This is a genomic window from Bacillus sp. LQ01 (assembly GCF_057624735.1).
Window position 1 is genome coordinate 1,550,198 of the sequence record NZ_JBYEZL010000002.1, and the last position, 57,671, is coordinate 1,607,868.

Below are 57,671 nucleotides of genomic sequence, written 5' to 3' on the forward strand. Positions count from 1 at the left end.
GAAGCAGAAGTATCTGAAAATGAAAAAATGCTTTTAGAAGAATATAAGCATAAACATGATGAAACAGAAGAATTAAACAAAATGCAAAATGCTAAGAAGGGACAAGTAGCAGAAAAGGAAGCTATTTCAAACATTGAAAAGGCATTTGAATCTGTAGATGGTCGAAATGATGGATCTGATCGTCAAATGAAACCTGTTGCAAAGCCAAGAGGTATTCAATATAGTGCACAGAGTACGAAGAAATATGGAACACTTGCAGGAGTTCCATTTGTGGAGTGGATTGTTCCAGCAGGAAATCCTGATATTCGTCCTGCAAATCCGATGAAAGCACGTTACATTACAATTCATGAGACCGCAAATACAGCCGCTGGTGCTAATGCTGAAAATCATGCGAAATATTTATACAAGCAAGCAACTGAAGGCACTTTCCGAACAGCTTCATGGCATTTTACTGTAGACGATAAACAAATTTATCAACACTTACCAACAAACGAAAATGGTTGGCATGCAGGAGATGGAGATGGATCAGGAAACAGGGAGTCTATCGGTATCGAGATCGCGGTTAACCAAGATGGTGATTACAATAAAGCTTTAGAAAATGCAAAACGACTTGCAGGTTATTTAATGAACAAAGAAGGAATTGGTGCAGATCATATTTACAAGCATCAACAATGGAGCGGGAAAAAATGTCCTGACATTTTAATTTCACGTGGTAATTGGGCTGGTTTCGTACAAGGAATTCAGTGGTATGCAAATATAAATGCGCAGATTGATACGCCTTTACAAGATAAAAATGACTCATTTAATCCAAATGAAAATAATCCAGCTGAACCTAGCATGGAACTAGTGGTAAATGGTAGTGGCATCAATGTACGTAGTGATGCGGGTATTGAACATCGTGTTGTACGTAAAGCTTCAACCGGAGATCGTTACAAAGTATTAGCGGTTAAAAATGGTTGGTATAAAGTAGGTAATGGAGAATGGATTTTCTATGACCCAAGCTGGATTAAAATTAACTACAATGTACCAAAGGAAGAAGTACAAAAGCCTAAGGAAGAAGTACAAAAACCAAAAGATGATATTACAGGTGGCTGGTTTGAAGAGCATATTCGTAAATTAAACAGTCTAGGTATTATGCAAGGCGAAGGTAATGGTGTATTTGCGCCATATCGAAATGTAACGAGAGCGGAGTTTGCGAAATTAATCTCGAATGCTCTTAAACTACCAGAGGGAAATAAGTCATTTGTAGATATTAATGAGGCACATCCATCACTTCATGACGGTATTAAACGTTGTGCAAGTGCAGGAATTATTAATGGTCGTGGTGAAGGGATTTTTGATCCTAACTCACCAATTACTCGTGAAGAAGTATCTATTATGATTGACAAAGCATTACGATATAAAGGAATTACAGGTGAGTTAGTAGCATTACCATTTACAGATAAGCATTTAATAACATACAAAGAATCGGTTCAACGATTATACAGTCTAAAGGTAGTTAATGGTATTGGAAATAATGAGTTTGATCCCCGAGGTACAGCAACTCGTGGCCAGGCAGCTGCCTTTATTGTGAAGATGTTAGATTCAATGCAAAAATAAAATGAAACTTTAATCAGTGAGGGCCACTCGCACTGCAATCGAGCAGTTTATTCACCGAATTTTGAAATGAGAGTTTTACTGTCCGCAAATAGCAGAATAAATTGTATGTAGAAGCTGACATTGGTAGAAGTAAAAAATAAGAAGAATTTGAAAGGAGCTATCCAAAATAATAATTTGGAATAGCTCCTATTTAGTAGGAAGAACAAATTGTATGTAATGTAGAATGCCCTTCCAAGCCCCTCATAAGCCCCTACCAAGTAATAAATCACTAAGAAAAAACAAAAACAAAAACAAAAACAACTACAAGAACAAAACAAGCGCGAAAAAATGAAACCGGCGTTGTAGTAGTAAAAAAATTGTAATTCGAATGCCAAAACCATTCCCGTATGCCTATCTTTATAATGAAGGATTAAAATTTTCCTATTTACTAGCAAAGAGTGGAGGGAAACATATGGCGGTATACCGTAATGTGCAGGTGAACTTTTGGCAAGATGAATTCATATTAGATTTAACGCCAGAGGAGCGTTATTTTTACATATATTTGTTAACTGGTACGAAAACAAAGCAATGTGGAATTTACGTATTACCGAAGCGTGTGGCAGAGCTTGAAACAGGCTACAGTATGGAGACTGTTGAGAAGTTGCTAAACAGGTTTGTTGAGTATGGAAAGATTTTATATGATACGGAAACGAAAGAGGTATTCATAATAAATTGGTTACACTATAACCCTATTTCAAATACGAATGTGGAGAAGTGCGTATTACGTGAGTTAAAGACTATAAAAAGTAATAAGTTCATACATATATTTTTACGTAAATGCCTTGAAGAAGAATACAAGATTCCATTATTATTGCAGCATTTTGGTATGCCAAAAGAAGAGGATAATAGTAGTTCACAAGTAGTTATTGAAGAGAAAGAAGAAGCGGAAGAGATAGAGGTGGAAACCATAGAAGAGGACGTTCCAAATAGTGAAGTTTATAAGTTTTATGAACAAAATATTAGTAGTTTATCCCCATATATTGTGAAGGAATTGAAGAATTGGATACAAAGACTTTCTGGAGAGAAAGTGTTAGAGGCACTTAAAATTGCGTTTGAAAATAATAAGAAAACGTTAGCTTATGTGAAGGGGATTTTGAGGAATTGGTGTAGTGAAAAATTAAAGGATTTTAGTGGGGAGAAGTGCGTAATGGGAAGTTTAGAGAGAAGGAAATGTATTTTGAGTAGTGTATTTTAATTTACATTAACATAACATAGAATGTATGTTCGTTTTTGTGGGATTTATGCTATACTACCATTAAATAAGGGTATTTTATAATAGATAAAAAGATGCGGGGGGTACAAAGTTTGACTACTAGTACATCTGAGTTGTTTCAATATATTAATATGACAGAAGAACAGAAACAATTATCACAACGATATTTACAGACAAAAGAAGAAGAGATTTTAAAAGATATTCAACTAACGACAATTCGTGATCAAAAAAGAAGCGATTTTGCGGAGCGATTTATAAACGATTTTAGGAAAGTGCATAAACAAGATCCGGATTTTTTTCGATTATTTTACCATATACTCGAGGAGCAATTATTAAATGTTCTTGTAGTCCGTTTTGCGCATGTCAGTTTTTCTAAAATGAAGATTTATTTAGAAAAAAGTGCACTTCCTTTGGACAAACTTGTAGCAATCGCATGTAAATATTTATCCAGTATTTCAAGTTATGTGAATGAAGCAGATGTTTTTCTTAGAGAGTTAACAAGAGAGAATCCGAACTATATAGAGGGACAATTACATACTTTACCAACTAACCAGCAAGTAACATTACTTCTTGTAATGTTTGATGTAGATTATGAAAAGTTTCGTACATATAGTTCTTTATTGAATGAGAGGTTAGAAGAACATACAGAATTTATATTGAAACTGCTAGGGGAAAAGGAAAAGGTTGAAGCAGTTAAACGGTATTTAAAAGGTAAAGATGATAGTGAAGTATTTATAGGTGGGAATTTACCGGAACATATTTGGCGGCTATTATTTTGTGTTCATAAATATTCGAATGTTGCGAGGCGATATATTGAAATATTGGCGAAGAAAAATGTTTGGGGTTTTATAAACTATGCAACACGTTATATGTGTCACACTCTCGGTCAGTCTCAAAACTACAAAAAAACTGGTAGTGTAAATAGAGAAACATATGAAGAAATTCAAAGTTTTTGTACACAGTTTTGGATTTCTAAGGAAAGATTTTTTGCGCATCGTCTAAGGCAACATGATTTAAATAGTGAGGATTTTTGTAAGACGTATGAATATGAATTGCTATGCTTTATGTTGGAGGAAGATCCTGAATTTATTCAATGTACTTTGCAATATGTAAGTAAAATGAATTATCTCATCATCGCACGAACGTTAGCTGAAAAAGGATATGAGCTAAATATAGGGAAAATGCGAGAAGAATTTTTTGTTGCTGCTTTGCAAATAAAATTGTCTACAGTGCGGGATACATATCGTGATTATTTACTAGGGAAATTGTCACTTGAGGATATGGAGCAAATACTTAAAAATCCGAAATATAGAAGTATGTATTGGGGTATGCCGGTGTTAGAGGTTGCGCTTCTTTGGGATATAGATGATGTAGCGAAGAGGGAAGCTGTACTTACACTACAGTTTGGAAATGAAGATAGTGTTAATTTATACGAACTTCTTTACGAATGTTCTGTCAGAGGAGTAGAACCGAAACAAGTATTAGAAGATCTGCTTTCGTATGGATTAAGTAAGGAAAAGCTTATCGCTTATGCAGTTGAAGAAGCTGCATGCTACAGTGAAGAGCGAAATAAGGCGAAGGAAGCGCTTGTTTGTGTAATTGTAAAAGAACAAGCGTACATCATTGAACGATTTGATGAGTATTCTGCTGTGGCCAAAGCATATATTTTAGAAGAGTTAGCAAAGGATAACATGATTAAAATGCGTCCAATTTTAATTAAAAGCTTAGGAGATTCATCTAAAAAAATGCGTGAGTCTGTAGTTAAACTGCTTTCAAAAGATGTAGAAGCTGCAGCAGATGTAGCAGTTGAACTTCATAATAAAAAGAAAATTGTTCGTGAAAATGTGATGAAAATACTTATAGAGTATAAGCTTGAAAAATATACGAAACTTGTACAGGAAGCTTTGCAAGAAAGTAAAAATGAATCTTTCGCAGGAAAATTCTCGTTTTTATTTCAAACGGAGGAAGAAAAGATAGAAGAACTATGTGCACGTATTTTAACTGAACAAACAAGAAATTCACTTCTGCAATTGATTGGGGATGAGCCACAAATCCGTTTACGTGACTCTGATGAAATTGCTGATGCTGCAATTCCGTTAGCCTATTTACAACAGTATATTTCAGATGCTGTTATTGAGAAGAAAGAAACAGCAGAAGTAATTGGTAGAGCTTTAAATGAAGAGGACTTAAAAGAATATGTGCAAACAATATATCAAATATGGATTTCTCAAGACGCAGATGTGAAGAAACGTGGAATTCTTTCGTTATACGGAATGTATAGTGACGACAAAATGGTCGACATACTTATAAAGCAAATTGATGAATGGGTGCTTCAAATGAGAGGAAAGATAGCAGCGGATGCCGTTCGTGCTTTAGGTTTGTCTTCATCTAAGCTTGCACTTATGTCTATTCATGCAATAGCATTTAAATATAAACATAAGCAAGTACGTAATGCAGCAAAAGAAGCGCTAAGTCTTGCTGCGAAAACACGTGGTATAACAGAGGAAGAGCTGGAAGATCAATTGGTGCCGGACCTTGTCTTTACTATACATGGTGAAAAAATAATGGATTTCGGGAATCGAAGTTTTACTGCCATTTTAACTACAGAGTCAAAAATTGAGTTAGAGACAGAAGAAGGAAAACGTATGAAGTCACTTCCAAAGCCGAATGCAAAAGATAATGTAGAAAAGGCTGAAGAGGCTAAAAAAGAATTAGCCTCTTTAAAGAAGGAACTCCGAAATACTCTTTTCATGCAAAAACAACGATTGGAAACGGCACTTTCATTAAAGCGTTATTGGTCACATAATGCATGGAAGTCTGTATTTATGGATAATCCAATTATGAAGCAATTTTCTATTTCACTCATTTGGGGTGAGTATAAGGAGGGGAAGTTGCTGAAGGCATTCCGTTATGCAGAAGGTGGCGTGTTCTGTACAATTGACGGGAAGAGTTATGAACTTTCATCTGGCACTGTTATTGGTTTCGTTCATCCGTTAGAATTGCCTGAGGCGGAGAAGGAATTATGGAAAGAGCAATTAGAAAGTGCGGAAATTGTTCAGCCGTTCCTACAAATTGAGCGTCCAGTGTTTGTAGTAGAAGAGAATGATGAGAGTGCTATTGAGAGATTTGGCGGTATTTTACTAAATGGTCGTTCGTTATTCGGTAAGATGACGAAGCTTGGATGGATCCGTGGGTCTGTTCAAGATGGCGGTGTATATTATACATTTTACAAAGAAGATACTCGTACCGGATTAGGCGTGCAATTGTCATTTAGCGGAGCACCGATTGGTTATGAAGATGAAGAAGATGTATGTGTATTTGACATTCAATTTTATAAAGCAGGTACAGTGAATCGTGGTTCATATGAATACGATGAGATTGATGATGAAAGACGCATTGTACCAAAAGAAGTAGATAAACGCTTCTTTAGTGAAATGTTATATGATGTGCAAGTAGCGACAGATTCAAATCTTGGGCATAATGAAAGTTGGCGTAGCGAACGATAAGAAAAACCCCCTTCATTGGTAGGGAAATGAAGGGGGTTTTTCAATGTTTCAAAAGGTTCTTTCATAATAGAAGCGAATTAGGGGGAAGAGGATTTTTATCCTTTTAGAAGGGATTGGTATCATGATCAAATAGATGATTTATCATACGACTACACTGAATACAGCGGGAATAGAAGGGAAAATGTTAACGTTACAGCCACGGTAATGATAGAAAAGACTTTTACTATATGTAAGAGTCTCTTTTTTTGTAAACGCGACAAAATTTGACAAAAAAATTTGCAGGAACTTGTTATAATTTCTGTTGGAATATTTTGTTTAACGAGAAATGGGTGTATAGCGTAAAAGATTTCGGTGTCATACAAATACATTTTTTGTTTTACATTCAAGGATTTCATAAGAGAAGAATTACAAAAATGAATGATATGGAGAAGTCATAGGGGGAGAGGAGATTTAGCATGAGTATTAAAGTAATAAGAGCAACAGGGGTAATGGGAGGAGCAGCAAGAGTTGCTGTAAAGGTAGATAACGAAGTAGTAATGAAACTTGAGAATAACGAAGAATATACGCTTCCTTTTGAATTAGATGAAGCGAATATTAAAGTAAAACAATTCTTTTTTGGAAGTAAAGAAAAGAAAGTAAAGGATGGCGATGTAGTAGAAATTAAGATAAATAGTATTGCTATGCTATTACTGATGGTGTCAATGATGGCTGTTTTATTTGGTTCGTCAATTGGTATAAATATTGTTGTTTTTGGTATGATAGGAGCTTTAGTTACATTAGTATACGGATTGAATAACTGGTTTCGTTTAGAGGTTAAATAATTATTGTATATATATTTATTTCAGTTGATTTACTATACATGGGATGAAAATATTTTTAAGTGGGAAATGGGGAGAATCAGTATGAAGAAAATGGTTGTAATATCTAGTTTGGCGCTAATAGTAGGTTTAACAACTGGTTGTAGCAGTGAAAAAACAAGTGGACCTAAAACAGTATCTGTAAAAAAAGAAAAAGAGTTAGTAGCGAAAGATATTTTTAAAAAAGCAGCTGACGGATTAAAACAAGAGGAATATCTTACATTGACATCTCTTATGTCAATGAAGGGGAGCGGCCAATCAGAAGAAATTAAAATGAAAATACAAATGGAGCCGAAACTGAAGAATTCTAGAGCTGAAATGAAAATAAGTGGTACAGATATTGTAACGTATGAAGTAGATGGAAAGGTCGCTGCTCAAGTGAAAAACCCTGATACAGGAGAGTTAGTTACGATACCTAATGATCAATTTAATGTAAATGATGTAATGGTCAGTAAAAATTTACTTAATGAGTTAGATTTACCGGAAGCTTTGGCTAAGAAAATGAAAGCAAAGAAAGATGGAGACACATATAAACTTACACTTGATTTAAAGGGAAAAGAAGCGGTAGATACATTACAAAAAATTAATGGAGATATGAAAAAATTAACGGAAGGATTTAATATGGATGCGTTTAATATTGAATATATAATAACAAAAGATTATAAATTTGAAGAGATGCGAACAACTATAAAAGTGAGTGAAAGTAACTCAGATAAAAAAGCTAGTACAGATAAGGAAAAATTGGATGCAGTTGTGAGTATAAAGATTGATTCATATGAAAAATTTGATTCAATTAAGTTACCAGAAGGGATTCAATAATTTCAATCGTAAAAGGATAAAAAGGAGCGGAAATCTGCTCCTTTTTTATTTTTCCTACTATTTTTAGAAGATTTATATGAATATAGTTGAACGGCACTTCATTTTTTTCTGGAATAAATGTGAAACGTTGTATAAAATAATCAAGAAAGGCAAAAATTATAGGGGGAAAGTTGTGAAGAAAAATAAGAGTTTAATAAGTTTTTTAGGAGTGTTTATTATGTTGTTTTCTTTTTGTTTTCAAGGAAATGTACAGGCGGATGTAAATACTGTTCAATCTGGAAAAATCAAATCAGGAAACGTAACAGTATGGGAAGTTGGAAATGTAGCGAAAGTATTAGCGGATGTGGAGCGCTTAAATTTAAATACAGTAAATGTACCGATTCAAGTAGATATCCCAAATGTGACTTCTACTAACATGGTAATTAATCAAGCGCAAAAGCAACAAGCTATTATTTTAATTCAAGAGTTATTAAAGCGTAATATTCAAGTTATAGTGGAACCGTTCCCATATATTCAGCAGGGGAATGTTGGAGAGACAGAATGGAACCCAAGTAACATTAATGATTTCTTCTGGAATTGGAAGACGGTTATTCTGCAAGATATTTTTAATTCCATTACAAGTAAATACAATGTGTATGGACTAAAGATTGCTTCTAATTTCGTGAATATGGAGTATGCAGAAGGATACTGGAGCGATACAATTGATTTTGTTCGTAATCAGTATAAAGGAAATGTTTTGTATCAAATGAACTGGTGGTTAACAGCAAGCTGGGATCCTTCTTATGAAGCGAAGTTTATAGAGAAAATAAACCGTCCGTATTTAAAGAAGGTAGATATTGTTAGTATCGATAGTTGGTTTGAAGTTTCTGGAAAAAGAAATCCGTCATATGAAGAAGTGAAGCAAAGTTTATTTGCGACGACAGTATATAACCGTGGACAAAATGTTGTTCAGCAATTGGAACAATTACATAATGCAACAGGAAAGCCCGTTTATTTTGGTGGATTTAACGTTCCAGCGCGTGAACTTGGACTGCAAAATCCGTGGAATCCAGATGTTTCTAATGTGTTTTCGAAAGATGTACAATTAAATGGATGGCGTGCTTACCGCGATGTATTAGAACCGAAACCATATTTTAAAGGTTTTTCAATTTGGTTTATTGGCTCTAATGATAGTACACATCCGTATCAAATACATAGTAAAGAAGCGGAGGCAGTTATTAACGGCTGGTACCGAAAATAATTTTTACAAAATAGGTAAGTTTTGAAGTTTACTACATATATTTCTAGTGAAAGGCCTTTCACCATCTTATCACCTAGGGGGCAATCATAATGAAATTTTTGTCTTACCTTACAGTAATTTTGGTGATTCTCGGCGGTTTGAATTGGTTGTTTGTAGCGTTAGATTACAATGTAGTTGAGAAATGGTTTGGTTCTATGCCGGCGCTTGTGGACACTATTTATTGGCTCATTGGTCTTTCTGCTATTTATCAAATTTTTGATCGGTTCTTCACGGATAATTAGCAATTATACTTTATTACTAGAGTGTTAAGTACGATTATGTACTTAACACTTTTTTGTATGTTTATAAAAATAGTTTGCACATGCAAGCGATTCCATTGCGTCTTGCGCCGTAATAATAGAAAACAAATTGACCACGTATTATATTTTGGGGTATAATTCAGAAAGTTTAAAAATTAATAAAAATGAGAAATAGGGAGGTTATGAGGGTAATGGAGAGAGTCTATAATTTTTCAGCAGGACCATCAATACTCCCTTTGCCAGTTTTAGAGAAAGTGCAAAAGGAGCTTGTAAATTATAACAGGACAGGCATGTCTATTATGGAAATGAGTCATCGATCTTCTTATTTTCAAAGTATTATAGAGGAAGCGAGTAACTTACTTCGTGAATTAATGAGCATCCCTGATGAGTATGAAGTTTTATTTTTACAAGGCGGTGCGTCATTACAATTTTCTATGATACCACTGAACTTAATGAATACGTATAAAAAAGCTGGATACGTACTAACTGGCTCATGGTCTAAAAAGGCACTGCAAGAAGCCGAAAAAGTTGGGGAAGTACAAGTGATTGCTTCTTCCGAGCAAGAGAAGTTTACTACGATTCCTAAACTGGACGGTTTACTAAGCGATGAAAAACTAGATTATGTACATATTACAACGAATAATACAATTGAGGGGACAAAATATGTGGATATTCCACATATAGAAAGAGTGCCGCTCGTTGCGGATATGTCTTCAAATATTTTGTCAGAACAATATGATGTTTCGAAGTTTGGTCTTATATACGCGGGAGCACAAAAAAATTTAGGACCAGCGGGCTTAACGATTGCTATTATAAAAAGAGATTTAATTGGGGGAGCAGATCGCTCTTGTCCGACAATGTTAAATTATGAAACTTACAGTAAAAATAACTCCTTATATAATACACCGCCATCCTTTAGTATTTACGTAACAAAACTTGTACTAGAGTGGTTGAAAGAGCAAGGCGGAGTATCTGCGATTGAAGAACAAAATAGAATGAAATCTTCACTTATTTATCATTTTTTAGATGAATCTAAATTGTTTACTTCACCAGTTGATCCTGCTTATCGATCACTTATGAACATTCCATTTACAACACCGTCAGAAGAACTTAACAATGAGTTTTTACAAAAAGCGAAGGAACGCGGCCTTGTTACGTTAAAAGGACATCGCTCAGTTGGCGGTATGCGTGCCAGTATTTACAATGCGATGCCAGCACACGGCGTAAAACGATTAGTAGATTATATGAAGGAATTTGAGCTTGAGAATAGATAGGGAGATGGGGATATGTTTCGTGTTCAAACGTTAAATCAAATTGCAGAAAAAGGCTTGCAAGTTTTTACTGAAGAACGTTATGAAGTAGGAGATAGAATCAATCATCCAGATGGAATTTTGCTTCGTAGCTACTCTTTACATCAAGAAGAGTTTTCAAAAGACTTAAAGGCGATTGCAAGAGCTGGCGCTGGTGTAAATAATATTCCTGTCGAGAGATGTACAGAAAAAGGAATTGTAGTATTTAACACGCCGGGGGCAAATGCAAACGCTGTAAAGGAACTCATTATTGCCAGTCTTATTATGTCTTCACGCAACATTATTAATGGTGTAAGTTGGACGAAAAACTTAGAGGGTGAAGAAGTACCACAGCTTGTTGAATCAGGAAAAAAACAATTTGTTGGATCAGAAATTGCAGGGAAACGTCTAGGTGTTATCGGACTTGGCGCAATCGGTGCTTTAGTTGCGAACGATGCGTTAGCGTTAGGCATGGATGTTATCGGATATGATCCTTATATTTCAGTTGAAACAGCTTGGCGTCTTTCTACACATGTGCAAAGAGCATTTAGCCTTGATGAAATTTTTGCAACGTGTGATTATATTACACTGCATATTCCTCTTACGAATCAAACGAAGGGGATCATTGGGGAACACGCTGTAGAGAAGATGAAAAGAGGGATGCGTCTATTTAATTTCTCTAGAGGAGAACTTGTAGATGAAAAGGTTCTTCAAACAGCATTAGAAGAAGATATTATTACACATTACGTAACGGATTTCCCGAATGAAAATGTAATAAAGATGAAAAATGTAACAGCGACGCCTCACCTTGGCGCATCAACGTCTGAATCGGAAGAAAATTGTGCAGTAATGGCGGCGCGTCAATTACGTGAATATTTAGAGACAGGAAATATTCGTAATTCAGTAAACTATCCAAACGTAGAATTGCCGTATATCGGAAAGAAACGAATTACAATTATGCATCAAAACGTCCCGAATATGGTAGGGCAAATTACAGGATGCTTAGCGGAACATCATATTAATATTGCCGATATGATTAATCGTAGTAAACATTCTTGGGCATACACAATGATTGATATCGATAACGGAATTGATGATATAATAAAAGAGAATATTGTGGAAAATATAAGCAAAATTACAGGTGTTGTAGCCGTTCGAATGATTGTGTAAAGGAGAGAGGAATGTGGCAAAAATCCGACCGTTTCGGGCCATTCGTCCAGTAGAGGAAAAAGCAGCACAAGTTGCAGCTTTACCGTATGACGTATTAAATAGTGAAGAGGCAAGGGAAGTTGTAAAAGGGAATCCATATTCTTTCTTGCATGTTGATAAAGCAGAAATTGATTTAGACCCTGAACTGTCACCGTATGATGATCGCGTGTATGAAAAAGCGGGCGACAATTTAAAGCAATTTATACGAGAAGAAGTGTTCATACAAGATGAAGAGCCAGCGCTATATATTTATGAACTGACGATGCAAGGAAGAACGCAGTCAGGCCTTGTCGTTTGTACATCTATTGATGAGTATGAAGATGATACAATTAAAAAACATGAAAGAACACGTCATGAAAAAGAGTTAGATCGTATTCGCCACGTAGATGTGTGTGACGCAAATACAGGTCCGATCTTTTTAACGTACCGTACAAAAGATGAAGTAAAGCATTTAATTAGAAGCTGGAAAGAAGAGCATGCGCCAATTTATACATTTACAGCAGAAGACGGTGTTAAGCATGTTGCGTGGAAGATTGCAGATGAAGATGTAATTACGACTTTAGTAAACGCATTTGAAGATATTCCTAATCTTTATATTGCAGATGGGCATCACCGTTCTGCATCAGCTGCAAAAGTAGGACTTATGCGAAGAGAACAATATCCAAATTACACAGGAGAAGAAGAGTTTAATTTCTTCCTATCTGTTTTATTCCCTCATGATGAGTTATCTATTTGGGACTATAACCGAGTTGTGAAAGATTTAAATGGCTTATCAGAGGAACAGTTTTTAAATCAAATTACGCAGTACTTTTATGTAGAAGGAGCACCTGTTTCTCCGTATAAACCAAATGAGCCAAAAACATTTGGTATGTATGTAAATGAGAAGTGGTATAAGCTTACTGTGAAAGAAGAAACATTTGATGCGAATGATCTTGTTAGAGGTTTAGATGTATCTATCCTGCAAGATCATTTATTAAGCCAAGTACTTGAAATACATGATCCGCGTTCTGATTCACGCATTGATTTTGTTGGCGGAATACGGGGGCTAGAAGAACTAGAACGCCTTGTGAACAGCGGCGAATACAAAGCAGCATTCGCATTATATCCGACATCTATGGAAGATTTATTAGCAATCGCAGATGCCGGAGAAGTCATGCCGCCGAAATCAACGTGGTTTGAACCGAAACTGCGTAGTGGGTTGTTTGTTCATTCTTTAAAGTAAATATTGACTTCTATAGTTTTGAAAAACCGAAATGATTTGAGTTTCGGTTTTTCTTATTTTGGCTCAGTTAACGTTTAATGTTGATTTTCATGTTAAGATTGAAATATGTAACAGCAGGTCGCTACAAAAAAATGGAGGAAATACGATGAAAATGCATCTTCAAAAAAGTTTTTATGTTGAATTGAAAAATGCAATTCGTTGTCATTATAACGAACTTTTAACTAGGTGCGGTGTTGACACAATATATGGGTACTCCATATTAACAGACGATTGTGTCAATAGCATTGGACCAGTGGCTAATGAAGAAAGACTAATCAAAGTTAATAAATCGGATCCTTTATACAATTATTATAGATACGGATCTGTTGAGTGGAGCGAATGGGACGATTTTGGAATGTTTGATGAAGTGAAAAAAATTATTAAGAAATATCATAATATCGTCGAAGATGACTTTAACATACGAGTAAATACACTGTTGAAAGAAACGTTAAATGTGTTAATGGAACTTGAATCAGAAGGATTGTTTGGAGATAGAGATGATAATCGATTTATTGTCATTTGTGTAACTGATTCTTCGAACGAAATCATGATTGAATCAGCTCGATTGCTTAATACATTAAAGACATACGAAGAATATGCTTCAGAATTTGCATAAGAATAAATATAAGTAAAACTGCTCTCTATAAGAGGCGATTTTCATTTGATCGAAAGTCACCAATTAATAGTAACTATTCGTTGTGACGTAACAATTGAACAATTAGAACCTGATGAAAAAAACGTACAAAGATAATTGCGATGTTTACATGTGTGAATCAAGTTGGAAAAGAAGTTATAAAGGGAAGTTTTTCGGGGATTATTCTTTAATAGGAGAAGTAATGAATAAGTGGGTTCTCCATGCCTCTCAGGCTTAGCGTTTTAATTCCCCCATAACGTATATTCTGTTCTTTTCTTAACTATTAGAAAATAGTTGAATCAGCTCGTCAACAAAAAGGACATTCCGAGTATTACAAGAAATGTCCTTTCTGCTAAAATGTAAGGTATTTTGCTAAAATTCAAACTCTAAAATTAGTTTACTAGTTTGACCTGTAAACTGATAATTATAGGACCCTCTCAGATTTTCTAAGTTACTGGTAGCTTTAATAATTGTTCCTGGGGAATCTAAATTTCCTTTATCAAATATTCCTTGCTCTATAGCTGTGAATGTCCCTTGTTGCCCCTTATAAATTCCTTCAAAGTGTAAAAATCCAGAAATTTTAGCCGTAGCCAAGTGACCATCATTTATATTTGAGTCTAGATAATATAATAAGTATTCAACAAAAGCTTTTCCTTTTAATTCTCCATCAATATCATATTCAACATGGGCAATATTAATAGGGAAATCTTTTCTAGTATCATCAATTAGTTTTTCATCCCATTTACTTACTGTAAATGTTACTTCCATACACGTAAATCCCCCTTTATCATTAGATAAGTAATCTCCATATCATTTAAAAAGTACTAATTCACAGTCATATCTTATAGGAGTGTTTTTATTTATTTGAGCCCTGTCATATCGTTATCTTATCTCAGAATCACCTGCGCCTCCCCATGAAGGACTTACTGTTGTCACGGTGTCTCCTGCTTGTAACCTCTTTGGTTTTATTAACATGTTAACTCCGCTGCTACAGAATGTAATGGACTACGATTATACAAACTGTATCATTGAAATACATGATGTATGACATTAGTTTCTTCATCATCAATCCGTTTACCTGCTGGGATTCAAGAATTCAGTCTTAGTGTTGAATATAGGAATAACCGATTTATATTTGAAAATCAAAGTATGCAACATTGCATGAGGAAAACGGTTGTTATTTTTACTACCTGTAACTATAATGATTACAGGTTGGTCGATACCCATTATAAAATCATCATGAATGGAGATGTTTCATAATGGGTATGAAAAAATTAATTTTAGCAGGTGCTTTAGGGATCGCAGCATTATCAGGAACAAATTTACCAGGACTAGAAGTAACAAAAGCGAGTGCAGCTTCTATTGAATCGAATTTCTCGACGTTAGAAGGACGAGTAGTAGAAGTAGATAACGGTGTAATTGTTGTAAAATCTAAGCAATATGAGGAACCGGTTAGTGTATATATTGATTCACTTTCAAATGTGAAAGTAGGAGATGAAGTAAAAGCTACTGGATCTATGATGCGTAATTTTACAGAATATATGGTTGCAACTGCAGTTGAAAATACAACAAACAAGTTAGGTATGCACATGAAAGAAGATGGCTCACCTAATTATGTAATTGGAGAAGTATCAAAAGTAGGAACGATGGAAGATGAGGGAGACGGTGCTACTAAATATGTTGTAGTTGAGTATCCATCGCTAAATGGGAAGAAAGCTATTATTGATGTTTTCTTAACAAAGGGACAAGTATTTAATGCGGGTGAGAAAGTGAAAATTGATATGAAGTATGTAGGGTGGGGCGGAAGTTCTATTAACTGGAACACAGTTGACCATATTGAAAAAGTTCATGAAGCAAAGACGAACGCTGAAAATAATGATGGTGTATGGATTTGGTCTTAATTAAAATCCTGTAAATAACAAATGTATCATGTAGTATCCAGCAAATGGTGATGTGTATGACCATTTGCTGGATACTTTTTTGCTTTGTATTTTTTGAGAATAAGGGATATCCGACTAGAATATGATGTTTAAATCGGAGCGAGTTAAAAAATACAATAATGAAAGAGGTGTTTATATATGGAGCGAGATGAGAATTATTTACGAGCTAAAAAAAGAGTGGAGAATTTAAAAGCGTTTTACATTCATTTAACGGTCTATATATTAGTTAACTTAATGCTTTTTTTCATAAATATAAGCTCTGATTCAAGTAAATTATGGTTTTTATATCCACTTGGAGGTTGGGGGATTGGTATCGTTATACACGGTTTAACAACTTTTCCATTTGGGATATTCGGAAAAGAATGGGAAGAACGAAAAATTAAAGAGTATATGGAGAAAGATAAGTGAAAAAATCAGAGATTTATGAATATAAATCTCTGTGAGCACACGTTTGATGCGAAGCCTATTCTATAGCTTCGCCTATTTGTTTTGTACTCGAAGTTAATGCGAGTACGTGTTCCTATTCATTTTTAGCATGAATTGCATGTGAAATCAAAACTTTAGTTGTAGTACATAATAAATACAGTTATTTTACTTTCTTAATTACAAGTGGATATAGGATAAAGTTGATTTATCATCCTATATTAAAATAAAAAACAAACCACTGTTCGATTTGAATATTCCACGATATAATGGTGAGAGTTTATGACAGAATAAATATTTACATAAGAAGTGAGGTACTGTATGAAAAAAAGAACGACAGACATTATTTTTATTATTATTGGTGCATTTCTTTTTGCTTTAGGTGTCAATTTATTTGTTATCCCGAACGAGTTTGGTGAGGGTGGGGTAACAGGTATCACGATTATTACGTACTATTTATTTGAATGGTCACCAGGTTTAGTTAACTTAATTTTAAATGCGATTTTGTTAATAGTCGGTTATAAATTTTTAAATAAAATCACAACAATTTATACGATTATCGCTGTAGTGACTAACTCGCTATTTCTTCATTTAACAGAAGGCTGGACGATTGCTTCGGATGAAATGCTTGTAAATGCCATTTTCGGAGGAATATTTATCGGGTGTGGTATTGGTCTTATCATTCGCGTTGGTGGAACGACAGCAGGTACTACGATCTTAGCAAGGATGACACATAAATATTTAGGCTGGAGCATTAGCTACGGTCTACTGTTCTTCGATTTAATCGTTGCATTTTCATCTTATTTCATCATTGGTGCAGAAAAACTGATGATAACAATTATTATGCTATATGTAGCAACGAAAGTGATGGAATTTGTAATTGAAGGGTTAAATCCGAAGAAGGCTATTACGATTATTTCTGATAATCCAGATGAAATTGCCGGGAAGGTGACAACCTTAATGGGGAGAGGGGTTACTGTATATTCAGGGCATGGCTATTACACGAAAACTCCGAAGGAAATTCTTTATGTTGTTATTAATAAGCAAGAAGTAGTGAAGCTAAAGCGGATTGTTCAAACTACGGATCCGGCGGCGTTCATCGCTATACACGATGTTCGTGATGTGTTCGGAGAAGGATTTGTTGATATTTCGAAGGCTTAGAAATTGTTTTTGATTAAAATAATCTTAATACTAAAACGTAAGAATCTATTTTGAATAATCTTTTTTCAAAATAGATTCTTTTTCTTTTTCTTGCAAAAAATCCAATTGTTTCTTAATGTAGTGATGTAGAAGGATGAACGAGAGAGGGTTTAATGAAGATGATACATATTTTATTAGCTGATGATGATAAGCATATTAGAGAGTTGTTGCATTACCATTTACAAAAAGAGGGGTTTAAAGTTTTTGAAGCAGAAGATGGAAAGGTAGCGCAAGACGTTTTAGAGAAGGAAAATATTCATCTTGCGATCGTAGACATTATGATGCCGTTCGTTGATGGCTATACGTTATGTGAAGAAATCCGGAAGTATCATGATATACCAGTTATTTTATTAACGGCGAAAGATCAGTTAGTTGATAAAGAAAAAGGATTCATTTCTGGTACGGACGATTATATCGTAAAACCATTTGAACCAGCTGAAGTGATTTTCCGTATGAAAGCTTTATTACGACGTTATCAAATGCTGAGTGCAGATATTATTACGTTGCACGGAACGACAATTGATCGAAAAGGTGTAGAAGTAAAGTGTAACGGTCAAACGATTTTGCTTCCTTTAAAGGAATTTGAGTTATTATCACAACTTGCTAGTTATCCTGGAAGAACATTTTCAAGAGAAGAGCTAATTGAATTAGTATGGGGAATGGATTTTGAAGGAGATGAACGAACAGTTGATGTTCATGTGAAAAGGCTGCGAGATCGTTTCTCAAAACGAACGGATGATTTTCAAATTACAACAGTGCGCGGCCTCGGGTATAAGTTGGAGTTGAAATAAGATGAAATCACTATATTCTAGATTTGTATTTATGACGGTCGGCATTATGCTACTTAGTAGTATTATCGGCTTTTTATTAACGAACGTATATTATCAAGTGAAGTTAAAACCATATAACAGTGAAAAGATTTTAAAGTATGCGGAAGAAGTTAAATCGTTATATGAAAAGCAAAGTGAAGAAAATCAAGAGACGTATTTGCATTCTATTGCAAAATTAGGGTATGAGATTTACATTGTTGATGATCAAAAGAATGGAAAGCGTATCGGTAATGCGTTTCGTAAGACGACAATAAGTGATGATACCGTTCATAAAGTATTGCAGGGGGAGACATTTAATGGTGTTTCTACTTATCCAACGCGCCTCTTTATTACAGGTTTTTTCGATAATGAATTAATTAATAGCGTCGGTGTCCCAGTACAACACGGTGATAAACAGTACGCTTTATTCATTCGCCCTGACGTTCAACAACAATTCGGCGAGATGAGAATTTTTCTAGCGGTATTATTAGGGTTTATCGTACTATTAAGTATTATTTTTATAGCGATTGCAGCAGGTTACATCGTTCGCCCAATCCGTAAATTTACGAAGGCTACGCAAAAAATTGCGAGTGGGGAATATGAAATTGAATTAGATGTAAAACGAAAAGATGAAATAGGAACGTTATCTACAAGCTTCCAAAAGATGACGAAGAGTATTAAAGAACTAGATGAAATGAGACAAGAATTCGTTTCGAACGTTTCACATGAATTTCAGTCGCCACTTTCTTCCATACAAGGTTTTTCAAAGACGTTGCAAACAGAAAAGATGAGTGAGGAAGAAAGAAATCATTACTTACAAATTATTGAGGGTGAAAGTAAGCGAATGTCTAGTTTATGTAAACAGTTACTTACGCTCGCTTCATTAGATAAAGAGGAAAAGGTTCTACAAATAAGAGAATTCAATCTGCAGAAGCAAATTAAAGACGTCATTTTTATGCTTGAGTGGAAATGGCGGGAAAAAGATATCGCCGTTGAATTTAATGTGCCAGATATCACTATAAAAGGTGATGAAAACTTACTTCATCAAGTTTGGAGTAACATTTTCACGAATAGCATTAAGTTTTCAAACGATGGTGGAACGATTGAGTTTTTCGTCGAAGAGTTAGAGTCTAGTGTCATTATTTCTATATCAGACAACGGAATCGGTATGGAAAAAGAAGAAATGGATCGTATTTTTGACCGTTTTTACAAAGTAGATACAGCAAGGACGAGAAACGTAGAAGGTAGCGGTTTAGGATTGTCGATTGTGCAGAAGATTGTTGAACTGCATCATGGAAACGTTTCGGTGTATAGTACGAAGGGGGAAGGAACGACCGTTCGGGTGGAGCTTCCGAAATAGATGGAAAGAAAGAGGCTGTTTCGGAACGGCCTCTTTTTTGTCGTTTTATGTCGGCAAGTCGATATAATCGGAAAATCGCTGATATAATTTGAGTTGCGCCGATATATTTTGAAAATCGCCGATATAATTCTATTTGCGCTGATATATTTGAAAAATCGCTGATATAAATTTCACGTACTCCCATTTCTGCTATAAAGCCGCACCTTTCCCGCGCTTAAAAAATATCAGATGTAATTTAATTTCCCCTCTGTAATCTTCTGTTCATATTCCGTTCATATTTCTTTTTTATGATAAGTGCATAGAAAGAAAGAGGAAGGAGCGAGCGAAATGTTTTTAGCTCTGCGTGAATTGAAACAATCAAAATTAAGATACGGATTAATCGGACTGATTATGGTGTTATTATCATTTTTAGTTCTTGTTATTTCAGGATTAGCAAATGGACTATCATATGATAATGCTTCATCGATTCAAAATATGGAGGCAAATAAGTTCGTTTTAGCAGATGATGCGGAAAATAAATTACTTCGTTCACAAATTAAGAAAGACGATGTAGATAACGTAGTAAATCAAGTAGGCGAGAAAGAAGCCGTTCCGTTTCGTGTGAAAGTTTCAACATATGAAAAGAAAGATAGTTCGAAAAAGGTTGATATCGCTATTTTCTCAAGTGAACGGGATTCATTTTTAGAACCGAAAATTGTAAAAGGGGAGAAATTAGGTACAGCAAACAACGAGATGGTTGCTGACGAATCAATTAAAGAAAAAGGAATTGATATTGGAGATACAATTATTGATCCTGTTTCAAAGAAAGAATTTACAATCGTTGGATTTACGAAAGATCAAATGTTTAGCCATACACCAGTCGTTTATGTAAATGAAGACGTATGGGGTGCTATTTCACAACCAAACCAAAAAGATTATAGTGCAATTGCACTTAACACAGATAAAGAGATTAAAAATGCACACGTAATTGACAAAAAAGAAGTGCTACAAAGTATTCCAGGATTTAAAGAAGAACAAGGAACATTAACGATGATCATTGCGTTCTTACTTGTTATCGCTGCATTACTAATCGGTGTATTCTTCTACGTTATTACACTGCAAAAAACACAGCAATTAGGTGTATTAAAAGCAATCGGTACAAAGAACTCGTATTTAGCAAATAGCTTAGTCGTGCAGGCGTTATTCTTATCAGTCGTTGCGATGGTAATCAGTATCGTTCTTGTACAAGGGTTAGAACAAATTTTACCAGCAGGTATGCCGTTCTTATTAACAACACCGATGATTGCGCAATATGCAGCAATCTTTATCGTAATTAGTATTTTAGGAACACTTATTTCGTTATACCAAGTATTAAAAGTTGATGCATTAGAAGCAATTGGAGGCGGGATGTAATGACTTCATTATTAAAATTAGACAAAGTAAGTAAAGTGTACGGAGAAGGGAATACGGAAGTAACAGCCCTTCATCCGATATCGCTTGATGTGAAAGCCGGAGAATTTATCGGAATCGTCGGTCCTTCTGGATCAGGGAAAAGTACGTTATTATCAATCGCGGGTGCATTATTATCACCGTCAAAAGGGGATATTTACATTCGTGAGCAAAATATTACACAGTTATCAGAAAAGGAAATGACAGACATTCGTTTGAAAAAAATCGGCTTCATTTTCCAGTTTGCAAACCTTGTTCCATATTTAAATGTGAAAGAACAGTTACTTTACATTGCAAAGCTAAAAAAAGAAAGTAAACAAGAATCCGAAAAGCGTGCAGATCATTTATTAGCGGCATTTGGATTAGGAGAAAGAAAGAATCATTATCCAAATCAACTATCTGGCGGGGAAAAACAAAGGGTAGCAATCGCTCGTGCGTTCATGAACAACCCAGATTTAATATTAGCGGATGAGCCAACGGCAAGCTTAGACTCAAAACGCGCACGTGAAGTTGTTGAAATGATGAAACGCGAAGTGAAAGAGAGCCAAAAAGCAGCAATTATGATTACACATGATGAAAGAATGCTTGATGTATGTGATCGTATATTGACGCTTCGAGATGGACAGTTAATATAAAAAAGGAAAACCGTACATGTATGTGCGGTTTTCCTTTTTTTATGGACTTATTTAGAGAATAACGTTTTAATTTTATTACGAGTAAGTAATAAAACACCGCCTAATACAGATAGCATTCCTAGAGCCATATTGTTTGATTGCTCGCTACCAGCGTTAGGAAGTTCTTTAGCGTTATTGTTTTTAGTACCATTATCTGCTTGCATTTGTTTAGACTGTGATACTTCATTAATCTTGTTATCAACATTTTGCTTCGTTGTATGTAACTCAGCTAATTTGTCGTCAATTTTTTTCTCAGTATGCTTAAAGTCGTTGATTTTAATATCTAAGTCTTGTTTTTTCTTTGATAAATCATCTGAAACAGTTTGTTTCGATTGTTTAATTTCGTTAATTTTATTAATTAAATCTTGTCTAGCTTCTTGTAAAACAGCTAGTTTGTTTTTTACATCTTGTTTAGCTAATTCTAAGTTAGCGGAAAGACTGTCTAAATTGCCTTTAATTTTCTTAAGTTCCTCTAACGTGTTACCGGTATTCGGCTTGTTTTCTTTTAGTTCAGCGAGTTTGTCCTCAGCAGTTTGTTTCGCTTTCTTTAACTCAGCTAATTTTTCATCTACTTGTTTTTTAACTTCCTTAAGTTCATTAACCTTTTGATCAATGTTCTCTTTATGTTGCTTCATTTCATTCACTTTTTCATCGACAGTTTGTTTATGTTCTTTAATCTCATTCACTTTGTTATCGATATTTTGCTTATGTTCTTTTACTTCAGCAACTTTATCTTCTACTTGTTTTTTATGCTCTTTAATTTCAGCGATTTTATCTTCGGCGATTTGTTTGTCTTGCTGCAGTTTTGCATCTAGTTCTTGTTTATGCTGTTTAACTTCGTTAATTTTTTCATCAGCAACTTGTTTACGTTCATGTAGTTCATTCACCTTCGTATCAACATTTTCCTTAACCTTGTTAAGTTCATTTAATGTTTGATCCACGTTTTCTTTGTGTTGCTGCAATTTTGCATCTAACTCTTGTTTATGTTGCTTAATTTCAGCTAATCGATCTCCCGTACTTTGCTGAGGAGTAGCATCATTTACTTCCGCATGAGCAGAGTTCGCGCCAGCAATCATTGCTAAAGCTAGTGTAGACGCAGCAATTGTTTGTTTTGTTTTCATATTTTTGTACCTCTTTTCTTTCATATGCATGAACTGTTTTGTGTAAAAATGAGCATATAGAAGTAGATTATCTTATTATTATATACTATGTTAGGCGCTTAGAGGAAGGATTTGCATAATAATCTATGATTATGTAATTTTTATAATCTCTTATTTGGGGTAGGGGATAAACCTTTAGCTAGATGAACAATTTCTTCTATAGTAAAGCTTACATCTTTATTATTGCGAATAACAAACAAATAATCAGCCTCGTTTTCTACAGGATCTACCACATCATCGTGAAGTGATTCAGTTTGTTGTCGATCAAGTACTTCTTTGAAACTAGAATATCCACCTCTAAAAATATTCGTACTTCGCGTGCTTCGAGCCACTCTTTCGTAAAGTACATCATCTGGAATGTCAAAATGAACTAATATGCGTACATATTCATTCTGTGGAAATAATTCGTTTAGTAAATAGAATCTTCCGCTTTTACTGCGATTGGAATTACAAATAATAAGGTGTAAATTTGTATGTTCTTTCGCATAATCAACAATGAATTTTGAAAGGCCGTGCTTAAATGTATTAGCACCTTCAGCCGGCTGTAATTTTTCATAATGCGTGTTAATAAATTCAGCTTGGTTATCTTGATCCATAACGAAAGAGTGGGGTAACTCTTTTTCTAAAGCTTTTGCAAATGTAGTTTTACCGCTGTGTGTTTTTCCTACAGTAATAATGACGAATCGTTTCATATTGGCCTCCATTTGTATTGTTATGAACTGGAATATTCGGTGTAGATCGAAATCTTCCTGCTAGAGATTACACAAATTGTTGGAGCGTTAGTAGGCTGAAAACTTGACAAAAAAACTTATTTATGCTATAATTTACCAATATAAAAATAAGGTGTATAATAGGGTTCTCCTGGCCAGGGGAACCCTATTTTTGTTGTGAAAATGAAGGAGAGTGTATGTGCGTGAAACAAGGTGAAGCAAGTGTAACGTCGTTAGTATCAGCTTTCAGCAGGGCATATCATAGTGAATTTGATAATCCGAAAATCTTTGATGATTATGTAGCTAAAGAGTTCATTTCGCCAAAAGAACGAATTAATATTGAAACGAATATGGTTCAAGGGATTCACTTTTTCAATAAAGAAATTGCAGAGCAGTTTCAAGACAATCCAAAAGAAATATTAAAATGGATTACGCAAGTTCAGTTATCACCAACACCTTTAGCACGTGCCGCATATTGTGAAAGAGTATTACTACATGAAATTACATTAGGAGCGAAACAATACGTCATACTCGGTGCAGGCTTAGATACGTTCAGTTTTAGACACCGAGAATTAGAAAATAAAATAGAAATATTTGAAGTGGATCATCCTTCTACGCAGGCGTTTAAGAAGGAAAGAATAAAAGAAGTAGAAATTGAAGTTCCAAATAACCTTCATTTTGTTTCAATGGATTTTACGAAAGGATTTTTCTATGAGCAGTTACGGAATGAAGGATTTGAAAATAAAAAGACGTTCTTTAGTCTATTAGGTGTAACGTACTATTTAACGAAAGAGGAACTTTCTAGTTTAATAGAATGTTTATTTGAGGTGGTTCCGGCAGGAAGTTCTATCGTTTTCGATTATCCCGATGAAAACTTGTTTACGGAAAAGGGACTGTCCAATCGAGTTGAAAATATGGTAAAAATGGCTGCGGTAGGCGGAGAACCGATGAAATCATGTTTTTCTTATGCCGAAATGGAAGCACTGTTAGAGAAGGCGGGCTTACTCATTTATGAACATTTATCGCCAGAAGACATAAATAAATTATATTTTGAAGGACGAAACGATTATTTGAAAGCTTTTGAGACAGTGCATTATGTGCATGCGGTGAAAAGGTAGGAAATTAGTAGGCATGGGGAGGAATCTCTGTGTCTTTTTTTATAAAAAAGGAAATGAGCTGTAGTGGTGGAAAATATAATTATAAATATATATAAATTAATGTTTTGTAGAAACTAAAGGAAAGGGGAAATAGAAGATGTTGAAATTACGAGGAAAATACAATGAAGCGAAAGTATATACTACGAATGTAGAAAAAATGGCAGCAGGTCAAATTATTGATCTTTGTAACCAAGAATTCGTAAAGGATAGCAAGATCCGTATTATGCCAGATACACATGCGGGCGCAGGTTGTACGATTGGGACAACAATGACAGTTCAAGATAAGATTGTTCCTAATTTAGTCGGGGTTAACTAATCGGCTCAGACTTTAAACTACTCACTCAATTGACTGGAAACCCTAACGATAAAAGACGAGGGCAATCAGCAGCCAGTGGTTATGGTGACATAATCGAATGGTTCAGAGACTTGCACCATGTTAGCAGACTAAGGTACAGAATTATTCCTCATCCATTTTGAGTTGAAGAGGAATAATTAATACGGTGAGCCTACAGTAGAGACTGCATATCTCGATGACTGTAGAGAAGGTATAGTCCACACTTTCAGGAAACTGGGAGGTAAGTACGATATTGGTTGTGGCATGGAGGTTGTTATAATTAATAAGAAAAAAGAGGAAATCAACTTCGATTACTTAGACGAAACGATACGTAAATTTGTCCCAAGTGGTTTTCGTATTCGAGATAAGGAACATAGATTTTCAAAAATGATTGATTTTGATAGTGTAAGAGCCCCGTTTACATTGCAACGTGCTCAAAAAAGTATTGGTACACTTGGCGGGGGCAATCATTTTGTCGAACTGAATGAGGATGATGAAGGAAATGTATACATTGTTATTCATAGTGGTTCGCGTAATTTAGGGAAACAAGTAGCAGAGTATTATCAAAACTTTGCTTACGAGCAACTTATAAACGTTAAATCTATTAAAGAAGAAATTATTGAGCGTTTAACGAAAGAAGGCAGACAACAAGAAATACATGAAGCTTTACGTGAAATTAAGAAACCGGTGATTCGTAAAGAATTAGCTTATTTAGAAGGACAAGGATTTAAAGATTACATGAATGATATGAAAATTGCACAAAAATATGCGGAGTTAAATCGTAAAGCAATGATTGATGAAATCGTCACTACAATGGATTGGAAAGTAACAGATCAATTCACTACAATCCATAACTACATCGATATGGACAATATGATTCTAAGAAAAGGTGCTATTTCAGCTCAGAAAGATGAACGAGTAATCATTCCAATCAATATGAGAGATGGTTCAATCATTGCATTTGGTAAAGGAAATCCAGATTGGAACTTTTCTGGCCCTCATGGAGCAGGGCGTATTATGAGTCGCAAGAAGGCGAAAGAAGTACTTAACTTAGAGGATTTTCAAAATACAATGACAGAGGTTTGGACTACATCTGTTGCAGAAAGTACTTTAGATGAAGCACCAATGGTATATAAGCCAATGGATGAAATTATTGAGAATACAAAAGAAACAATTGATATTAAACATATTATTAAGCCACTTTACAATTTTAAGGCTAATTAAAAGAGGAGTAACGTTTATTAAAGAAAGAGAACTTGAAAAGATAGCATATTTTGTGGCGGTTATATAACAGAGATTAAAAAGACAACATATTAAACTAAGAGATTCATCATATTCATTTACATTTATGTAATGTTAAAGACTAGAAAGCTAGATTGGCGCGAATTGCTAATTGTGGAGTGTGTAGAAAAGACAAAATCTCTTAAAAAACACTTAATTTTTTATTCCATTAATCTTTACAATCTCCCCTTATAATGTGAATTGGACAAGCACCTAAGAGAAAGCAGAATATGTCAGTTTGTACATTCTATTATTAGGGGGAGAATTTGTATGAAAAAGACAGTTGCTTCGTTAGCAGTTATGGCGGCATTATTACCGACATTTTCAGCACATGCGGAAGGGAAAGAGCAAGTTCGAAAATCAGCTACAACTTTTAATGTTATTAGTGACATTCAAGGTGATTTAGGAGATTTTGATCACGTATTAAAAGATATGAATAAAGTAACGCCACTTTCTAGAGCGCTTATTATGAATGGGGATATAACGCCGACTGGACAACAGTCACAATATGATGATATAAAGCGTGTGTTAAATAAAAATAAGCATCCAGAAAATGTATGGTCTACTGTTGGAAATCATGAGTTTTATGCTGGTAAATGGACAGCAGATGGGAAACTCTCTCAAAGTACATGGCCAAATGGTGTAACTGAGGAAACTTTATTTAACCGCTATCTGAAATTTAGTGGACAAGAAAAGGTATATCATAAAAAAGAATTAGATGGCTATCCACTTTTATTTTTAGGAACTGAAAAATATATGAAATACCACGATTCAAAAATGTGGGATGAAGTATATATGAGTGATGAGCAATTAGGTTGGTTAAAACAAAATTTAGAAGAGTATAGTCAAAAAGATAAAAATAAACCAATCTTTATTTTCTCTCATCACGTTTTACCTGATACAGTATCTGGATCAAGACAATCACCATATTTACAAGATTATTTAAACGTGGATAAATTGTACGATATATTAAAAGACTATCCGCAGGTCGTTTTCTTTACGAGTCATACGCATTGGGATTTAAACTTACCGGACTGGGCTGGTAAAAAGAAAATTGCAGGCGGAGATAAAAAAGGATTTACTGTTGTAAATACGGGCGGGATTGAAACGGGCTGGATGTCAGCAGGACCAAATGGAGGAGAGAAAACTGCTCCAGATGGCTATTCATTTAAACAAGGGTTACAAGTGAAAGCATATGGTAACGATGTAATTGTGACAGCTTACGATTACAAACGTGATAAGGATATAAAGAAGTTATTAATTAGTGATTCAAAAATTGCGCAGATGGCACCAAATGTAACGGCAGATGATAGTGAAAATATAATTGTCGGTGCAACTGAATATATGGAGTATTCTATAGAAGGAACGAATGAGTGGCATACGTATAGTAAAGCAAACCCTCCGAAATTTGATGGGGATAAAGTCGTATACGTACGCCATAAAGGTGAAATGAATTTAGAGCCGGGATTAACACAGTTACTTCGTTTTTCGGTAAATAAGTGATTGGAGGGAGTCTGCATTTGAATGTGTAGGCTCTTTTTTTGTTGATGAGAAAGGGGTTGCCTGTCTGTCGTTTTTTGTCGATAGATCGATATATTAAGAAAATCGTTGATATATTGCAAGTTACGATAGATATATTTGAAAAATCGTTGATATATTGAAAGGAATGAACGATATATTTAAAAAATCGTTGATATAAATTTCATGTACCGTAATTAAGTTAAAATCATTAATACGGTTTTACTTATCAAAATGAAATTCTAATACATTTTTAACCGAGAAAGATGACTTCACCATTTTTACGTGTAATAATAGTAACGTTACATATATTGTGAAAGAAGTACAAAAGGAGCGTTACAATGAATTTAGCTAAATTCCCGAGAAAAAAATATACAGAATCATATACACCAATTGAAAAGTTAAACAACTTTTCTGAAGCACTTGGTGGCCCGACTATTTATTTTAAACGAGATGATTTACTTGGTTTAACAGCTGGTGGCAATAAGACGAGAAAATTAGAATTTTTAGTTGCAGATGCACAGGAAAATGGTGCAGATACGTTAATTACAGCTGGTGGTATTCAGTCAAATCATTGCCGCCTGACACTGGCAGCTGCGGTAAAAGAAAAAATGAAATGTATCCTTGTATTAGAGGAAGGGCTTGAGCCAGAAGAGAAGAGAGACTTTAACGGAAACTATTTCTTATATCACTTATTAGGTGCTGAAAATGTCATTGTTGTACCGAACGGAGCAGATCTTATGGAAGAAATGCATAAAGTAGCACAAGAAGTAAGTGAAAAAGGTAATACACCATATGTAATTCCAGTTGGTGGATCAAACCCTACGGGTGCTATGGGATACGTTGCTTGTGCGCAAGAAATTATGGCGCAATCATTTGAGCAAGGAATTGATTTCAGTTCAGTTGTTTGTGTAAGTGGTAGCGGCGGTATGCATGCTGGTTTAGTTACTGGTTTTTCTGGAACACAAAGCCATATTCCTGTAATCGGGATTAACGTAAGTAGAGGAAAAGCTGAGCAAGAAGAGAAAGTAGCAAAACTTGTAGATGAAACTTCAGCACATGTTGGTATTCCAAACTTTATCTCGCGCGACGCTGTTACGTGCTTTGATGAATATGTAGGACCAGGCTATGCGTTACCAACGCCGGAAATGGTAGAGGCAGTTCAGTTACTTGCGAAAACAGAAGGTATTTTACTTGATCCAGTGTATACAGGTAAGGCAGTAGCGGGATTAATCGACTTAATTAGAAAAGATAAATTTAATAAGGAAGACAATATTTTATTCGTACATTCAGGTGGTTCACCAGCTTTATATGCGAATACTTCTTTATTTGCGTAAGTGTAAAAAGCATTGGGTATCCAATGCTTTTTTGTTATATACTGGAATTGTCGAGAGGTGGGAGGATTATATGAACTCAAATTTAAAATGGATTATATATACGGTACTCGGCATTTCTATTCTATTAATCTTATTTGTGGCTTATGGGGTGTATTCGTATTTTATATTTTAAAAGCGTAATGGAAGTGAACCATAATGTAATGTATGTTATAGTTTGATATGTTAATTACTTACAATACTTTCTACAAGGAGAATACATAATGAGAGCAAAGAAACTAGTAACGTTAGCAGTTCCATTTATGCTGTTAGTCGGATGCGAGGTAGGAGATAAAGATTCTACTCATAAGACTGAGCAAACTAGTAAAGCAATAACGAAAACAGTAATTTCTGAACAACAGTATCCGTACTACATATGTGAGCAAGTGGTAGAGTTCCAATTTAAGAAGGATGAACTGTTACTAAACTTAGGAGAATCCTTAAAGGACAAAGAAAAAGCAAAAGCTGTTTTAAAAACATCAAACGAGATAGATAAAATTTTAGACAATATGGAACACATAAAAGTACCTGATACATACAAAGACATTCACAAATCCATACAAGAAGGGGTAACAGAGGCAAGAAAAGCAACGAAGTTAATTAAGGATGCTGGTAAAGAAGATAAACAGAAGATTCAAGAAGCTACAATGAAAGGTACTGAATTTTTATCAGGTGTAGACGGAGAGCATTGGAAAAAAGCAATTTATGAGTTATCACAGGAAAACAAAGATGCTTATAGTAAGGCACTTGATAAGAAAGTAAAGGAGCACTCAAAGTAAAACAGTAACTTGTAACAATACATATCCATCTAAAATTTCCGCGAATGCTATGCTAGGAAGTTAGGTGGGAGATTACTGTCCTTAAATGTGGCTGATTAAAGCTACAGCCACATTCTCCTGTTCTAATTAACTAAAAGAAGAACTTCCCCATCCCGATTAGACTACTGATCATTCCTATTCCACTCATGGTACCTTTTCCTGCTGTAAGTAAGTTTCCAAGCATTCCTAGCTGACCGTTACCTCCGTTATTTCCCCATCCCATTGGGGCCCACGGACCACCCCATCCTGGAGGGTTTCCCAAAACACCCGAGTTATTGGTATTGAAATGAAAAGGCTTGGCTGGCGGCGATAGTAAAGCTGCAAGATGACCTTGTGCGAACATCCCTGTATGATTGAATGGTTGCGCCCAGGGGAAGGGAGGTTTTTGAAAATTAAAACCTGCATGACTTGGTAATGGAGTCCAATTAGCAGGATGACCTTGGGGCATTATCCCTGCATAATTAATTGGCTGCCCCCAAGAGAAGAGAGGGGGATGGGGATTGAACCCCGTATAATTGGCTGATGAATCCCAACTAACTGGATAGACTCGGTAACTCCAATTCTCAGGAATCTTCAAATCATTCATTACCTCAGATGTAGTTATTTCGGGCTGTGAATATAATGAAATTTGGTTAGTATATTGTTCCCCGTTTCCCTTTGAATTCAAATACCAATATTGGTCCATACGCTTATTCTCCTCACTTTAAAAATGTAATGTTAGACTTAGCCTATGTAATATTCCTTTTTATGGATGGTTACATAACTAGATCTACAAGCCTGTATTTAAAGGAATGGGTGCGTAGTCTTTTTGATTTTTCTCGCTGCCTGTAAAATTCCCATTGATGTAAAGTTTCACTTTATTTTAGAAGGGGATTTTCAGTTGCTTCTTTTTTGTATTTCAGCCTAATTTAAATTCCGTTAACAAACATTTTTATAAAGGTTTAATCAACAAAAAGATTTTAAAATGGTATGTTGAGCAAGTGGAATTGCTAAAAAGAGAATATCCATTCGAAGAGTTTGGCAAAATACTGTAAGGGTAATGTTTTCTTGTGCAAATATGTAAACGATTTAAACGAATCAATGAAATTTATAATGAAGGGGCAATTAAATATATGAGTGAAACATTACATAAAAGAAAACCACCATATGTAATGCTTGTAATCCTTTTTATTGGGGCATTTGTTTCATTTCTAAATAACTCCCTTTTAAATGTAGCCTTGCCATCAATAATGAAAGATTTAAACATTCAAGATTATTCAACGATCCAGTGGCTTTCTACAGGGTATATGCTTGTAAGTGGTATATTAATTCCGGCCTCAGCATTTTTAATAACGCGTTTCTCGAATAGGAGCCTATTTATTACATCTATGGTGATTTTTATTCTTGGTACTGCCTTAGCGGCTGTAGCACCTAACTTTGGTTTATTACTTACTGGTCGGATGGTTCAAGCGGCAGGCTCTTCAGTTATGGGACCTTTGTTAATGAATATTATGCTAGTAAGCTTTCCAAGAGAAAAAAGGGGAACAGCAATGGGGATTTTTGGACTAGTTATGATTACAGCTCCAGCAATTGGGCCGACACTATCAGGTTATATTGTAGAGTATTATGACTGGCGTTTGCTTTTTGAAATGATTTTACCGTTAGCAATCATTAGCTTACTGTTAGGGATTTGGAAATCTGAGAATGTCATGAAACAAAACAAAAATGCAAAACTTGATTATCTCTCATTACTATTATCTTCTGTCGGTTTTGGCGGTTTGTTATATGGATTCAGTTCTGCAAGCTCCGATGGTTGGACAAATAAAGTTGTCTTAACAACTTTAATCATAGGCGCTATTGCCCTAATTGCTTTCATTATTCGTCAATTAAAAATGGATGAGCCGTTATTGGATTTACGTGTTTACAAGTACCCAATGTTTGCACTTGCGTCTGTAATTGCAATTGTTAACGCGGTGGCCATGTTTTCGGGTATGATTTTAACACCAGCTTATGTACAAAACGTCCGTGGTATTTCGCCGCTGAGCTCTGGGCTGATGATGCTTCCAGGTGCGGTTATAATGGGGATTATGTCACCAATTACAGGTAAACTATTTGATAAATATGGTCCTCGGATTCTTGGCATAGTAGGGCTTTCCATTACAGCTGTTTCAACTTATATGTTGGCAAGTCTGCAAATTGACTCTAGTCACACACATATTATTCTTATCTACACACTGCGGATGTTTGGGATGGCGATGGTTATGATGCCACTTATGACAAATGGTCTTAATCAATTGCCAACTCGCTTAAACCCGCACGGTACAGCTGTTAATAATACGGCTCAACAAGTGTCCGGTTCGATTGGTACTGCTATTCTTGTTACGATTATGAACTCTGTAACAAAAACAAAAGCTGAAAGTTTAATGTCTCATATAGATCCAACAACCTTTACAGAAACTACGAAGGCAATAGTAACTCAGAAGGCTTTATTATCTGGAATTCAATATTCGTTTTATGTAGCGCTTGGCATGAATGTTGTTGCACTACTATTAGTTTTTTTCGTTAAACGTGTAGATACAAGTGCGGAAGCTGTCGAGAAGCTAAATCGGTAGAGAAAAATAAAACGCTTGATAATGATTCCTACAAGTTTTTTGCTGCTAAGGCGCCGGTATTTAAAGCTGGAAAAGAACTAAAAGAAGCAGGGAAATAATTATATAGTAAAAGAGGACCTGATGTTCATATCAGGTCCTCTTTCATTAGTAACACGGTATACTTGCTTATCGTATTGGTTTAACTAAACTACTGATTTTTCGAATACTACAATCTTAAGCTCGTCAACTTCTCTATTTTTGGGGTGTTTTAGAAGAAAATGAATCAAAATAATCGTTTTTATAAACAAATACAAGAGATGAGATCCGTTTGCAATTTCTCATAAACATTACAAGTTTAGATTATCTTTTAACACCAACATTAAAAGGCTCCAACTATATTTATTCGCTTCATTTTAATTTAGTATTTTTCTACAAGTTATAAATCTAATTGCCAAGCTTATACGTAATATCATAATCATGAATAGTTAGGGAAAAGATAAAATAAGGTAATCAATTACATATCTTTATCCCAGGCGATTAGTTGCTATTTCCTCTTTATTAAATGGGATATGTTATTTCATGCTTTTTTGAAAGGGTGTTTTAAATGGAAAAAAAAGTATCTGCCATTCCTCAGCCGAAAACATATGGACCGCTGGGTAATCTCCCATTAATCGATAAAGATAAACCGACCCTATCCTTTATCAAGATAGCGGAAGAGTATGGTCCCATTTTTCAAATTCAAACTTTAAGTGATACCATAATTGTCGTTTCCGGACATGAACTGGTAGCAGAAGTCTGTGACGAAACACGGTTCGATAAAAGTATAGAGGGTGCTTTAGCAAAAGTTCGCGCCTTTGCTGGGGACGGATTATTTACTAGCGAGACTCACGAGCCTAACTGGAAAAAAGCCCATAATATTTTGATGCCTACATTTAGCCAACGGGCAATGAAAGATTACCATGCCATGATGGTCGATATTGCTGTACAACTCGTTCAAAAATGGGCACGGCTTAATCCGAATGAAAACGTAGATGTTCCGGAGGATATGACTCGTCTTACGTTAGATACAATTGGTCTATGTGGTTTTAATTACCGATTCAATAGCTTTTATCGTGAGACACCTCATCCTTTTATTACTAGCATGACCCGTGCTCTAGATGAGGCGATGCACCAATTGCAGCGGTTGGATATAGAAGACAAACTTATGTGGAGAACGAAACGTCAATTTCAGCATGATATCCAATCTATGTTTTCTTTAGTAGATAATATTATTGCTGAACGTAAAAGTAGTGGAGATCAGGAAGAAAATGATTTACTTTCCCGTATGTTAAATGTGTCAGATCCGGAAACTGGTGAAAAATTAGATGATGAAAACATTCGTTTCCAAATTATCACTTTTTTAATAGCTGGGCATGAGACAACAAGTGGATTGTTATCTTTTGCAATTTACTTTTTATTAAAGAATCCGGATAAATTGAAAAAAGCCTATGAAGAAGTAGACCGTGTTTTGACAGATCCTACTCCAACATACCAACAAGTTATGAAACTGAAGTATATACGGATGATTTTAAATGAATCACTGCGTCTATGGCCTACCGCTCCAGCATTCAGTCTCTATGCAAAAGAAGATACAGTGATTGGCGGGAAATACCCAATTAAGAAAGGAGAAGATCGTATTTCTGTTCTTATTCCACAGCTACATAGGGATAAAGATGCATGGGGAGACAATGTGGAAGAATTCCAACCTGAACGATTTGAAGAGCTGGATAAGGTTCCTCATCATGCTTATAAGCCATTTGGAAATGGCCAGAGAGCATGTATCGGTATGCAATTTGCACTTCATGAAGCCACTCTTGTAATGGGAATGCTTCTTCAACATTTTGAATTAATCGATTATCAAAACTATCAGCTGGACGTAAAACAAACATTAACGCTAAAGCCCGGTGATTTTAAGATTAGGATTCTACCCCGAAAACAAACTATTAGCCATCCTACTGCTCTTCCACCTACAGAGGACAAGCTGAAAAACCATGAAATTAAGCAACACGTCCAGAAGACACCTTCTATTATTGGGGCCGATAATCTTTCGCTTCTTGTTCTGTATGGCTCGGATACAGGGGTAGCAGAAGGTATTGCAAGAGAATTAGCGGATACAGCTAGTTTAGAAGGGGTTCAAACGGAAGTGGTAGCTCTTAACGATCGAATTGGAAGTTTGCCAAAAGAAGGAGCGGTACTTATTGTGACTTCTTCTTATAATGGAAAACCACCAAGTAATGCAGGGCAGTTTGTGCAATGGTTGGAGGAACTAAAACCGGATGAGCTAAAAGGTGTTCAATACGCAGTTTTTGGTTGTGGAGATCATAATTGGGCTAGTACCTATCAACGGATTCCAAGGTACATTGATGAGCAGATGGCTCAAAAAGGAGCAACAAGATTTTCTAAACGCGGAGAAGCAGATGCAAGTGGTGATTTCGAGGAACAGCTTGAGCAATGGAAACAAAGTATGTGGTCTGATGCAATGAAGGCATTTGGATTGGAGCTCAACAAAAATATGGAAAAAGAGCGCAGTACTTTGAGTTTGCAATTTGTCAGTCGTCTTGGAGGATCTCCTCTTGCACGAACATATGAAGCAGTTTATGCATCTATACTAGAAAATCGTGAACTCCAATCATCCAGTAGTGATAGAAGTACACGACATATCGAGGTATCCTTGCCAGAAGGCGCTACATATAAAGAAGGAGACCACCTTGGAGTGTTGCCAGTTAATAGCGAGAAAAATATCAACCGAATTTTAAAACGTTTTGGATTAAATGGGAAGGATCAAGTTATACTGAGTGCAAGTGGACGAAGTATAAATCACATACCTTTAGACAGTCCTGTTAGTTTATTGGACCTTCTTAGTTATAGTGTTGAAGTTCAAGAAGCAGCCACTCGAGCACAAATACGAGAAATGGTAACATTCACAGCATGTCCTCCTCATAAAAAAGAATTGGAAGCATTATTAGAAGAAGGAGTTTACCATGAACAAATACTAAAGAAACGGATTTCAATGTTGGACCTTCTTGAAAAGTATGAGGCTTGTGAAATCCGATTTGAACGCTTTTTAGAACTTCTTCCTGCGCTCAAACCGCGTTACTATTCTATTTCAAGCTCTCCACTCGTTGCACAGAATCGTCTGAGCATTACGGTCGGTGTTGTTAATGCGCCTGCATGGAGTGGGGAAGGGACATATGAAGGAGTCGCTTCTAATTACTTAGCTCAGCGTCATAATAAAGATGAGATTATCTGTTTCATTCGAACGCCACAATCAAACTTTGAATTACCTAAAGATCCAGAAACACCAATTATTATGGTTGGGCCAGGTACTGGAATTGCACCATTCCGTGGATTCTTGCAAGCGCGTCGTGTTCAAAAGCAAAAAGGTATTAACTTAGGAGAAGCACATCTATATTTTGGTTGTCGTCATCCTGAAAAAGATTATCTTTATCGTACAGAACTAGAAAATGATGAAAGAGATGGATTAATCTCTTTACACACAGCTTTTTCTCGTCTAGAGGGACATCCAAAAACATATGTGCAGCATTTAATAAAACAAGATAGAATCAATTTAATTTCGTTATTAGATAATGGAGCTCATCTTTATATATGTGGTGATGGAAGTAAAATGGCTCCGGATGTAGAAGATACCCTTTGTCAAGCGTATCAAGAAATTCATGAAGTCAGTGAACAAGAAGCAAGAAATTGGTTGGATCGTGTGCAAGATGAAGGGCGATATGGAAAAGATGTTTGGGCTGGTATATGACTGTTTCTTAATTAGATACATATTAACTAATGAACTTCTTTCGAATAAATTTCACTTTATTAGTATAGTGTATTTAGATGAATAGTGATTAACCGGACTATTTAGTATCTACTAAATAAAAAACAGGACCTGATATGCATCTATCAGGTCCTGTTTCACATAGACATTATACATCGATATTTTCCACGCATTATCAATGTTTGTAATGTAGTTAGCCTTTTGAGTCAGCTATAAAATCAGATATTATTTTTTCAATATCGAAAGGAGTAATCCCTTTATCCAAAGAAAAAATGCTTTCTGCTTCTTCGATGTCTTGAACGAGTTCACCTCTAGCTTCAATATGTAATCGGAACAAGTCATATAAATTCGGTTTAACTAAATTAGTTAAAGCCTTCCCAACTAGTATCATACCTTTTTGATTAGCCTCGATGGTATTATCATAAGTTAGATCTCTCGTAAGAGACAAATCTGTCCAAATCAATTTTCGTTCCTTTAAGTCTAAAATAACTGGAATAGAGATTTGGGTGTCGGCAGTAATATCCACTTTATCTTGAACAGTAGAAGGTTCAAATATTTCACCTGAACCAGGATATTGACGAACCATCCAACCAGTAAAGCATTCTGGTAAATCTTTATACGGTTGGTCTGTGTAAGAAAGCAAAGTCATTACTACATAGCGTGCACCATATTTCAGCACAGACGGAATATCGAAATCAATGAATTCAGATGCCCCCTTTGGTGCAGAAGTAATATCTCCGCTATGGTAGGCTTTGAAATTTTTTGAACGTAAGTTCGTGAAGGATACATGTTCTTTGTATTGCCAATCTTCGTCGTACATTGCAGCAGATAAATCAATGTCAACACGTCCTGTATGTTGTCCATTCACATAGCCTTCTTTCCACCATAGGAAAAAACGAATCGTATCTCCTTCTGGCAAATCTACTTTACTTCCTCGAGATAATGTGCGAAGCGCTTTGCTGGCTGAACGTTGAGAGAAGGGAACTAAGTGATTTTTTAACTGTTCATCCAAAAATACTTTTCCGAGACTTGGAAGTTCTGCGAAGCGATTTTTTAAAGTATCTTCACACATTTTTACAATCATTAAACAAATATCCTCTGAGATAAATGGAAGTGTATTTTCAATACCTATAGCTTTTGCTACATTTCCCTTTGGAAAAAAGGTACGAAATTCATTTTTATCATTTCGATGCTTAAAATGAGCCGTGAGTTGAAGTAATACAGGAGTAGAAACGTTTCCTATTATACTTAGAAAATCTTCGAGAATATTGAAAACATCTGTTGACTTATCACTACATAAACGGATTAAATGATCCAAGCGTCTGGCAAATTCCCCTGGGCGAGTTTTTAAAAGATTTTTCGCTGTCATGATATCACGATTCAACAAAGCTGCTTCTATTTTCCCATTAAATGTTTCAACTTTAATGTTGTTGCGAAGAATCTCAAATGCTCGGTGGGTTTTTGGGAAACGAGTATGATATTCTGCTGGATGAAGAATTTCACCTAAACGAATCCAACGTTTTTTGTATCGAAGCATATCTTCGGTAATGTTTCCGCATTGCTCTAACAAACCTAAAAGGAAGCGTCTTTCTGCTCGGTTAAACTTCTTGAATCGGACGGAGGATGCTAAACTCACATCGCCTTCAGATAAAGCAACTGCAAGGCGAAGAACATCAGTTGCTGTTTTAAAATACTTTGCAGCAGCATCGGCTGATATTTTTCTGTTTATTAATAAAACCCCAATTATAAAAGACATATTTTCCTTATGAGGAATTACATTAGGTAGAAAACAGGAAACATCTTCAGTGTGTGTAATAGCCCATTCTACATCCGTCTTATCAGTTGAGGAAATAGAGCTGTTTGCACTAATCAATTGAGAAATCATTTGATTGAAATCTTCTTCACTTCCTAAGTCAATAACTTTCAAATCAACTCTATCTAAAAGAGGGAGTCGTTCTTCTACTTTTGATACAGGTAGACGCAACGTCACATAATGAATAATGGCATTAATGTATAAATCAGCGTCACTTAAATCCATCATTTGTTGCGGAAAGTTTGGATACATAGGAGTAAACTGAATATGTGCTCCAACCATTTCTTTTAAATGTTTTACCAACTCTTTGTAAAACGATGTGAATGCATCAACCGAAAGGGTTTGCAACTCTTCTATTAAAGGCTCGGAAAAAGTAAATCCTAAACTTTCCAAGTTTTTTAAAACAGTGGCTAAATAAATGTTCGGTAGTTTATTTTCTTCTCTTTTTATAATTACTTTCAAACTTCTTCTTATGTAAATAGAATTTTTCATGAGAACGCCAGCTATTCACGCCTTATAAAAGAGGGGAATAGTCTGACTGTCCTCCTTTCAGTGGTAGATTTTTATTTTTATATGTATAAACACACTAATTGTAGAAAAATGCACAGAGGGTACATAGCTATTTTTTAGTGAAAAATTAGGGGTATAACATTTAGTTGTTAAGTGGTAATTTGTTAATTAAGAAAAGAAAACCTCTACATCAATGGTTGATAAACTAAAGTTTATTCAATCCTAAAGAAGAAAGAGGTTTTATAGTCTAATTATTTTTCATAGGGAATTGACAACTCTAAAACAATTTGAAATTTCTACAAAGAAGGAAGAATTGTCATAGCCTATGTGTTTAGCAGGAAAGTAACATCCCTATTTCGCCAAAGAAGTTAGAAGGAAGGAACGTCATAGCCTGCTTTATTAGTATATTCTCTTGCGAAGAGCAATTCAAGTATACTGTCTGATTTTTTATATTTTTCTTAAAGGGGAATTTTCATGATTATCCCGCATTAACGGGCAGCCAGATTGGTGAGGGTGGTTAAAGTTTCACTTTATAAATAGGGAGACCATCACATGCCCTTTTTATAATACTATTACGGGAGGATTTTTATTTTTGATATATTATACCATTTATTTAATGGTATAATATGGTATGCGTTCTGTGGAATGGAGGTGAATGAGTATTATAAATACAAAAGGTGAAATTAAAAAAACGAAAAGAAAAGTATTACTAACTATACTTACTATGTTAGTAATTATAATTGGATTTGGATATTGGAAACTTTTTAGTTTGCAAGGTGTTCCAAAAGGGGAATTAATTCGAACAGTGAAATCTCCAGATGGAAAATATCTCATCAAGACTTATTTTCATAATGCAGGATCATTAAGTGCGGATGCTGTTAGGGGTGAATTAGTTAACCTTGATACAGATTCAGAGAAAAATATATATTGGAACTATCCAGATACAGATCCATATATTGAATGGGTAAATAAGAATATTGTTAGAATTGGAGATCAAACTTTAGATGTTTCACAGAAAGAAACCTATGATTGGCGTGATGACGATAAGCACGTTAAAGAAATGCCTAAACAGTTTATTAGATAAAATAAGAAAAATTAAATTTATTTAATCTTATTCGTTTAACTATAGATAGGATTATATGAGTGAAAAAGTCCATTTAGATTTTCTAAATGGACTTTTTTAGGTTTCTAGATACGACTACTGATAAAAATGGAACAAACTTGTTATTTAGGTTGTCTATTAAGTATACGTATAAAACAGGGGTTCATGATAGTTCACTCATTTTATGAAAAGTGAGATGCAAGAGAGTGATATCCGATACACTCTTTAATTGTATCGATATGTATAACACCTAAAAAAACATATATTCTTGAAAGAGGTTGAAAATGTATGATAGTCTTAAACAAGTTTTTTAACATTTTACATTACAAAAAGATGGTACCTGTAGTATTTCTTTCATGTGCAACGCTTATAGGCTGTTCCGATGGTAATACTCAATCTGAATTACCTAAACAAACGAAACAAACAAATCAAATCAAACAAGAAATTACTGGTAATGATTCTTTTGTTAAACTTGAAAAAGAATTTGATGCTAAACTCGGTATTTATGCATTGGACACTGATACGAATCAAACCGTTACTTATCAATCAGATGAACGGTTTGCATACGCATCTACCCACAAAGCTTTAGCTGTGGGAGTACTTTTACAAAAGAAATCAATAGAAGATCTAAATCAAAGAGTTTTGTATACCCGTGAAGATCTTGTTAATTACAATCCAATTACAGAAAAGTATGTTGATAGTGGTATGACCCTGAAAGAGCTTGCAGATGCTTCTCTTCGATATAGTGATAATACTGCACAAAATCTTATTCTTAAACAATTAGGTGGACCTAGTGAATTCAAAAAATCACTAAGAGAAGTAGGAGACACCGTTACAAATCCTGAACGTTTTGAACCAGAATTAAACGAAGTGCCTCCAGGAGACGTACGTGATACTAGTACCCCAAAGGCATTAGCTACTAGTCTTCAGGCTTTTACGCTAGGAGATGTACTTTCAACTGAGAAACGGGATTTATTAATAGATTGGATGAAAAGGAATACTACCGGAGACAACTTAATTCGTGCCGGAGTTCCAGGAGGATGGGAAGTAGCTGATAAGACTGGCTCGGGATCTTATGGAACCAGAAATGATATCGCAATTATTTGGCCACCAAATAAAAAACCAATTGTTCTTGCGATACTTTCTAATCATGATAAAGAGGATGCTAAATACGATGATAAGCTTATTGCAGAAGCAACCAAGATAGTGTTAGATGCTTTAAAAGTGACAAATAAATAATAATAGTAACTAGTTATTATTATTTTCCCGGTTTTTCGTCACAATATTGTGAGTCATGATTTTGCTAGCGGACTAATGTTTATGGGGTTCTTCGTTGGAGTTGCATTTTTAGCAACGATGGCAAGTTGCTTAATGTTTAAAGTTCTGTCGGGAGCATCAAAAGATGTGGCACGTTATCAAACGTTTCGTAAAATTGTTGTCCGCCGAGAATTATTAACAAACTCAATCTATAAAGAGTTATACTTCATATTTTTATTCCCAGCAATTGTCGGGATTACTCATATATTATTTGGTATGAACATGTTTAGTCCTATTTTACTCAATCTGTACTCTCGTATTTGGTTACCACTTGTTATTTTTGTAGTAATTTACTCGATTTATTACTTGATTACAGTTCAATTATATAAAGGAATTGTACTCTCGAAAAAAAGATCAATGTAATGATGTTATTCATAAAGAATGATAGATAATCCTTTTTGGAAAGAACAATTAAGAGAGAGATAACATTAATTATCGACTGTATCGAAAGTGAAATCACTTCTTTACAGAAGGAGATGGAGAATTAAGTCAATCGAATGAATATTATAGCCTGCTAATATCCCAGAGTATGTTATAAATAATATTGCCACTTGGGTGCAAGGAAGATTGAAATGAAATTAGCAACCATATTTTTAAATAGTTATTTTCAGAGGCAACAAGTGTATTAGGGAGGGGGCATTTGGCTTAGAGGAATCTTCATGTGAAAAGACCTGAAACAGCCTTCCCTATAGCAATAATAAAGATGTCTAATTTCTAATATAGAAAATAACAGCGTTGCTACATTCAATATGTAGCAACGCTATTTAAATTTTTTAAACAGGGTTAAATTTTTCAAGAAATTTACCTATAAAAAATGATATCCAATTAAATTCATAAGTTTATCCTCTATGTATTTTGTAACTACATTTCATCTTGCTGTAAAGAAACAAAAAAACACTTTTTTATTCAATAATTCCAATTTCTAGAGCCCTTTGAACAGCTTCTTCTTTGTTACGGACTCCTAGCTTTGTATAAGCTGTGGAAGCATAATTTCTGACCGTACCATTCGATAAATATAACCTTGATGCTATGGTAGTGTATCGAAGTCCCTTTGCTACTAGCTGCAATATTTCTATCTCCCTAGCTGTTAGCTCATAAGCGGCTGCTTTTGATTGTGGTGTCTCTTTTTGCTCATCGAACTTCTCAAATATTTTGTGAGACATTCCCTGATCAATCAGTGTTCCACCTTTGTGAATAAGTCGGATCGTATTAGCTAGCTCCAACGTTTCAATAGATTTAAGTAAAAAGCCATCCGCACCGTTGCGAAGTGATTCCAACGCCTGTTCGGTATCCTGAAACGTTGTGAAAATTAATACGCGGATATGTGGCCATTGTTGTTTGATTTTTTTTGTTGCTTCGACTCCATCCATGTGCTGCATATCTAAATCCATAAGTATAACATGGGGTTGAAGGCGCCCACACAAATCGATGGCTTCATTGCCATCTTCAGCTAAACCGACTACATTTAAATCTTCATATCTATCGAGTAGTGTCCTCAAACTTTCCCGAACAAATGGCTGATCGTCTACAATTAACAAACGAATAAGTCCATTTTTTATTTCAGTTTGTCGCGGTATGGTGCATGTAACAAGCATTCCTTCCTCTGGCTTTGTATATACAGACAAATGACCTTGCAAGTTCATTGCCCGTTCTTTCATCGCATTCATACCGAAGCCTTCCTGCCATTCTACATTTCCTTTTCCATTATCTTGAACTTCTAACCTCGTATATTGTTGTTCAAACTGCAATGAAACTATAATTTCAGTCCCTTGACCATGACGTACTGCATTCGTAAGGGACTCCTGTAAGCAACGAACGAATGTGATCTTCGCTTGCCGAGATAGTTGATATTCCTCTCCGAATGTCCTAAAACTTACATTTACCTGAGCGTGCTCCTGAAATTCGGCTCCAAGATTTTGTAGAGATTGAATCAAGGAAGGAGATTGACATGGAGAATCCATTTGATGTAGGTAACCTCTCACGTCCTCGATGCTTTTCCGTCCCATTTCAAGCAGAGAATCTAGCCTCTGTATACCCATTTCAGTAGCAAGTTCGGTGCGCAACGTTTCCATCCCCATAATAATAGAAGTATAAGCGTGACCAACTGTATCATGAAGCTCGCTCGACAGCCTGTTCCGTTCTTCTGCCAGTGTAATACGTTCAATCTGAGACATATATTGCTCAAGTACTGCGTTTTGTTTACGAATTGCTTCATTTTGCTTATGATTGACGATTAATAAATGGAAAGCGAAGCCCATTACATAAGCAAGTCCATAGTAGGTAACCATAATCCAATAGTTATTACTTGGCGCAAGCGCATAGAAAATTCCAGTTGTTATAAAAACTGTTATTGGAGCTGTCCAATAATAGGATAAATGCTTACTATTCGCAGCAATTAGAAACACTGATATAAGAAATGTGTTGTAAGCTTCCGGGAATAATGAGGTTAAATATATACATAGTCCACCATATAGCAGTATGTCTGTGAACAAATAATATTTATAATTGAATAGTAAGGCTACCCATGGAATAGAGAAGGCAATAATTTCCCAAAGAATAATAATCCAAAGCGGCAATGTTATACTATCCTGAAAATCGAATGTGGTTATGGCGATAGAGACACTAATAAGTATACGGACTCCTAACATAATCCAATCGTACCAAAACCAATACTTAACTATATCTAACAAGTCATTTACCCCCTAAATAGCCAACCTTTTTACTTCCTATATTATAAATTAATCCTTCATACATTGTTGTACTTTTTAATTTTACGCTGTAATTCTCTCATAGAAGGCAAACTTCTATCGATTTAGTTGCCGAATCATGCTACGGGTATAGCCCCCAATTTTCTTTGTCAAACGTTCTACTATTCTACTACTTATGGCGGTAAATACTATACCCATAAACATTACAAAGAGTGACTTGGCAAAAGTATCTATCTGTATGAAAATAATATTCATTTCAATGTAGCGATACAGTAGTGGTGCCAACAGGAACATAAGTGGCATTACATAAAAAATGGTTGCACAAATGATACTAAAAATGCCAATCACAAATTTCTGCATTAACCAAAAGACAGCAGACCAAGTACGACAATCTGTAAGCACTAATTTCACCTGAGCCCAGTTTGATGTATCCATTTTTATACTTCTATCATAAGTGTCGGTCGAAATATCTGTATAAATTTTCGTCTGTATGCGCTCGAATTGGATAAAAGGTGTCGTAGTCTGTAGTACGCGTATAACTAGTGGAATCCCAATTACCGTAAATGAAAGGGTGAAACTGAATAGCAGAGCTATTAGATAAAAACAAAAATAAAACAACCCTGTAACGAAAGTTAGTAATAAAAAATAACCATTCTGGATGAATCTTGATTTCATAAAGTTCTCGCTCCTATCTATGTAATAACCGAATTGTACTGCTTTTTTTGTCATTCTCACTAGTGTAAAAGTGTCATATGACATTTTTAAATGATGATAAAAAGGGGAGAGTAACCTACTTCTGGTTAAAAAAGATGCTTATATGAATCACCACAAAACAATCCCGTTCTTGCATCTGCAAGAACGGGATTGTTTTGTACTTTTATTTAATATGAGATGGACTTGTTTTTCGAATATGAAAAATAATATCAAATTGCTCAAGCAATGACGTATCAAAGTATGCCAATTGGTTCGGTAAGAGTCGTGCCCCTATACTTAGTAATGGTCTTTTTGTTTTAACCCATTTTTCTGCCGGTCCTTTAAGGTGACGGTTATCCAATAAAAACATTTTATATGGTACTTTTCCAAGGGTATAATTGAAACTATTTACATTTTGTGGAATCGGATCTGTTATAATCTTATCTCCGGTGTCGTTGTATAAGGTGAAATTCCCCTCCGTAGTTGTACTGCCAATTGTGACATAATTATTGTCTAAACGTTCCTTCAAATTATGCCCGGCAACATAAGGGTATAATTCCTCATCGAAAATTCCTTTAGCTATATGAACATTGTGTCCCCATACCATCGTTTTACCACCCAATGTCTCTTGTGCCCACATTACATGATCGGCCAAGTATTGCTCATGTAGCTTTAACATACTTGGATAGTCGTTAGGAATTAGCATTGTTGTATATTTCTCTATTGCACTTGCCGTTGCTTTGGCCCAGATGTATTCGGGTGAAGCTATTTCTGTGTTGGTTTGCCCATTCTCATCTTTTAGTAATTGGGCTACTCTCTCAGCGTTTGCTTTGAACTTTTCCTTTATTTCAGGAGCAAGGTCCATATATTCCTGTAAACCTCCATTAAAAGCCGACAATTCTTTATAATTTTCTTCTACTTCTGCCAGCAAATCTGGTCGATGCAGCCATACATAATCAATTACTTTATTAAAGCAGCCTTGGTCCAACTCCTTTAAGTCGAGCCCAATAAATTGGATCTTTTTTTTATGGGATGGATTAGCATTATAATCTTTCATCCACTCAATCATGGCTATAATTTCATCAGTAGGATATAACAAGTTTAAAAATTCTCTAGGGTTTCCTTTTCCTGTTTGGATATATTCATTTAGTTTTAAGCCGTTACCCCAATCTTCTTCTATTGTGAAATTTGTAAAACCCATCTCAGTAACCAAATATTTCACAAGCCGAAACTTCATAGTGAAAATTTCAGAGCTTCCATGAGTAGTCTCTCCTAATCCTACATATTGTGCGCTCCCAATCATTTTCTTAAGTGGTTTTAAATCCTCAAATGATTTTGACGGCTCTATCGTTTTTAATGGGTAAGCCTGTGATTGTATTGATTTAACTATATTTTTTTGTATTGATTGATCTGAATTTTCGACTGCTACTGTTTGAGCCTTTCCTACTTCTACATATCCTGTGACTAATAAAGCTGTACTAACCATTGCAATTATTCTTTTCTTATTCATTTTTTTCACCTCAATTAAATTATTTGTAAAAGCAAGATTGATTCATTGTACTTGCACGAATCAATTGCCTTAATTCAATTGTTATCTATCCCATATCATATTTTCTAGTTACATATTGTCATAAGGTTAATTGACACAGGTCATAGACTAATCATTACACTTTTGTACTATCCGCTATGACAACTTATAAATAATAATTACATTGATGAGTCGTAAGTAAGACTAGATTATAAATTGGGGAGGGATTTTAAAGATGAATGAATTTGTATACAAAAATATTTTTATTCTAAGTTGTGTCTGTGGAAATGACAAGAAGTATATTCGATAAACAAGTGAATTATAGGGGAAGGGCGGATTAAAATGATATTACACGCAAAATCGTTCCACAATAAAGATAAAATCCAACGTGCTAAAATAGGACTTCAACTTTTTCTGAGTATCTTAATCATTACTTCAATTATCCTAAATGTAGTAGTAATAATTACGAAAAGTATGCCACTTATTGTGGTATATATGTTTACCCCAGCATTATCTTCTATTTTGACTCGCATAATACTGAAAGAAGGGTTTAAAGATGTATCTTTTAGTCTCGGTAACTTAAAGATATGGAAAGGGATTGGTTTTGCTCTGCTAATCCCTATGATTATTTGTGGAATTACTTATTCTATCGCCTGGTCGAGCGGAATTGCGGGGTTTCAGTATCCCGAAGTTGGTATGTTTATTTTAGAACCGATCTACAATATGCTTGGGCTTCAGTATGTAACGGCACCATTCAGCTTCATTTATCTAGTAGTATTGAGCGGCATTTTCGGAAGTTTGCTTGGCTTAATCCCAGCTTTGGGAGAAGAAATGGGTTGGCGAGGTTATATGCTCACAAGGCTAGTCGATGCAGAGTTTTCACGGCCCATCCTTATTAGTGGATTGATTTGGGCAACGTGGCATGTTCCAATAGTTATTGCTGGTCTATATGTAGCGGGACCATCTGTCGTTCTTTCAGTACTTGGTATCTATCTTTGTATTGTACCATTCGGTTATATTATAGCTTATTTACGACTTATCACAGGTAGCATTTGGCCTTCGGTTATCATCCATGCTACTTGGAATGCCATTATTCAAGGACCTTTCACACGTGCAAGTACAGGGTATCAAACTGAGATTTGGATTGGAGAATCTGGCTTGATAACCGCTAGTATTATCTTGATTACTGCAATAATTACGTCTCGAATCGTAAATTTTACTAAATAGCATACGGATGTGTTTTAAATTCAATTAGTGAAATATGACGAGGCGAAATAAGATGCTCCTAAAAATATTAGAAAAAATCTAGTTGAACAGACTCTTACTTCATCTTAGGCTGCTGGATATGTGGGGGACATCAAGCTAAGAAAATAAACTTGGTTGCCATAAAAAACATAATGTTTTCATTTAAAGGCTATGAGATGAAATTTCATCATCTTCATCAAGTTTGACCTTCAGGAAATAAAAACTTAAACGATTATACAAATACTCTAACTGAAAAAACGATAGTCCTTCTACATTTTAGATAGAAGGACTATCGTTTATTTTTTTGACAAAATTAGGAGGTGATGTTCATAAAATGGATAATATAATTCGTATTTGCGTAAAGAGAAAAAGTTTTCCAAAGAAGATGTAGTTAATTTCCTTGGTATAACGGTTGATTGAAATTTCATTTTATAACTTGTAAAGGGCTGTGCAATGCATCGTACTATTGAAAAATCTAAATTTAATCATTAAATTGCGATAAAATGTGGTCGGAAATAATGAAATTTTAGGAAAAATAAGGTACACTAGTTTATGATTTTAGTTGAAAATCGTTTGACGTTAATGCATACGGGGGAAAGATTGATGAACAACAATACAACAAATGAATCAGTTGAAGAAATTGATCAAAAACGAGTAAGATCAAAAAAACGTTATACAAATTGGAAGTTTATTGCAGCGGGTATTGGTGTAATTGCACTTCTTATTGGGGGAATGAGTTATTATCAGGCAACTCACTTCAATTCGAATGTTACAATTAATGACACAAAAGTTGGTGGTCTGAGCGCTGATCAGGCAATACAGAAATTAAAGACATCTGGACTAGCAAACAAAGTCTATGTTGATCAACAACAAATTTTAGATGAAAAAGATACAAAAACAGAACTTACGGAAAAAGATTTGCCTCAAGTTAAGAAACTATTAAAAAACCAGTGGACATTTTTCCCTTCCTCAAAGGGAGAAAATTATTCATTGCTACCAGAGAAGGCAGATCAGTATCGTAGTGAAACGATGAAAAAACTTGTAGAAGAAAAGCTCATCTCTATGAATGAGAAATTAAAAGCGCCTCAAGATGCTATGGCGAAGCTAGAACAAGGGAAAATTGTTATTTCGAAAAGTGTTGAAGGAAAACAGTATGATGTTACTAGTCTACTGAAAGATTATGATAAGCAAAAATATAAAAGCGAAATTCATCTGAAGTCTGCATACATAAAACCTATTAAAGAAGACGATCCGATTGTCAAAAAAGAGGAGAAAGCACTACAGAATCTTCTTGGGCAGTCTGTTGAGTATAAAGTGCAGGATGAAGTTTATCCTTTAAAAGCGAAAGATTTAATTCAAAATGCCTCTATGTCAAAGGATATGAAAGTTACAATTGATGCGAGTGACATTAAGAAGAAAATTACTGAAATTAATAATGCCAAATCAACATTAAATAAAGATTTCTCATTTAAAACTCATTCCGGTTCAGTCATATCAGTAAAAGGAGAAGGATACGGCTGGGCACTAGATGTTGAAAAAGAAACTAAACAAGTTCAACAAGCCTTTGAGAAAGGCGAAAAATCGCTTTCTGCTTCTAATATTCACGGGAATGGTTGGGAGAAGGAAGGTATCGGTTATAAAACAACATCGAATAATGGCATCGGAGACACGTATGCAGAAGTTTCAATTGCAGAGCAACAAATTTGGATTTACAAAGATGGAAAATTAGTTGTTACAACAAATGTAGTAACTGGTAAACATAGTACTGGTGAAGATACATCACCAGGTGTGTGGTACGTCCTATATAAACGAACACCATATACGCTAAGAGGTAACGCAGTAGGAAAAGCTGATTATGCGGTTAAAGTAGATTACTGGGTTCCATTCACAAATAGTGGTCAAGGATTCCACGATGCCGGCTGGCGCAAAGACTGGGGAAATAATGCTTATTTAACAGGAGGATCAGGTGGGTGTGTGAACCTTCTTCCTAATGTTGCAAAAACTGTATATGATAGTTTGAACACGTATGATCCAGTTATTGTGTATTAAAAAATAGCTACGTATCAAGAAATAAACAAAGCAGGAAATCTTATCTGATGGTATATGAAAAAACACCTCTTGCATTCGCATACTAAGTGTGCAAATGCAATGGAGGTGTTTTTGTTTGAATACAAGAGCGTATTGCTTATAAGAAACAAAGTAGAAAGAAATAATAAGTATTCAAATAGTCAATAAAATTGACAATGAATATCATTTTCACTTAATATAGAATCATTGCATTTAATTAGACATGAATTTTTTGTTAATATAATAGATTTCTATTAAGTTGTCACATTTAAGAACTATCATTAAATATTTTAAGAATTTAAACGTAGGAAAGGGTAATATAAAATGAACTGGAAAAAAGGCGGATTATGGGTTATTATTTTTTTCGTTGTAAAAGGCACGATTTCTACACTTTTAATCGTTACAGGTGCTAAATATTTTGATTTATCATTTATGCAACTTATCTTATTAATTCTGACCTTATTAGTGATTTCTCTAATAAGCCGAAAATTGCTGTATAGACATAAACAAAACAAAAAGCAAAAAGAGCTAAATATATAATGGAGCCCCAGAGACCTTTGGATTTCTGGGGTTTTATTTTGATAGTTTTTTCGCATGTATATCAATTTAACAGAATAGGTTGTCCAAAATGATAAAATCGATGATGTTTAAAATGCGTCAGTTATTTTTAATAACGATTGATACCCGTATTTCTACAATCTATATAAATGACTCAATCTCCGCATCTTTTGAATGCCCTTCAATAAAACATAAGCAAAATAATTACCAATCCTATGCAAGAAAGTTAGGCTAGTTAATCGCATATATTTTATTGAAAGGATGTGATTGAATTATGGAACGGCCGAATTGGGGAATTGGAGGATTAGTATTCGTTGGCTGTATGTTTCTTGGTGGAGGAGTGGGATCTATGTTAGGTAATGCCCAAACTGGATGGCTAATAGGAATGGGCGCTGGATTTCTTGGTATGGCTTTAACGAGACTGTTCAGAAAATAATGTAACTGAGATTCTTCTTCTGGTAAATAAGGAAATATGTAAGTAAGTCATGGCATAAGAGTTCTATAAATTATAGTTAGAATCTTCTCTTTTGTATTTGTCTTTTCTAAATTTCTCCATACATAGATATAATTCTCAAGTCGGAGGATGGCACCTTAGGGTGTCTTTTTTATGCTCTTTAAAAATGTCTTATCATTATAATAGCTGAGTTTTGCTTTCAGTCTCCGATGTCCATTAAGCATAAAATAAAAATTCTGCACCATTTAAACTCTGATAACAATTCATACGATCAAGAATAATTGAGTTAATAGCTTTCGGTAGATCGCCATCATTTTTTTATAATAGATTAGATTCATTACCGTTTCAGACCTATGTATGAATTCATAATCTAATAGTAAAAGGAGGAATGATTAAAGGTATGGCGGTTAATGAGGAATCAATTTGTCAACAGTTTGCAAGAATCATTGGCGGTCAAGAAGGATTCGCTGGTGGGAAATGCGTGGCAACAATAAACCGAGATGAAATACGAGCAACAATCTTGGGAAAACGTTTTAGAGTAACAACTTCCTTTTCATTCGAATCACGAGACAATAAAACTGGACGGGCATTATGCCTAGGCCGAGTAGCACTCTTACAAAAAGAAGTCACTGAATTTGTGGCGACAATTATTAAACAAGGAATAATCGTTTCGTCTATACACAATGAGTGGTTATGTGATGATCCAAATTTAATTTACGTTAATATCGAAGACGTTGATGATCCACTAAATTTTGCAAGAAAAGTGAGAAGAGCGTTATGCACGTAATCAATTTCTTTAGTTAAACGAGTGATTATATTAAATTGAAAAGTTCAGCGTGTTGGATGGTTTTATAAAACGAAAGAAGGCGTTTCATATTTGGAATGCCTTTTCTTTATGTGTTCGTTACTAATGTGGGTGGTTAACTGGTTATATGCTGTTTATCTTGCAACAGCAAGAACTGGACGAGGTATCTTTAAAGGTGTTTGACTGTCTATAGATACCGTATTTTATCAAATGTTGTTAGCATATCATAAAACGATAAGGGAGAAATCGCCTTCATACCAACCAATCAAAATCTTGAGGTACTATTCTTTATGTTGTAAGGTTCCACTATTATTTTCATCAATTACTCAACGTACTGCTTCGATGTTTTCTGGAGTCATTTTAATAAATCCTTGCTTTTCATGAGATAATACTTTTTGATGAGTCATTTTGTGCATGGCATTGATTATATGACGATCAGAATTGAGGTCAAGTATTACCTCTTCACCTTTAATTCTATCAGTCTGCTTTTCCTTAACTCCTGATTATATTAGCTTCAATAACATATGATCATTCTTAAGAATGTCATTGAAATGTACGAATAGATGTTAGTGCAGCAAAATAAATTGTGTTATGATATGAGGAAATATAAAGCTATGTAACGGAGGGAATAACATGCCGCATGTTGTGTTTCGTGGAATTACTACTGAACAATTAAAAAGCATAAGCAAGCCATTAGTAGAAGAACTCGCAGATATCTGTGAGTGTGGTACGGATAATTTCACCTTGGAATTACCAAGTTCTACGTTTGTATTCAATGGAGAAGAAATAGAAGCGTTTCCTCTTATTGAAGTGAAATGGTTCGAGCGTGGACAGGAAATTCGTGATCGATTTGCCAAGGCCATTACTACATATGTAATGGATTTTGGACTTCCAGAAGTAGAGGTTGTATTTACAGTTTTCACAGAATCAGCCTATTATATTAACGGGAAGCATTGTGCAAGTTAGAGCTATTAGAAAGATTTTTATTCCTATAATAAAATATGTTTCGTTAAAAACAAGGGCCGGAATTCCGGCTCCTTTTCTATCCCGCAAAATAAAGTCTTACTTTATCTCTCCGTCTCAAAAAACTCAATCCATTCTCCATCAGGGCCAGCGAAGAATATGTAACGTGTTCCATCTGGTAATGTTTCAATTTCTTCTCCTAGTAAAAAGGTTACTTTTTGTTTCTTTAGTCTTTCGATCTCATCCTCTAATGAATCCACTTTAAAGCAAATGTGATGTACTTTTCCTTCTGCCGGAAGAGAAGAGTTGTAGCCTTCAATGAGTTCTAGTATCGTTTCTTTTGATTCTTCTACACCTAAAAAAGCGAGTTTTAAGTCTGGATTCGGATGACCCATACGTTTCATGAGCTGTAAGCCGACTACTTCTTCATAAAATGAAATAGATGTTTCTAAGTTTGCAACCATAAGTCCAACGTGTTCAATTCTTCTAACTGGCATGTAGATTCCTTCTTTCTGAAAATTATATACAATATATTATTGAAAATTAAGAAAATAAGCAAGATAAAAACCTTACAAATTTTAGCGTGTTATATGGTATAGTGAGAAAGTATGTTTGGGGAGAAGGAAGGAGATTATACGATGAATACAACTACTCAAACTCCTTCATTATCGGAAACGATGAAAGAGTGGCATTATGCATTAGCGTATGAAATTAAACATTGGAAAACGATAGGTGGTAGTAAAATTTCTATCATGAACGGTCGTTTTTTATATACAGATTATGAAAGTACAGTATACGTATTTCAGCTTATTTCGGAAGTAAGCTTACCTGAAGGTTCACCCATTCGAATTGAGTTCGATGGTGAGGAAGCGACAGGGGAAGTATTATCTATACATGGATTAGAAATAGAGCTGAAATTAAATGATTATATACAAGGTGAAATAAGAGAAGCGGTTTTATATAGTGAACCGTGGCAATTGTTAGAGCAACTACAAGAGCGATTGAAAGAAGCACGTAAAGATAAGCTGAAACGTAATCGTATAAAGCGTCTTGTTGATGGGACGAGCAGTCCGAAACATATTGAGAAGATGAAAAATCCAAAAAATGAACTGGCATATCGTTCGTTTTATAATCCGACAACGTACGTATGGGGACCGCCGGGAACAGGGAAGTCTTACAATTTATCACGTATTATTTCGGCTCATTATCAAAAAGGAAAATCGGTACTTGTGTTGGCTCATAGTAATGCGGCAGTAGACGTATTAATGAGTGAAGTAACGAAGCAAATTGAGAAGAAAAAGAAATGGACGCCTGGTGAAATTGTTCGTTACGGTTATAGTCAACATGAACATATACGAAATCATGAAACGTTACTTGCGTCGAAGTTAGTTGAAACGACGAACGGATCTTGGGGGGAGGAAAGACTCTATTTAGAAGAGACACGACAAGATCTTCGTGAAAAAATCTTATCGTATAAAGCAACATCTGCTGATAAGAAGCGTATACAAGAGATTGAAAGTGATCTTCGAAAGCAAAAGGCTAAAATTAAAGAAGTAGAAAAAGAATATATTGAAAATGCAAAAGTAATCGGCGCAACTTTATCAAAATGTGCCATTGATTCACTTATTTATGAGCGTACATTTGATTTAGTTGTTGTAGATGAAGTAAGTATGGCATATGTTCCGCAAATTGCATTAGCTGCTTCACTTGGAAAACGTATCGTCGTTTGCGGTGACTTTTTACAGTTACCTCCAATTGCGATGGCAAATCATGAACTCGTTCGTAAATGGCTTGGGGAAGATATGTTTTACCATGCTGGGATTGTTGAGTCTGTTAATAAATCAGAAGCACACCCAAACCTATTTATGTTGCAGGAACAAAGACGTATGCATGCGGATATATCGAAGTTTACGAATTCGTTTATTTATAAAAATAGAGTACACGATCATCCGTCTGTTTCAGAGCGTAAAGAACTTGCGCAATTGCAGCCGTTCGCAAATGAAGCGAGTGTTTTATTTGATACGAGCCAAATGGGAGCTTTTTCGTTAAAAGATGCTGCTTCTGGTTCACGTTTTAACATTATGTCTGGTGTAGTAGCAATGCAAATGATGTTAATCGGATTGTTAGATGGTGTGCAATCAATTGGTATTGTGACACCTTACAGGGCGCAGTCACGCTTTTTATCAACGTGTATTAGAGAAATGTTGCAGAGAACGAAATATCAAAACATACCAGTTTTAGCGGCGACAGTTCATAAGTTCCAAGGTTCTGAAAGAGATATGATGATCTTTGATACGGTTGACAGTTATCCGCAAGAACGACCTGGCATATTATTCTTTGATCACAAAAACCATCGCCTCGTCAATGTAGCAGTGACAAGGGCGAGAGGGAAGTTCATTCAATTATCTGATTGCCATTATATGCGTAAAAACCTTTCGAGAAAACAAGCGTTATCACAATTAACAGCTCATATAGAACGTCACGGAGATGTGTATGATCGTACGACATCAAGACAATTGTGGGAACGGAAAATTTCGAAACGTTTACGCTGGTTTATGGAAATGAATCTTGAGGAAACGAAAGGGGTATTAAAAGATATTTTAGCCTCAAAACGAAAAATTATTATTTCACTTCCAAGTACAAAACAAGTGGATAAGCGAGTATGGCAAGCGTTAATGCGTACAAATGCGCAAATAACAGTTTATAGTGATGGACCAGTTCCACTGAAAAATGTAAAGTTACAAAGACAAAATAAAGCATTCCCGTTTATCGTAATTGATGATGAAATCTTCTGGGCAGGCGCACCGCTTACATCTCAAATGATGTTTGAAGGTAGTACGGAATTTCCGTACGTATGTGCAAGACTGCAAGCACCTGAGACAATTGGTGTATTAAAAGGATTTTTAGATATTCGGTAAATTCGGATAGGAATTCCTTGACTTTTACTTGGAATGAACTTAGAATAAAAAATAATTTAATATAATTTTATGAAAATTCTTATCACGAGAGGTGGAGGGACTGGCCCTATGATACCTCGGCAGCGGATTCGTTATGAATACTGTGCCAATTCCAGCAAGGTAACTTGAAAGATAAGAAAGAAGCTCATTTTGACTGTATATACAGAAGCCTCTTTCTATCTTTTAGAAAGAGGCTTTTTTATGTGAAAATAAAAGGAGGAAGAAAAATGGGAGCGACAGGAGTAGCGTCACAAAGAAAAACAATTGAAGAGAGTATCGAAAGAAATAAGGAAAAGTACATAGAAACAAGTCATGATATTCATGCGAATCCGGAAATTGGTAACCAAGAGTTTTATGCCTCTAGAACGTTAAGTTTATTGCTAGGCAGTGCAGGATTTCAGTTGCAGCACAATATAGCTGGACATGAAACGGGATTTATCGCGCGAAAAAGCTCTGGAAAACAAGGACCTGCAATCGCATTTTTAGCGGAGTACGACGCTTTACCAGGACTAGGTCATGCGTGTGGTCACAATTTAATTGGCACAATTAGCGTTGTAGCAGCAATCGCATTATCAGAAACGCTTGAAGAAATTGGCGGGGAAGTTGTCGTGTTTGGTACGCCAGCAGAAGAAGGCGGGCCAAATGGTAGCGCGAAATCAAGTTATGTAAAGGCAGGTTTATTTAAAGACATTGATGCGGCGCTTATGATTCATCCGAGCGGAAAGACAGCGACAACGAGTCCTTCACTAGCAGTCGATCCACTTGATTTTCATTTTTACGGAAAAACAGCTCACGCTGCAGCTTCGCCAGAAGAAGGGATTAACGCATTAGATGCGGTTATTCAGCTCTATAACGGTATTAACGCACTTCGCCAACAACTCCCGTCAGACGTGAGAATTCATGGTGTCATTACAGAGGGCGGAAAAGCACCTAATATTATTCCTGACTATGCCGCAGCAAGATTCTTCATCCGTGCAGCAACGAGAAAAAGATGCGCGGAAGTAACAGAAAAAGTAAGAAACATTGCACAGGGAGCAGCATTAGCAACAGGTGCAAAAGTAAAAATCCATCAATTTCAAAATGAAATCGATGAATTACTCGTAACAAAAACATATAACGATATCGTAGCGGAAGAACTAGAACTATTAGGTGAAGATGTAAATCGTAAAGAAAGAGTAGGGATTGGTTCAACCGACGCAGGAAACGTAAGTCAAGTCGTACCGACAATTCATCCGTACATTAAAATCGGACCAGATGATTTAATTGCACATACGAATGAATTTAGAGAAGCAGCACGTTCAGAACTTGGAGATAAAGCATTAATTACATCGGCAAAAGCATTAGCAAATACAGCGTATCGATTAATTACGGAAGAAGGGTTGTTAGAGAAGGTGAAGGAGGAGTTTAGAGAGGCGCAGAGGAATCAGGGGTAAGGGGATTAAGGTGCTTTTTTCGAATAGAGATCTAATTCATAAGTAGAGATATAAAAAAGAACATTGAAATATCAATGTTCTTTTTTTGTTTACTAATCATTGATTTCATTGGCTTTTCTCATAAAGGAAAAACTTTTACTGTTAGCCGGGGATAATACGTATCCCTTTATTAGAACGACAATTTCTCCTCAAACTCACTCTTTAAAACAATTAAAGGAGACGATAATCCAAATTGCATTAAAGAGTCTAAAAATGTAGCGAGAGAATCCATCGAATCGCTCATGACCTTCATCATATAATTAAATTCCCCGCTAATTCGGTATAAATCTGTTACTTCAGGAGCGGCATTACAAAATTGAATAAAATCAGAGCATTGGCTCGTTTTAAACATGATGAATGCTTGAATGTTTTTATTAATTTTTGCAGGCTCAAATTTCGTTCGATAAGCCGCTATAACTCCTTGATCTTCAAGCTTGTTAATACGTTCTTTTACAGCAGGTTGCGTCATGGATATAATTCGTCCTATTTCTGAAACAGAAATTCTCGCATTTTCATATAACAGGTTCATAATTTTATGATCGATTTCATCCAATTTTACAGCGTTTTGCATTGTGTAGCCTCCTTGTTGTGTTTTCTAAAGTGAATTGCGAATTATAACTATAATATCATAAGTGAACGAACTAAATTACCTATAAATCTATATTTAAAATGATTAGTATTTGCATGAAAATATAAGTATAGGGTTTATCAAAAGGGAATTTAGGAAGGATGGAAAAAATGAAGAATCTTGATGGGAAAGTAGCATTAGTAACAGGGGCAAGTCGCGGCATTGGTCGTGCGATTGCGATGAGATTGGCAAACGACGGTGCATTAGTTGCGATTCACTACGGCCGAAATAAAATAGCTGCAGATGAAACAATTAGTGAGATTGAATCTAATGGAGGAAAGGCATTCTTAATTGAAGCTGATCTCAATTTA

Annotated in this window: 46 protein-coding genes, 4 pseudogenes and 1 riboswitch (2 of these 51 running past the window's edge); of the genes and pseudogenes, 39 read left to right on the forward strand and 11 right to left on the reverse strand. The window is 35.2% G+C overall.

All coding sequences use genetic code 11. From position 1 onward, the window contains the following. The 11 genes from AC22L0_RS20395 to AC22L0_RS20445 all read left to right on the forward strand — a co-directional run. A protein-coding gene (locus tag AC22L0_RS20395) for an S-layer homology domain-containing protein (RefSeq protein WP_487272424.1) crosses the window boundary here: on the forward strand, positions 1-1,599 show its 3' portion. It extends 201 nt beyond the left edge of the window; 1,599 of the gene's 1,800 nt are visible here — the last part of the coding sequence; the start codon falls outside the window, past its left edge; its stop codon occupies positions 1,597-1,599. Positions 1,600-2,050: 451 nt separating this feature from the next. After that, entirely contained in the window at positions 2,051-2,833 is a 783-nt protein-coding gene (locus tag AC22L0_RS20400) for a DnaD domain-containing protein (protein WP_087964952.1), read from the forward strand. 110 nt (positions 2,834-2,943) lie between these two features. Next, entirely contained in the window at positions 2,944-6,357 is a 3,414-nt protein-coding gene (locus tag AC22L0_RS20405) for a DUF4132 domain-containing protein (RefSeq protein WP_487272425.1), read from the forward strand. Between the two features lie 455 nt (positions 6,358-6,812). After that, positions 6,813-7,178 (forward strand): hypothetical protein, encoded by a 366-nt coding sequence (locus AC22L0_RS20410; protein WP_000025025.1) that lies wholly within the window; start codon positions 6,813-6,815, stop codon positions 7,176-7,178. A gap of 81 nt (positions 7,179-7,259) precedes the next feature. Then, positions 7,260-8,033, forward strand: coding sequence for a DUF6612 family protein (locus tag AC22L0_RS20415; protein ID WP_000738989.1), 774 nt, complete (start codon positions 7,260-7,262; stop codon positions 8,031-8,033). Between the two features lie 172 nt (positions 8,034-8,205). Beyond that, a complete protein-coding gene (locus AC22L0_RS20420) occupies positions 8,206-9,273 on the forward strand; it encodes a glycoside hydrolase family 113 (RefSeq protein ID WP_000739764.1) in 1,068 nt (355 codons plus the stop codon). An 89-nt stretch (positions 9,274-9,362) separates the two neighbouring features. Further along, entirely contained in the window at positions 9,363-9,554 is a 192-nt protein-coding gene (locus tag AC22L0_RS20425) for a DUF378 domain-containing protein (RefSeq protein WP_000670803.1), read from the forward strand. Positions 9,555-9,763: 209 nt separating this feature from the next. After that, positions 9,764-10,846 carry a 3-phosphoserine/phosphohydroxythreonine transaminase gene (gene serC / locus AC22L0_RS20430; RefSeq protein WP_030026425.1) on the forward strand — a complete coding sequence of 361 codons (1,083 nt, stop codon included), beginning with the start codon at positions 9,764-9,766 and terminating at the stop codon, positions 10,844-10,846. A gap of 12 nt (positions 10,847-10,858) precedes the next feature. Further along, entirely contained in the window at positions 10,859-12,031 is a 1,173-nt protein-coding gene (locus AC22L0_RS20435; RefSeq protein ID WP_000490230.1) for a 3-phosphoglycerate dehydrogenase family protein, read from the forward strand. A gap of 13 nt (positions 12,032-12,044) precedes the next feature. Next, positions 12,045-13,292 (forward strand): DUF1015 domain-containing protein, encoded by a 1,248-nt coding sequence (locus tag AC22L0_RS20440; RefSeq protein ID WP_030026422.1) that lies wholly within the window; start codon positions 12,045-12,047, stop codon positions 13,290-13,292. Between the two features lie 145 nt (positions 13,293-13,437). After that, positions 13,438-13,947, forward strand: a complete 510-nt coding sequence (locus AC22L0_RS20445) for a DUF4303 domain-containing protein (protein WP_050821991.1) — start codon at positions 13,438-13,440, stop codon at positions 13,945-13,947. Positions 13,948-14,337: 390 nt separating this feature from the next. On the opposite strand, the gene AC22L0_RS20450 is transcribed toward AC22L0_RS20445, so the two are convergent. Continuing rightward, positions 14,338-14,733, reverse strand: a complete 396-nt coding sequence (locus tag AC22L0_RS20450) for a DUF3224 domain-containing protein (RefSeq protein ID WP_016111586.1) — start codon at positions 14,731-14,733, stop codon at positions 14,338-14,340. Positions 14,734-15,224: 491 nt separating this feature from the next. Between AC22L0_RS20450 and AC22L0_RS20455 the strand changes: the two genes are divergently transcribed. The 7 genes from AC22L0_RS20455 (at position 15,225) to AC22L0_RS20485 (ending at position 21,760) form a co-directional block, all read left to right on the forward strand. Continuing rightward, positions 15,225-15,866, forward strand: coding sequence for a F0F1 ATP synthase subunit alpha (locus tag AC22L0_RS20455; protein WP_000525525.1), 642 nt, complete (start codon positions 15,225-15,227; stop codon positions 15,864-15,866). A gap of 177 nt (positions 15,867-16,043) precedes the next feature. Further along, positions 16,044-16,313, forward strand: coding sequence for a 2TM domain-containing protein (locus tag AC22L0_RS20460; protein ID WP_000438994.1), 270 nt, complete (start codon positions 16,044-16,046; stop codon positions 16,311-16,313). 336 nt (positions 16,314-16,649) lie between these two features. Next, complete coding sequence (locus AC22L0_RS20465) at positions 16,650-17,489, forward strand: YitT family protein (protein ID WP_000747492.1); 840 nt, start codon at positions 16,650-16,652, stop codon at positions 17,487-17,489. 152 nt (positions 17,490-17,641) lie between these two features. Next, a complete protein-coding gene (locus tag AC22L0_RS20470) occupies positions 17,642-18,319 on the forward strand; it encodes a response regulator transcription factor (protein WP_000781961.1) in 678 nt (225 codons plus the stop codon). A gap of 1 nt (position 18,320) precedes the next feature. After that, on the forward strand, positions 18,321-19,697 hold the full coding sequence (locus AC22L0_RS20475; protein ID WP_000839528.1) for a sensor histidine kinase: 1,377 nt from the start codon (positions 18,321-18,323) through the stop codon (positions 19,695-19,697). A gap of 327 nt (positions 19,698-20,024) precedes the next feature. Next, positions 20,025-21,089 carry an ABC transporter permease gene (locus AC22L0_RS20480; RefSeq protein ID WP_000477749.1) on the forward strand — a complete coding sequence of 355 codons (1,065 nt, stop codon included), beginning with the start codon at positions 20,025-20,027 and terminating at the stop codon, positions 21,087-21,089. Next, positions 21,089-21,760, forward strand: coding sequence for an ABC transporter ATP-binding protein (locus tag AC22L0_RS20485; protein ID WP_000202597.1), 672 nt, complete (start codon positions 21,089-21,091; stop codon positions 21,758-21,760). Before AC22L0_RS20480 ends, AC22L0_RS20485 begins: the two co-directional genes overlap by 1 nt. A gap of 47 nt (positions 21,761-21,807) precedes the next feature. Here AC22L0_RS20485 and AC22L0_RS20490 read toward each other — a convergent pair whose 3' ends face one another. Next, a complete protein-coding gene (locus AC22L0_RS20490; RefSeq protein WP_000851006.1) occupies positions 21,808-22,920 on the reverse strand; it encodes an LPXTG cell wall anchor domain-containing protein in 1,113 nt (370 codons plus the stop codon). Between the two features lie 140 nt (positions 22,921-23,060). Next, positions 23,061-23,663 (reverse strand): AAA family ATPase, encoded by a 603-nt coding sequence (locus AC22L0_RS20495; RefSeq protein WP_140160684.1) that lies wholly within the window; start codon positions 23,661-23,663, stop codon positions 23,061-23,063. Between the two features lie 203 nt (positions 23,664-23,866). Between AC22L0_RS20495 and AC22L0_RS20500 the strand changes: the two genes are divergently transcribed. The 6 genes and pseudogenes from AC22L0_RS20500 to AC22L0_RS20525 all read left to right on the forward strand — a co-directional run bounded on the left by AC22L0_RS20500 (position 23,867) and on the right by AC22L0_RS20525 (position 30,111). Next, positions 23,867-24,787: a class I SAM-dependent methyltransferase gene (locus AC22L0_RS20500; protein WP_087964946.1), complete on the forward strand. Its 921-nt coding sequence runs from the start codon at positions 23,867-23,869 to the stop codon at positions 24,785-24,787. 136 nt (positions 24,788-24,923) lie between these two features. Continuing rightward, positions 24,924-25,139: pseudogene (locus AC22L0_RS20505) on the forward strand (RtcB family protein); the annotation flags it as partial. A 285-nt stretch (positions 25,140-25,424) separates the two neighbouring features. Next, positions 25,425-26,384 (forward strand): RtcB family protein, encoded by a 960-nt coding sequence (locus tag AC22L0_RS20510; RefSeq protein WP_016111591.1) that lies wholly within the window; start codon positions 25,425-25,427, stop codon positions 26,382-26,384. 327 nt (positions 26,385-26,711) lie between these two features. After that, entirely contained in the window at positions 26,712-27,944 is a 1,233-nt protein-coding gene (locus AC22L0_RS20515; RefSeq protein WP_087964944.1) for a DUF4073 domain-containing protein, read from the forward strand. Positions 27,945-28,300: 356 nt separating this feature from the next. Then, positions 28,301-29,296 carry a D-cysteate sulfo-lyase gene (gene cuyA, locus AC22L0_RS20520; protein WP_001046619.1) on the forward strand — a complete coding sequence of 332 codons (996 nt, stop codon included), beginning with the start codon at positions 28,301-28,303 and terminating at the stop codon, positions 29,294-29,296. Between the two features lie 260 nt (positions 29,297-29,556). Continuing rightward, complete coding sequence (locus AC22L0_RS20525) at positions 29,557-30,111, forward strand: hypothetical protein (RefSeq protein ID WP_001201801.1); 555 nt, start codon at positions 29,557-29,559, stop codon at positions 30,109-30,111. A 130-nt stretch (positions 30,112-30,241) separates the two neighbouring features. Here AC22L0_RS20525 and AC22L0_RS20530 read toward each other — a convergent pair whose 3' ends face one another. Continuing rightward, positions 30,242-30,835: a hypothetical protein gene (locus AC22L0_RS20530; RefSeq protein WP_487272427.1), complete on the reverse strand. Its 594-nt coding sequence runs from the start codon at positions 30,833-30,835 to the stop codon at positions 30,242-30,244. A gap of 427 nt (positions 30,836-31,262) precedes the next feature. Between AC22L0_RS20530 and AC22L0_RS20535 the strand changes: the two genes are divergently transcribed. Next, positions 31,263-32,741, forward strand: coding sequence for a DHA2 family efflux MFS transporter permease subunit (locus AC22L0_RS20535; protein ID WP_000005138.1), 1,479 nt, complete (start codon positions 31,263-31,265; stop codon positions 32,739-32,741). A gap of 583 nt (positions 32,742-33,324) precedes the next feature. Next, positions 33,325-36,522, forward strand: coding sequence for a bifunctional P-450/NADPH--P450 reductase (gene cypD / locus AC22L0_RS20540; RefSeq protein ID WP_000412774.1), 3,198 nt, complete (start codon positions 33,325-33,327; stop codon positions 36,520-36,522). Positions 36,523-36,733: 211 nt separating this feature from the next. On the opposite strand, the gene AC22L0_RS20545 is transcribed toward cypD, so the two are convergent. Beyond that, a complete protein-coding gene (locus tag AC22L0_RS20545; protein WP_000798027.1) occupies positions 36,734-38,845 on the reverse strand; it encodes a TerD family protein in 2,112 nt (703 codons plus the stop codon). A gap of 673 nt (positions 38,846-39,518) precedes the next feature. Between AC22L0_RS20545 and AC22L0_RS20550 the strand changes: the two genes are divergently transcribed. The 4 genes and pseudogenes from AC22L0_RS20550 to AC22L0_RS20565 all read left to right on the forward strand — a co-directional run. Then, a complete protein-coding gene (locus AC22L0_RS20550; protein ID WP_000022542.1) occupies positions 39,519-39,947 on the forward strand; it encodes a DUF5412 domain-containing protein in 429 nt (142 codons plus the stop codon). A gap of 306 nt (positions 39,948-40,253) precedes the next feature. Then, on the forward strand, positions 40,254-41,204 hold the full coding sequence (bla, locus tag AC22L0_RS20555) for a class A beta-lactamase (protein WP_000636458.1): 951 nt from the start codon (positions 40,254-40,256) through the stop codon (positions 41,202-41,204). Positions 41,205-41,249: 45 nt separating this feature from the next. Further along, positions 41,250-41,645 (forward strand): annotated as a pseudogene (locus AC22L0_RS20560) (ABC transporter permease); the annotation flags it as partial. A 21-nt stretch (positions 41,646-41,666) separates the two neighbouring features. After that, positions 41,667-41,858, forward strand: a pseudogene (locus tag AC22L0_RS20565) (alpha/beta hydrolase); the annotation flags it as partial. Between the two features lie 326 nt (positions 41,859-42,184). On the opposite strand, the gene AC22L0_RS20570 reads toward AC22L0_RS20565, so the two are convergent. The 3 genes from AC22L0_RS20570 to AC22L0_RS20580 all read right to left on the reverse strand — a co-directional run bounded on the left by AC22L0_RS20570 (position 42,185) and on the right by AC22L0_RS20580 (position 46,193). Beyond that, positions 42,185-43,972 carry a helix-turn-helix transcriptional regulator gene (locus AC22L0_RS20570; RefSeq protein WP_087964938.1) on the reverse strand — a complete coding sequence of 596 codons (1,788 nt, stop codon included), beginning with the start codon at positions 43,970-43,972 and terminating at the stop codon, positions 42,185-42,187. A gap of 114 nt (positions 43,973-44,086) precedes the next feature. Beyond that, positions 44,087-44,665, reverse strand: a complete 579-nt coding sequence (locus tag AC22L0_RS20575) for a sensor domain-containing protein (RefSeq protein ID WP_087964936.1) — start codon at positions 44,663-44,665, stop codon at positions 44,087-44,089. A 202-nt stretch (positions 44,666-44,867) separates the two neighbouring features. Beyond that, positions 44,868-46,193 carry an erythromycin esterase family protein gene (locus AC22L0_RS20580; protein ID WP_487272428.1) on the reverse strand — a complete coding sequence of 442 codons (1,326 nt, stop codon included), beginning with the start codon at positions 46,191-46,193 and terminating at the stop codon, positions 44,868-44,870. A 360-nt stretch (positions 46,194-46,553) separates the two neighbouring features. Between AC22L0_RS20580 and AC22L0_RS20585 the strand changes: the two genes are divergently transcribed. The 5 genes from AC22L0_RS20585 to AC22L0_RS20605 all read left to right on the forward strand — a co-directional run bounded on the left by AC22L0_RS20585 (position 46,554) and on the right by AC22L0_RS20605 (position 51,322). After that, the gene (locus AC22L0_RS20585; protein ID WP_000600470.1) at positions 46,554-47,438 is read left to right on the forward strand and encodes a CPBP family intramembrane glutamic endopeptidase; all 885 of its coding nucleotides are present in this window, start codon (positions 46,554-46,556) and stop codon (positions 47,436-47,438) included. Positions 47,439-48,059: 621 nt separating this feature from the next. Beyond that, on the forward strand, positions 48,060-49,505 hold the full coding sequence (locus AC22L0_RS20590; protein ID WP_001064057.1) for a L,D-transpeptidase family protein: 1,446 nt from the start codon (positions 48,060-48,062) through the stop codon (positions 49,503-49,505). A 342-nt stretch (positions 49,506-49,847) separates the two neighbouring features. Next, positions 49,848-50,063, forward strand: a complete 216-nt coding sequence (locus AC22L0_RS20595; RefSeq protein WP_001104104.1) for a hypothetical protein — start codon at positions 49,848-49,850, stop codon at positions 50,061-50,063. A 292-nt stretch (positions 50,064-50,355) separates the two neighbouring features. Then, complete coding sequence (locus AC22L0_RS20600) at positions 50,356-50,517, forward strand: hypothetical protein (RefSeq protein ID WP_000441008.1); 162 nt, start codon at positions 50,356-50,358, stop codon at positions 50,515-50,517. A 418-nt stretch (positions 50,518-50,935) separates the two neighbouring features. Beyond that, positions 50,936-51,322: a DUF1259 domain-containing protein gene (locus AC22L0_RS20605; protein ID WP_001986336.1), complete on the forward strand. Its 387-nt coding sequence runs from the start codon at positions 50,936-50,938 to the stop codon at positions 51,320-51,322. Positions 51,323-51,624: 302 nt separating this feature from the next. Here the strand turns inward: AC22L0_RS20605 and AC22L0_RS20610 are convergent. After that, a pseudogene (locus AC22L0_RS20610) lies at positions 51,625-51,843 on the reverse strand (DUF6241 domain-containing protein); the annotation flags it as partial. Between the two features lie 130 nt (positions 51,844-51,973). Between AC22L0_RS20610 and AC22L0_RS20615 the strand changes: the two are divergent. Further along, a complete protein-coding gene (locus AC22L0_RS20615; RefSeq protein ID WP_001120970.1) occupies positions 51,974-52,306 on the forward strand; it encodes a DUF1904 family protein in 333 nt (110 codons plus the stop codon). Positions 52,307-52,407: 101 nt separating this feature from the next. Here the strand turns inward: AC22L0_RS20615 and AC22L0_RS20620 are convergent, their stop codons facing one another. Beyond that, positions 52,408-52,800 (reverse strand): VOC family protein, encoded by a 393-nt coding sequence (locus AC22L0_RS20620; protein ID WP_001145286.1) that lies wholly within the window; start codon positions 52,798-52,800, stop codon positions 52,408-52,410. A 111-nt stretch (positions 52,801-52,911) separates the two neighbouring features. On the opposite strand from AC22L0_RS20620, the gene AC22L0_RS20625 reads away from it, so the two are divergent. Both AC22L0_RS20625 and AC22L0_RS20630 read left to right on the forward strand, forming a co-directional pair. Next, positions 52,912-55,221, forward strand: coding sequence for an AAA domain-containing protein (locus tag AC22L0_RS20625; RefSeq protein ID WP_065703691.1), 2,310 nt, complete (start codon positions 52,912-52,914; stop codon positions 55,219-55,221). Between the two features lie 76 nt (positions 55,222-55,297). Then, a riboswitch (SAM riboswitch) is annotated at positions 55,298-55,399 on the forward strand. Between the two features lie 88 nt (positions 55,400-55,487). Next, positions 55,488-56,693 (forward strand): M20 family metallopeptidase, encoded by a 1,206-nt coding sequence (locus AC22L0_RS20630; RefSeq protein WP_087964932.1) that lies wholly within the window; start codon positions 55,488-55,490, stop codon positions 56,691-56,693. Positions 56,694-56,862: 169 nt separating this feature from the next. Here the strand turns inward: AC22L0_RS20630 and AC22L0_RS20635 are convergent, their stop codons facing one another. Next, a complete protein-coding gene (locus AC22L0_RS20635) occupies positions 56,863-57,303 on the reverse strand; it encodes an Lrp/AsnC family transcriptional regulator (protein ID WP_001178562.1) in 441 nt (146 codons plus the stop codon). 167 nt (positions 57,304-57,470) lie between these two features. Between AC22L0_RS20635 and AC22L0_RS20640 the strand changes: the two genes are divergently transcribed. Beyond that, on the forward strand, positions 57,471-57,671 hold the 5' portion of the coding sequence (locus AC22L0_RS20640; RefSeq protein WP_016111604.1) for an SDR family oxidoreductase. The gene runs 564 nt beyond the window's last position; 201 of the gene's 765 nt are visible here — the first part of the coding sequence; its start codon is at positions 57,471-57,473; its stop codon lies off the right edge, out of view.

Bases quoted from the DNA above. Each gene is read 5' to 3' on its own strand.
- AC22L0_RS20400 (WP_087964952.1), top strand. From the start codon at position 2,051: ATGGCGGTATACCGTAATGTGCAGGTGAACTTTTGGCAAGATGAATTC.
- AC22L0_RS20575 (WP_087964936.1), bottom strand. From the start codon at position 44,665: ATGAAATCAAGATTCATCCAGAATGGTTATTTTTTATTACTAACTTTC.
- AC22L0_RS20495 (WP_140160684.1), bottom strand. From the start codon at position 23,663: ATGGAGGCCAATATGAAACGATTCGTCATTATTACTGTAGGAAAAACA.
- AC22L0_RS20585 (WP_000600470.1), top strand. From the start codon at position 46,554: ATGATATTACACGCAAAATCGTTCCACAATAAAGATAAAATCCAACGT.
- AC22L0_RS20590 (WP_001064057.1), top strand. From the start codon at position 48,060: ATGAACAACAATACAACAAATGAATCAGTTGAAGAAATTGATCAAAAA.
- AC22L0_RS20550 (WP_000022542.1), top strand. From the start codon at position 39,519: ATGAGTATTATAAATACAAAAGGTGAAATTAAAAAAACGAAAAGAAAA.
- AC22L0_RS20470 (WP_000781961.1), top strand. From the start codon at position 17,642: ATGAAGATGATACATATTTTATTAGCTGATGATGATAAGCATATTAGA.
- bla (WP_000636458.1), top strand. From the start codon at position 40,254: ATGATAGTCTTAAACAAGTTTTTTAACATTTTACATTACAAAAAGATG.
- AC22L0_RS20615 (WP_001120970.1), top strand. From the start codon at position 51,974: ATGCCGCATGTTGTGTTTCGTGGAATTACTACTGAACAATTAAAAAGC.
- AC22L0_RS20500 (WP_087964946.1), top strand. From the start codon at position 23,867: ATGTGCGTGAAACAAGGTGAAGCAAGTGTAACGTCGTTAGTATCAGCT.
- AC22L0_RS20515 (WP_087964944.1), top strand. From the start codon at position 26,712: ATGAAAAAGACAGTTGCTTCGTTAGCAGTTATGGCGGCATTATTACCG.
- AC22L0_RS20630 (WP_087964932.1), top strand. From the start codon at position 55,488: ATGGGAGCGACAGGAGTAGCGTCACAAAGAAAAACAATTGAAGAGAGT.
- AC22L0_RS20445 (WP_050821991.1), top strand. From the start codon at position 13,438: ATGAAAATGCATCTTCAAAAAAGTTTTTATGTTGAATTGAAAAATGCA.
- AC22L0_RS20595 (WP_001104104.1), top strand. From the start codon at position 49,848: ATGAACTGGAAAAAAGGCGGATTATGGGTTATTATTTTTTTCGTTGTA.
- AC22L0_RS20635 (WP_001178562.1), bottom strand. From the start codon at position 57,303: ATGCAAAACGCTGTAAAATTGGATGAAATCGATCATAAAATTATGAAC.
- AC22L0_RS20485 (WP_000202597.1), top strand. From the start codon at position 21,089: ATGACTTCATTATTAAAATTAGACAAAGTAAGTAAAGTGTACGGAGAA.
- AC22L0_RS20465 (WP_000747492.1), top strand. From the start codon at position 16,650: ATGAAAAAAAGAACGACAGACATTATTTTTATTATTATTGGTGCATTT.
- AC22L0_RS20475 (WP_000839528.1), top strand. From the start codon at position 18,321: ATGAAATCACTATATTCTAGATTTGTATTTATGACGGTCGGCATTATG.
- AC22L0_RS20580 (WP_487272428.1), bottom strand. From the start codon at position 46,193: ATGAATAAGAAAAGAATAATTGCAATGGTTAGTACAGCTTTATTAGTC.
- AC22L0_RS20490 (WP_000851006.1), bottom strand. From the start codon at position 22,920: ATGAAAACAAAACAAACAATTGCTGCGTCTACACTAGCTTTAGCAATG.
- AC22L0_RS20415 (WP_000738989.1), top strand. From the start codon at position 7,260: ATGAAGAAAATGGTTGTAATATCTAGTTTGGCGCTAATAGTAGGTTTA.
- AC22L0_RS20425 (WP_000670803.1), top strand. From the start codon at position 9,363: ATGAAATTTTTGTCTTACCTTACAGTAATTTTGGTGATTCTCGGCGGT.
- cypD (WP_000412774.1), top strand. From the start codon at position 33,325: ATGGAAAAAAAAGTATCTGCCATTCCTCAGCCGAAAACATATGGACCG.
- AC22L0_RS20435 (WP_000490230.1), top strand. From the start codon at position 10,859: ATGTTTCGTGTTCAAACGTTAAATCAAATTGCAGAAAAAGGCTTGCAA.
- AC22L0_RS20525 (WP_001201801.1), top strand. From the start codon at position 29,557: ATGAGAGCAAAGAAACTAGTAACGTTAGCAGTTCCATTTATGCTGTTA.
- AC22L0_RS20535 (WP_000005138.1), top strand. From the start codon at position 31,263: ATGAGTGAAACATTACATAAAAGAAAACCACCATATGTAATGCTTGTA.
- cuyA (WP_001046619.1), top strand. From the start codon at position 28,301: ATGAATTTAGCTAAATTCCCGAGAAAAAAATATACAGAATCATATACA.
- AC22L0_RS20480 (WP_000477749.1), top strand. From the start codon at position 20,025: ATGTTTTTAGCTCTGCGTGAATTGAAACAATCAAAATTAAGATACGGA.
- AC22L0_RS20410 (WP_000025025.1), top strand. From the start codon at position 6,813: ATGAGTATTAAAGTAATAAGAGCAACAGGGGTAATGGGAGGAGCAGCA.
- AC22L0_RS20455 (WP_000525525.1), top strand. From the start codon at position 15,225: ATGGGTATGAAAAAATTAATTTTAGCAGGTGCTTTAGGGATCGCAGCA.
- AC22L0_RS20625 (WP_065703691.1), top strand. From the start codon at position 52,912: ATGTTTGGGGAGAAGGAAGGAGATTATACGATGAATACAACTACTCAA.
- AC22L0_RS20600 (WP_000441008.1), top strand. From the start codon at position 50,356: ATGGAACGGCCGAATTGGGGAATTGGAGGATTAGTATTCGTTGGCTGT.
- serC (WP_030026425.1), top strand. From the start codon at position 9,764: ATGGAGAGAGTCTATAATTTTTCAGCAGGACCATCAATACTCCCTTTG.
- AC22L0_RS20510 (WP_016111591.1), top strand. From the start codon at position 25,425: ATGGAGGTTGTTATAATTAATAAGAAAAAAGAGGAAATCAACTTCGAT.
- AC22L0_RS20530 (WP_487272427.1), bottom strand. From the start codon at position 30,835: ATGGACCAATATTGGTATTTGAATTCAAAGGGAAACGGGGAACAATAT.
- AC22L0_RS20545 (WP_000798027.1), bottom strand. From the start codon at position 38,845: ATGAAAAATTCTATTTACATAAGAAGAAGTTTGAAAGTAATTATAAAA.
- AC22L0_RS20620 (WP_001145286.1), bottom strand. From the start codon at position 52,800: ATGCCAGTTAGAAGAATTGAACACGTTGGACTTATGGTTGCAAACTTA.
- AC22L0_RS20605 (WP_001986336.1), top strand. From the start codon at position 50,936: ATGGCGGTTAATGAGGAATCAATTTGTCAACAGTTTGCAAGAATCATT.
- AC22L0_RS20460 (WP_000438994.1), top strand. From the start codon at position 16,044: ATGGAGCGAGATGAGAATTATTTACGAGCTAAAAAAAGAGTGGAGAAT.
- AC22L0_RS20450 (WP_016111586.1), bottom strand. From the start codon at position 14,733: ATGGAAGTAACATTTACAGTAAGTAAATGGGATGAAAAACTAATTGAT.